At 61.6% G+C, this 57,671-nt stretch carries 47 protein-coding genes, 1 tRNA gene and 3 pseudogenes (1 of these 51 running past the window's edge); 31 read left to right on the top strand and 20 right to left on the bottom strand.

Annotated features, from left to right (window positions below):
* Positions 1-4 precede the first annotated feature (4 nt).
* On the bottom strand, positions 5-1,240 hold the full coding sequence (locus C9I57_RS05260) for an ABC transporter substrate-binding protein (RefSeq protein ID WP_107149574.1): 1,236 nt from the start codon (positions 1,238-1,240) through the stop codon (positions 5-7).
* Between the two features lie 321 nt (positions 1,241-1,561).
* Here C9I57_RS05260 and C9I57_RS05255 point away from each other — a divergent pair, with 321 nt between their 5' ends.
* The 4 genes and pseudogenes from C9I57_RS05255 (at position 1,562) to C9I57_RS05240 (ending at position 5,274) form a co-directional block, all read left to right on the top strand.
* The gene (locus C9I57_RS05255) at positions 1,562-2,599 is read left to right on the top strand and encodes a LacI family DNA-binding transcriptional regulator (RefSeq protein ID WP_107149573.1); all 1,038 of its coding nucleotides are present in this window, start codon (positions 1,562-1,564) and stop codon (positions 2,597-2,599) included.
* A 73-nt stretch (positions 2,600-2,672) separates the two neighbouring features.
* Positions 2,673-3,029, top strand: a pseudogene (locus tag C9I57_RS05250) (LysR substrate-binding domain-containing protein); the annotation flags it as partial.
* Between the two features lie 244 nt (positions 3,030-3,273).
* A complete protein-coding gene (locus C9I57_RS05245; RefSeq protein ID WP_107149572.1) occupies positions 3,274-4,635 on the top strand; it encodes an MFS transporter in 1,362 nt (453 codons plus the stop codon).
* A 66-nt stretch (positions 4,636-4,701) separates the two neighbouring features.
* Complete coding sequence (locus tag C9I57_RS05240; protein WP_107149736.1) at positions 4,702-5,274, top strand: PAS and helix-turn-helix domain-containing protein; 573 nt, start codon at positions 4,702-4,704, stop codon at positions 5,272-5,274.
* Positions 5,275-5,384: 110 nt separating this feature from the next.
* Here the strand turns inward: C9I57_RS05240 and C9I57_RS05235 are convergent, their stop codons facing one another.
* Positions 5,385-6,296: a LysR family transcriptional regulator gene (locus C9I57_RS05235; protein ID WP_107149571.1), complete on the bottom strand. Its 912-nt coding sequence runs from the start codon at positions 6,294-6,296 to the stop codon at positions 5,385-5,387.
* Positions 6,297-6,409: 113 nt separating this feature from the next.
* Here C9I57_RS05235 and C9I57_RS05230 point away from each other — a divergent pair, with 113 nt between their 5' ends.
* The 6 genes from C9I57_RS05230 to aroQ are packed head-to-tail and all read left to right on the top strand — an operon-like array spanning position 6,410 to position 10,731.
* Positions 6,410-7,360 carry a ketopantoate reductase family protein gene (locus tag C9I57_RS05230; RefSeq protein WP_107149570.1) on the top strand — a complete coding sequence of 317 codons (951 nt, stop codon included), beginning with the start codon at positions 6,410-6,412 and terminating at the stop codon, positions 7,358-7,360.
* Positions 7,357-7,749: a VOC family protein gene (locus tag C9I57_RS05225; RefSeq protein WP_107149569.1), complete on the top strand. Its 393-nt coding sequence runs from the start codon at positions 7,357-7,359 to the stop codon at positions 7,747-7,749. Before C9I57_RS05230 ends, C9I57_RS05225 begins: the two co-directional genes overlap by 4 nt.
* Before the next feature lie 2 nt (positions 7,750-7,751).
* Positions 7,752-8,210, top strand: coding sequence for a MaoC family dehydratase (locus C9I57_RS05220; RefSeq protein WP_107149568.1), 459 nt, complete (start codon positions 7,752-7,754; stop codon positions 8,208-8,210).
* Between the two features lie 2 nt (positions 8,211-8,212).
* On the top strand, positions 8,213-9,427 hold the full coding sequence (locus C9I57_RS05215) for a CaiB/BaiF CoA transferase family protein (RefSeq protein ID WP_107149567.1): 1,215 nt from the start codon (positions 8,213-8,215) through the stop codon (positions 9,425-9,427).
* Positions 9,428-9,433: 6 nt separating this feature from the next.
* Positions 9,434-10,270, top strand: a complete 837-nt coding sequence (gene aroE, locus C9I57_RS05210; protein ID WP_107149566.1) for a shikimate dehydrogenase — start codon at positions 9,434-9,436, stop codon at positions 10,268-10,270.
* A 20-nt stretch (positions 10,271-10,290) separates the two neighbouring features.
* Positions 10,291-10,731: a type II 3-dehydroquinate dehydratase gene (gene aroQ, locus C9I57_RS05205; protein WP_107149565.1), complete on the top strand. Its 441-nt coding sequence runs from the start codon at positions 10,291-10,293 to the stop codon at positions 10,729-10,731.
* 137 nt (positions 10,732-10,868) lie between these two features.
* Here aroQ and acnB read toward each other — a convergent pair whose 3' ends face one another.
* Together acnB and C9I57_RS05195 are read right to left on the bottom strand one after the other, a co-directional pair.
* Positions 10,869-13,454 (bottom strand): bifunctional aconitate hydratase 2/2-methylisocitrate dehydratase, encoded by a 2,586-nt coding sequence (gene acnB, locus C9I57_RS05200; protein WP_107149564.1) that lies wholly within the window; start codon positions 13,452-13,454, stop codon positions 10,869-10,871.
* Positions 13,455-13,638: 184 nt separating this feature from the next.
* Positions 13,639-14,553, bottom strand: a complete 915-nt coding sequence (locus C9I57_RS05195; RefSeq protein ID WP_107149563.1) for an AraC family transcriptional regulator — start codon at positions 14,551-14,553, stop codon at positions 13,639-13,641.
* Between the two features lie 97 nt (positions 14,554-14,650).
* Between C9I57_RS05195 and C9I57_RS05190 the strand changes: the two genes are divergently transcribed.
* On the top strand, positions 14,651-15,400 hold the full coding sequence (locus C9I57_RS05190; protein ID WP_107149562.1) for an SDR family oxidoreductase: 750 nt from the start codon (positions 14,651-14,653) through the stop codon (positions 15,398-15,400).
* Between the two features lie 108 nt (positions 15,401-15,508).
* Here C9I57_RS05190 and C9I57_RS05185 read toward each other — a convergent pair whose 3' ends face one another.
* Positions 15,509-16,132 (bottom strand): DUF1571 domain-containing protein, encoded by a 624-nt coding sequence (locus tag C9I57_RS05185; RefSeq protein WP_107149561.1) that lies wholly within the window; start codon positions 16,130-16,132, stop codon positions 15,509-15,511.
* A 371-nt stretch (positions 16,133-16,503) separates the two neighbouring features.
* Between C9I57_RS05185 and C9I57_RS05175 the strand changes: the two genes are divergently transcribed.
* The 6 genes from C9I57_RS05175 (at position 16,504) to C9I57_RS05150 (ending at position 28,293) form a co-directional block, all read left to right on the top strand.
* Positions 16,504-17,190 carry an ABC transporter ATP-binding protein gene (locus C9I57_RS05175; RefSeq protein WP_107149560.1) on the top strand — a complete coding sequence of 229 codons (687 nt, stop codon included), beginning with the start codon at positions 16,504-16,506 and terminating at the stop codon, positions 17,188-17,190.
* 80 nt (positions 17,191-17,270) lie between these two features.
* Positions 17,271-19,838 (top strand): FtsX-like permease family protein, encoded by a 2,568-nt coding sequence (locus C9I57_RS05170; protein WP_181321730.1) that lies wholly within the window; start codon positions 17,271-17,273, stop codon positions 19,836-19,838.
* A 4-nt stretch (positions 19,839-19,842) separates the two neighbouring features.
* Positions 19,843-21,009, top strand: coding sequence for a lipocalin-like domain-containing protein (locus C9I57_RS05165; RefSeq protein ID WP_107149558.1), 1,167 nt, complete (start codon positions 19,843-19,845; stop codon positions 21,007-21,009).
* A gap of 249 nt (positions 21,010-21,258) precedes the next feature.
* Positions 21,259-23,532 carry a two-partner secretion domain-containing protein gene (locus tag C9I57_RS05160; RefSeq protein ID WP_258187508.1) on the top strand — a complete coding sequence of 758 codons (2,274 nt, stop codon included), beginning with the start codon at positions 21,259-21,261 and terminating at the stop codon, positions 23,530-23,532.
* Positions 23,533-23,641: 109 nt separating this feature from the next.
* The gene (locus C9I57_RS05155) at positions 23,642-25,390 is read left to right on the top strand and encodes a ShlB/FhaC/HecB family hemolysin secretion/activation protein (RefSeq protein ID WP_258187529.1); all 1,749 of its coding nucleotides are present in this window, start codon (positions 23,642-23,644) and stop codon (positions 25,388-25,390) included.
* Positions 25,391-25,641: 251 nt separating this feature from the next.
* Complete coding sequence (locus tag C9I57_RS05150; protein ID WP_107149556.1) at positions 25,642-28,293, top strand: PAS domain S-box protein; 2,652 nt, start codon at positions 25,642-25,644, stop codon at positions 28,291-28,293.
* Between the two features lie 39 nt (positions 28,294-28,332).
* On the opposite strand, the gene C9I57_RS05145 is transcribed toward C9I57_RS05150, so the two are convergent.
* From C9I57_RS05145 to C9I57_RS05130, 4 genes are all read right to left on the bottom strand, one after another.
* Complete coding sequence (locus C9I57_RS05145) at positions 28,333-29,637, bottom strand: MFS transporter (RefSeq protein ID WP_107149555.1); 1,305 nt, start codon at positions 29,635-29,637, stop codon at positions 28,333-28,335.
* Between the two features lie 91 nt (positions 29,638-29,728).
* Positions 29,729-30,580 carry a shikimate dehydrogenase family protein gene (locus C9I57_RS05140; protein WP_107149554.1) on the bottom strand — a complete coding sequence of 284 codons (852 nt, stop codon included), beginning with the start codon at positions 30,578-30,580 and terminating at the stop codon, positions 29,729-29,731.
* Complete coding sequence (locus C9I57_RS05135; RefSeq protein WP_258187507.1) at positions 30,564-31,403, bottom strand: enoyl-CoA hydratase/isomerase family protein; 840 nt, start codon at positions 31,401-31,403, stop codon at positions 30,564-30,566. The genes C9I57_RS05140 and C9I57_RS05135 overlap by 17 nt, the downstream gene beginning before the upstream one ends.
* Positions 31,381-32,892 (bottom strand): acyl CoA:acetate/3-ketoacid CoA transferase, encoded by a 1,512-nt coding sequence (locus C9I57_RS05130; RefSeq protein ID WP_107149552.1) that lies wholly within the window; start codon positions 32,890-32,892, stop codon positions 31,381-31,383. The genes C9I57_RS05135 and C9I57_RS05130 overlap by 23 nt, the downstream gene beginning before the upstream one ends.
* Before the next feature lie 227 nt (positions 32,893-33,119).
* Here C9I57_RS05130 and C9I57_RS05125 point away from each other — a divergent pair, with 227 nt between their 5' ends.
* The 5 genes from C9I57_RS05125 to C9I57_RS32635 all read left to right on the top strand — a co-directional run bounded on the left by C9I57_RS05125 (position 33,120) and on the right by C9I57_RS32635 (position 37,085).
* Positions 33,120-33,806 carry a TetR/AcrR family transcriptional regulator gene (locus tag C9I57_RS05125; protein WP_107149551.1) on the top strand — a complete coding sequence of 229 codons (687 nt, stop codon included), beginning with the start codon at positions 33,120-33,122 and terminating at the stop codon, positions 33,804-33,806.
* A 203-nt stretch (positions 33,807-34,009) separates the two neighbouring features.
* Positions 34,010-34,780 carry a 3-ketoacyl-ACP reductase gene (locus C9I57_RS05120; protein WP_107149550.1) on the top strand — a complete coding sequence of 257 codons (771 nt, stop codon included), beginning with the start codon at positions 34,010-34,012 and terminating at the stop codon, positions 34,778-34,780.
* Between the two features lie 16 nt (positions 34,781-34,796).
* The gene (locus C9I57_RS05115; protein ID WP_107149549.1) at positions 34,797-35,960 is read left to right on the top strand and encodes a dihydrodipicolinate synthase family protein; all 1,164 of its coding nucleotides are present in this window, start codon (positions 34,797-34,799) and stop codon (positions 35,958-35,960) included.
* Positions 35,961-36,015: 55 nt separating this feature from the next.
* Entirely contained in the window at positions 36,016-36,864 is an 849-nt protein-coding gene (locus tag C9I57_RS05110; RefSeq protein WP_107149548.1) for a sugar phosphate isomerase/epimerase family protein, read from the top strand.
* Positions 36,865-36,992: 128 nt separating this feature from the next.
* Positions 36,993-37,085: transfer RNA gene (locus tag C9I57_RS32635), tRNA-Leu, on the top strand.
* Positions 37,086-37,102: 17 nt separating this feature from the next.
* Here C9I57_RS32635 and C9I57_RS05100 read toward each other — a convergent pair.
* On the bottom strand, positions 37,103-37,402 hold the full coding sequence (locus C9I57_RS05100) for an addiction module antidote protein (RefSeq protein ID WP_107149547.1): 300 nt from the start codon (positions 37,400-37,402) through the stop codon (positions 37,103-37,105).
* A gap of 5 nt (positions 37,403-37,407) precedes the next feature.
* Complete coding sequence (locus C9I57_RS05095) at positions 37,408-37,707, bottom strand: type II toxin-antitoxin system RelE/ParE family toxin (protein ID WP_440130178.1); 300 nt, start codon at positions 37,705-37,707, stop codon at positions 37,408-37,410.
* Positions 37,708-38,068: 361 nt separating this feature from the next.
* Between C9I57_RS05095 and C9I57_RS05090 the strand changes: the two genes are divergently transcribed.
* Both C9I57_RS05090 and C9I57_RS05085 read left to right on the top strand, forming a co-directional pair.
* Positions 38,069-39,739 carry a GAF domain-containing sensor histidine kinase gene (locus tag C9I57_RS05090; RefSeq protein ID WP_258187506.1) on the top strand — a complete coding sequence of 557 codons (1,671 nt, stop codon included), beginning with the start codon at positions 38,069-38,071 and terminating at the stop codon, positions 39,737-39,739.
* 359 nt (positions 39,740-40,098) lie between these two features.
* Entirely contained in the window at positions 40,099-41,598 is a 1,500-nt protein-coding gene (locus C9I57_RS05085; protein ID WP_107149545.1) for a Fic family protein, read from the top strand.
* Positions 41,599-42,190: 592 nt separating this feature from the next.
* Here the strand turns inward: C9I57_RS05085 and C9I57_RS05080 are convergent.
* On the bottom strand, positions 42,191-42,631 hold the full coding sequence (locus tag C9I57_RS05080; RefSeq protein ID WP_107149544.1) for a TIR domain-containing protein: 441 nt from the start codon (positions 42,629-42,631) through the stop codon (positions 42,191-42,193).
* Positions 42,632-42,640: 9 nt separating this feature from the next.
* Positions 42,641-44,047, bottom strand: coding sequence for an SIR2 family protein (locus C9I57_RS05075; protein WP_258187505.1), 1,407 nt, complete (start codon positions 44,045-44,047; stop codon positions 42,641-42,643).
* Between the two features lie 1,307 nt (positions 44,048-45,354).
* Between C9I57_RS05075 and C9I57_RS05070 the strand changes: the two genes are divergently transcribed.
* Positions 45,355-46,359, top strand: coding sequence for a GTP pyrophosphokinase (locus tag C9I57_RS05070; protein WP_181321729.1), 1,005 nt, complete (start codon positions 45,355-45,357; stop codon positions 46,357-46,359).
* A gap of 518 nt (positions 46,360-46,877) precedes the next feature.
* Here C9I57_RS05070 and C9I57_RS05065 read toward each other — a convergent pair.
* Both C9I57_RS05065 and C9I57_RS32630 read right to left on the bottom strand, forming a co-directional pair.
* Positions 46,878-47,689, bottom strand: a pseudogene (locus C9I57_RS05065) (PDDEXK nuclease domain-containing protein); the annotation flags it as partial.
* A 22-nt stretch (positions 47,690-47,711) separates the two neighbouring features.
* The gene (locus tag C9I57_RS32630; RefSeq protein WP_181321728.1) at positions 47,712-47,972 is read right to left on the bottom strand and encodes a hypothetical protein; all 261 of its coding nucleotides are present in this window, start codon (positions 47,970-47,972) and stop codon (positions 47,712-47,714) included.
* Between the two features lie 1,191 nt (positions 47,973-49,163).
* Between C9I57_RS32630 and C9I57_RS05050 the strand changes: the two genes are divergently transcribed.
* The 3 genes from C9I57_RS05050 to bamC all read left to right on the top strand — a co-directional run bounded on the left by C9I57_RS05050 (position 49,164) and on the right by bamC (position 51,417).
* Positions 49,164-49,598, top strand: a complete 435-nt coding sequence (locus tag C9I57_RS05050; RefSeq protein WP_181321727.1) for a hypothetical protein — start codon at positions 49,164-49,166, stop codon at positions 49,596-49,598.
* Positions 49,599-49,764: 166 nt separating this feature from the next.
* Positions 49,765-50,001 (top strand): hypothetical protein, encoded by a 237-nt coding sequence (locus C9I57_RS05045; RefSeq protein WP_107149541.1) that lies wholly within the window; start codon positions 49,765-49,767, stop codon positions 49,999-50,001.
* Between the two features lie 186 nt (positions 50,002-50,187).
* Positions 50,188-51,417, top strand: a complete 1,230-nt coding sequence (bamC, locus tag C9I57_RS05040) for an outer membrane protein assembly factor BamC (protein WP_107149540.1) — start codon at positions 50,188-50,190, stop codon at positions 51,415-51,417.
* Between the two features lie 556 nt (positions 51,418-51,973).
* Here the strand turns inward: bamC and C9I57_RS05035 are convergent.
* From C9I57_RS05035 to C9I57_RS05025, 3 genes are all read right to left on the bottom strand, one after another.
* Entirely contained in the window at positions 51,974-52,231 is a 258-nt protein-coding gene (locus tag C9I57_RS05035; protein ID WP_018438737.1) for a hypothetical protein, read from the bottom strand.
* Between the two features lie 221 nt (positions 52,232-52,452).
* Complete coding sequence (locus tag C9I57_RS05030) at positions 52,453-52,695, bottom strand: hypothetical protein (protein ID WP_107149539.1); 243 nt, start codon at positions 52,693-52,695, stop codon at positions 52,453-52,455.
* Positions 52,696-52,903: 208 nt separating this feature from the next.
* Positions 52,904-53,629, bottom strand: a complete 726-nt coding sequence (locus C9I57_RS05025) for a YdcF family protein (protein ID WP_107149538.1) — start codon at positions 53,627-53,629, stop codon at positions 52,904-52,906.
* Between the two features lie 252 nt (positions 53,630-53,881).
* On the opposite strand from C9I57_RS05025, the gene C9I57_RS05020 reads away from it, so the two are divergent.
* Positions 53,882-54,178, top strand: a complete 297-nt coding sequence (locus C9I57_RS05020; protein ID WP_107149537.1) for a hypothetical protein — start codon at positions 53,882-53,884, stop codon at positions 54,176-54,178.
* A 272-nt stretch (positions 54,179-54,450) separates the two neighbouring features.
* On the opposite strand, the gene C9I57_RS05015 is transcribed toward C9I57_RS05020, so the two are convergent.
* On the bottom strand, positions 54,451-54,729 hold the full coding sequence (locus C9I57_RS05015) for a hypothetical protein (protein WP_107149536.1): 279 nt from the start codon (positions 54,727-54,729) through the stop codon (positions 54,451-54,453).
* A 198-nt stretch (positions 54,730-54,927) separates the two neighbouring features.
* A pseudogene (locus C9I57_RS05010) lies at positions 54,928-55,323 on the bottom strand (transposase); the annotation flags it as partial.
* Positions 55,324-56,099: 776 nt separating this feature from the next.
* Between C9I57_RS05010 and scpB the strand changes: the two are divergent.
* Positions 56,100-57,026: an SMC-Scp complex subunit ScpB gene (scpB, locus tag C9I57_RS05000; RefSeq protein ID WP_107149534.1), complete on the top strand. Its 927-nt coding sequence runs from the start codon at positions 56,100-56,102 to the stop codon at positions 57,024-57,026.
* A 59-nt stretch (positions 57,027-57,085) separates the two neighbouring features.
* A protein-coding gene (rluB, locus tag C9I57_RS04995) for a 23S rRNA pseudouridine(2605) synthase RluB (RefSeq protein ID WP_107149733.1) crosses the window boundary here: on the top strand, positions 57,086-57,671 show its 5' portion. Its footprint extends 1,073 nt past the window's final position; 586 of the gene's 1,659 nt are visible here — the first part of the coding sequence; the start codon lies at positions 57,086-57,088; the stop codon falls past the right edge of the window.

Genomic DNA, 57,671 nt, shown 5'->3' with positions numbered 1-57,671 from the left:
GCGGTTACGACAGGTGGTAGACGCGCTTACGCGTCTCTTCCAGGTGCTGCAGAATCTCGTCGAGCTTCGCCGGGTCGGTGATGAATCGCTGCATTCCCTTCATCCCTTCGTCGGCCATTTCCTTCGTCATGTCGCGGTCGTAGAATTGCGCGACACCGCCCGTGGTATTCGAGAGAATTTGAAATCCGATTTTCGCGATCGGATCTTCGGGCATGGGGGCCTGTTTGTTGGCGGGCAGCGTCCCGATGCCTTTTGCAAGCTGTCCGTCGATGTCAGGACGACCGATAAAGGCCAGGAACTTGCGGGCGTCCGCTTTATTTGCAGCGCGAGCGGGAACGTTGAGGCACTCCGCGGACCCATCCTCTGCCGCTGAAATCTTGGTGTCGATCGTCGGGAAGCGGAAAAACCCCGTCTGCGCTTTCGTCGCCGGTGGCAGGCCAGGCGACAGGAAGGTACCCATCAGCATCATCGCGGCCTGCCCCTGGATGTAGAGCGGTTGGACCGAATCGAGGCTGTAGGAGAGCGGATTCTCGATGAAGTACTTGTCGTCGATCAGCGTCTTCCACGCCTCATAGACCTTCTTCACGCGCGCATCCGTATAGGGAATTTCCCCATTCATGAGTTGCATGTGGAAGCCATAGCCGTTGATGCGAAGGTCGAGGTAGTCGAACCATGCCGCAAGCGTCCACGAATCGCGGCCGCCCACCGCGATCGGCGCGATCCCGGCGGCCTTCAGCTTGCGGCAGGCTTCGAGGAATTCGTCCCACGTGGCGGGCTCATGCTTGATCCCGGCTTTCTCGAACAAGTCTTTTCGATAGTAAAGGCCCCACGCAAAATACTGCGTCGGCATCGCAAATTGTTTTCCTTGGTAAGAGGAAGGCGTTTTCAGTGACGCGAACTGCGAATTCCATCCGTTCCTTTGCCAATCGGTCGACAAGTCTTCGAGCAAGCCACGGCGGGCGTAGTACGCCATGCGCTCGCCCTCGTGCCAGTTGATGACGTCCGGGGCGACCGAAGTCAGCCAACTGGGAAGCTGGACTTTGTAGGTCTCCTCTTCGACGAAAGACACCTTTGCCGTGACATCGGGGTTCGCCTTCTCGAATTGCTGGATCAATTGCTCCCATACCGCGCGCTGCTCGCCGCCCTTGAATGCGACGTTGAGCTGAAGCGTGCCCGCATGGGCGGCACTGGCAAAGGAAAGGGCTATACCTAAAGCCGAGAGCAAAGGCAGGCGTTTCATGGATGTCTCCGGATGTCGTTTCTTGAAGTCTCGACACTGCGCGGCCGTCGGCGCTCTGCATACGCCTGCTTCACGCCTTTCAGTGTGATGGCCGCCATCTCTCGCTCCGCTTCGTTGGTTTAACGTTACACCAAAGGCGCTTAAAAAAAGGCCGGAGGGCCTGACCTGGAGCAACGCTGCTTGCATTTGCGCTAGACTCTACGCCCGACCGGCCATATGCGCAAGCGCTTTTCGAGGGCGAGCGGGAAGCGGCGTACTCGGCGGCGGATCGCATAACATTCAAAACGACATGTCGTAGTTCCATCGACGGGTGTGCTTCGGATGAGCAGCAAACTATTCAACCCTGCGGCGACCATCAAGGACGTGGCGGCGCAAGCGGGCGTTTCGGTCATGACCGTTTCGAACGTACTGCGCGGCCGCGGCCGTGTCAGCGAGGAGACGCGACGGCGCGTGCTCGAGACGGCGGAGCGCCAGGGTTATCGGCCTAATCTGACGGCGCGCGCGCTCGTTGAACGCAAGGCGCCGACTCTGGCCTTGATGCTGAGCTGCATCACGAACCCGTTCTATCCGGAATTCGCCCTTGCGGCGAACTTGCAAGCGCTAAAGCACGAGCGTCATTTGCTCGTCTGCAATACGGATCATGAACTTGATAGAGGCACGGGGTTTCTCGAGCAGGTCGCAGGATCGCTGTCGGACGGCGTGCTCGTGGCAAACAACGCCGACCTGCCGATCGATGAGCTGCGCGCGCTCCAAGAGCGGGGTATTCCCGTGGTCATCAGCGTTTGGGAGCGGCCCGACGAGCCGCCCGGTATACCTTGCGTGACGTTCGATTCGAAAGGCGCGGGCAGGCTCGCGGCTCAGCATCTCGTCGAGTACGGACATCGACGTATCGGGGCGATTGTCGGTAGTCCGAAACATGGCATCCATGGCGGACGATACGCCGGGTTTCGCGAGGTCGTGCGAGCGGCGAAGATTCGTCAGTCGACGGCTGACGAGCGCTTCACGGAAGACTCGTTCGAGCATGGCTACGAGGCGGCGAAGGATCTGCTTTCAGCGCGCCCGGACCTGACCGCGATCTTCGTTTCCAACGATCTTCCCGCTTTGGGTGTGTTGAATGCGGCGAGCGATCTCGGATTCTCGGTGCCCGGCGATTTATCGGTCGTGAGCATTACCGATATCATCCCGGCCCGCCAATCTCGCCCTGGCCTGACGACCGTCGCGATACCCACGGCCGAAATGGCAGAGAAAGGGGTCAATCTGCTCGTCGAGCTCATGGCGGGACGCGCGACGGAAGCGACGGTCGTGCATACGTCCGCACCAAAGCTTGTCGTTCGGGGCTCCACGGCCAGGTTGCGGTGAGCGGGAAGTCTCGGCATCACCATCGGGTCATAAAAGGAAGCCATGGAAATCAAGTGGATCGAGGATTTCATCGCTCCCGGGCACCAAGCAACAGCCGCTTCCGCTCATTTCATATACGGAGACCAGTTACTTCGGGCGCTGCCTGGCGCTGCTTCTGGACCGCGCCGCGGAGCCGCCAGCGCTGCAGTTGCACTACGAGTCCGATGTGGCCGAGGTGCTGAAGAAGCTCGTCATCGAGGGGGAAGGGGTCGCCTGGCTGCCGCAAAGCGCAATTGCCGCGGAACTCGCGGCCGGGGATCTGGTGCCCGCGGGAACCGCGACATGGAAGATTCAAATCGAGCTACGCGTATATCGCGATTCTTCCAATCGCAACGATCTCTTGAACGCACTTTGGCAGCATCTGCGCGCGAGCTCCGCTTCGCTCGGATGAGCGTTTCGCGCAGGTTATGCACGATTCGCATATGACGATGCCGTAAAAGCATCGTCGTTTTTTTGACTCTCCGTACCATCCCGTCTGACGGTCGCCTGCCTAGTGAAAAGCCGGAGTGAACCGCGAGCCGCCCATTGCCGCCACCAATTACCTAGGTAATCGACACGTATAGACCTAAGTAATTTGAGGACCTACTCTCGTTTCGACATCGGACGGCAACCGACACGTGAAAGGGGAGAGGACCATGCCGAATCAAGCAACGCGAGAAGTCGATACCGCAACGCTGCGACGCGTCATCGCGGCAGCTTCGATAGGCAACTTCGTCGAATGGTTCGATTTTGCCGCATACGGATTCCTCGCCACTATTCTGACGCGCGAGTTCTTTCCGAGCGGCGATCCAACGGTCGGGCTTTTGAAGACGTTTGCGGTCTTTGCGGTCGCGTTCGCGTTTCGCCCGCTGGGCGGCCTCTTCTTCGGGATCGTCGGCGACCGGATTGGCCGCAAGCGAACGCTCGCTTTCACGATCTTGTTGATGGCGGGGTCCACCACGTTGATCGGCCTCGTTCCGACGTATGCCCGCATCGGCTATTGGGCGCCGTTGTTGCTCACGATCATTCGCTGCGTCCAAGGGTTTTCCGCGGGCGGTGAGTATGCGGGCGCTTGCGCTTATGTGATGGAACATGCACCGCGCCGGCGCCGTGCGTTCTTCGGCAGCTTCGTTCCGGTTTCGACTTTCTCCTCGTTTGCCTCCGCGGCGGTCGTCGCTTATGCGCTCGAGTCCTCGTTGTCGTCGGCAGCGATGGTCGATTGGGGGTGGCGCGTTCCGTTCCTGATCGCGGCGCCGGTCGGCCTCATCGGTGTCTATCTGCGCGTCAGTCTGCACGAAACGCCCGCATTCCAGGCGCTCGAAGGAAACAAGGAAGTGGCGCACGCGCCCCTGATTGAAACGCTGCATTCGCAGTCGTGGAACATCCTCAAGCTCGGCGCCTTCATCTCCGTGACGGCGCTCTCGTTCTATACGTTCACGACTTATTTCGCGACGTACCTTCAGGTGGCCGGCCATTTGTCCCGCGGCACGTCGCTTTTGGTGACCGTGCTTGCGCTCTGCTTTGCCGCGGCCTCGTGCCCGCTCGCCGGCCTCTTCTCCGACGTGGTAGGCCGCCGCATGACGATTGCGAGCACGTGTGTATTCATCATCGCATCGGTCTATCCTGCTTTCTCGCTGGGTGGATCGGGTGATCTGCCGCATTCGTTGCTCGGCGTTACGCTGCTCGCGATCGGCGCCGTGCTTTCGGGCGTCGTGACCGCACCGCTTTTGTCGGAAGTCTTCGCGACGAAGACGCGATACACCGCATCCGCGATCACGTACAACCTCGCGTATACGATCTTCGGCGGCACCGCGCCGCTGGTCGCGACATGGTTGATCTCCGTGACCGGAACGAACCTGTCGCCTGCGTACTACCTGATCGCAGTGTCGATCTTTGCAATGATCGGCGGCCTATCGCTGAGCGAAACGTCCCGCACCGCGCTAGAGGAAGCCGGTCCCACAACCGAAAGCGCCAGCGCCGCAAAATCTGTCAAGGACGCTCTCGAACGATCGATTTGAGCGGGGGGCTCGCGCGTGCCCACTTACGCCAGACTCAACGATAAAATGCGCGGGCGAACGCCGAAAATGCCGAACATGACCGAGACGATGTCCAACCTCGACTACGAGGATCTCTTCAGGCATCTGCCCGTCGCTGTCATCGTGGCCAGAGAGCGCATCATGGTGGACTGCAATGCGAGAGCCCTGGAACTGTTCAGGGCCTCTCGTAGCGACATCATCGGTCATTCGTTCTCCAAGCTCTACCCCCAACAGAAGGACTTTACGACGACCGGTCAGCGCCTCGCGCCGCTCATTGCAAAACGCGCGGTGCTCAACGATAACCGCATCATGCGGCGCATCGACGGAACGCATTTCTGGGTCACCGTTTGCGGTTTTGGGTATAACGCAAAGCGGCCTTTCGAGTTGGCGGTCTGGACCTTTACCGACCTATCGGAGAGCGGAAAGCAGCCCGACGTCGCGAGCACGTTGACGGAGCGCGAGCGCGACGTCGCGGCATTTCTCGTGCATGGCTTGACGAGCAAGGAGATCGGGAAGGAGCTCAACATCAGCCCGCGCACGGTCGACATCCATCGAGCAAGCCTCCTGCGAAAATACGGCGTGCGAGGGACACCCGATCTCATCGCACGGCTGCTTGCGTGAGTCCCGCGCGCCATTCGCTGCCGGGACGGGAGCAGGTTCGCCGAGGCTGGCATGTCGTGATGAGTTGCCGCTCTCGCAGTCAGTGTGAAATGGATCGCCGCGCGGTAGGTTCAGCTTCGCGGTGAAACGCCGAACAGCTGAAAGACCACACCACGCAGCCAGCGATTCCCCGCCTCATGGTGGTACCGCGCGTGCCAGTGTTGCCGGACGGCGAAGCCGTCCACGGGAATGGGGCACGGATGGACGGCCAGATCGTTGGCCCGCGCGAGCGTTTCGCCGATGTGACGAGGCAACGTGGCCACGAGATCCGTAGTTTGGACGATGGTCCCGAGCCCGAGGAAACCCGGCAACTGCAGCGCGACGTCGCGCTCGATGCGCTCACGCGCCAACGCCTGCTCGAGCAGTTGCGCACCCGTGCCCGATTCGATGACGACGTGACCCTCCGAGCGGTACTGCTTCAAGCCGAGCCGCGCGCGAACGCGCGGGTGATGCCGGTTGGTCAGGCACACCCAGTCCTGTTGATAAAGCTGTTGCTGATAGATGCCGCCGCTGAGCCAGGGCACATAGCCGATCGCGAGGTCGGCTTCGCCCGACTCGAGCGCGCGTTCCGTGTTGCCGTCGATTCCCGCCGCCTCGAGCCGGACACCTGGCGCCTGAGCACGCACATGCGCGAGCAGTCTCGGCAGCAGCGTGATGTGGCTTGCGTCCGTCATGCAGATACGAAAGCGCCGCTGCGCCGTGGCGGGATCGAACGCGATCTCCCACGCGACGAAGCGCCTCAGCGATTCGAGAATCTCGCGGCACGGCCCGATCAACGCGTCGGCCTGCGGCGTCGGTGCCATGCCGCCAGGTGTCCGGATGAAAAGCGGATCCTGCAGATGCTCGCGCAACCGCCCGAGCCAGATGCTGACGGTCGGCTGACTCTGACCCAATTGCTCAGCGACACGCGTGACGCTGCGCGTGTCGTAGAGCAGGTCGAACAGTTGCAACAGTTTGAGGTCGGGCAGCTCGGTGGGCATCATGGCGGCAGGTGTCTCTTGAGTTATTGCGTCTAGCAATGACGGTATTGTAGTCATTGAATTGCCGATATGAACGGTGGCTCCTATCGTGTGGTTACACGTCAAGGAGGAGCCAAGTGAAGATTGCGATTCTCGGCGCCGGCGCATTAGGCTGCGCGATCGGCGCCGCTCTCACGGAGGGCGGCCACGAAACCTGGCTGCTGGGCCGTTCGCCCGCGCATGTCGAAACGATGCGCCGCGACGGCCTCCAGGTCGACGATGCCAACGGTTCGCGGCGCATCGCCGTGCGCGCCGCGACTCAGGCGGAGGAAGTCGGCGTGGCTGACGTGGTCGTCGTACTGGTCAAGTCCTTCCACACCGACGCTGCGATGCGCGGCGCCCTTACGCTGGTCGGGCCGCATACGGTTGTGCTTTCGCTGCAGAACGGACTCGGGCACGAGGACATCCTCGCCGAGATCGTCGGCCGCGAGCGCGTGCTGGCGGGCAAGACGTATGTCGGCGGCGTGCTGAAAGGCCCGGGACATATCCAGTCGGGCGTCACCGGCAAGCTGACCTACATCGGCGAGCTAGACGGTCAGTTCACGCCCCGCGTGCAAGCCGTCGCCGACGCGTTCAATGCGGCTGGCCTGATGACGACGGTCAGCGACAACATCATGGGCACCATGTGGGACAAGCTGCTCGTCAACGTCGCCACGGGCGCGCTCACGGGCATCACGCGGCTCACCTACGGACAACTCTACGAGGAGCCGCTGCTCAAATCGACCGCCCTGGCGGCCGTATCCGAGGCGATCGCGGCGGCACAGGCGGCTGGTGTCAGGCTTTCGATGACTGATCCCGAGCAAGCCTGGACGCTCGCGGCCGAAGGCCTCTCGCCGGCGTTCAAGACTTCGATGCTGCAGAGCCTCGAAAAAGGCTCGGTAACGGAGGTCGATTTCATCAACGGCTCGGTGGTGCGCTGGGGACAAAAGCTCGGCGTGCCGACGCCCGTCAACGCGACGCTGCTCGCATGTATCAAGGGTATCGAACGCGCGATGGCCGATGAGCAGCGCAAGGAGGCAACGGCATGAGCGGCTCCAAGGCTTATCTCGAACACGTGGCTATCTGGGTGAAGGACATCGGTTGGCACATCCGCTTTTTTGAGGACGTGCTCGGCATGACGATGCGCGAAGTCGACGGCACCGTCGACGCGCCGCGTCAGTACTGGACGCTCGGCGGCCTGCAGTTCATTCACGCGCCGCAGTACGAGGGCTCCGAAGGCCGGCTCGCACACCTCGGGATCATGTGCGAAGACCTGGAAGCGGCACTCGCCGCGGCTCGCCCCTATGCCGTCAGCGAGATGCCCCAAGGGCGCAACTGGCTGCGCCTGCCCGACGGACTCGCCATCGAGCTGATCCAAGCCAGGCCCGCGTCCTGCGTCGCGCAGGCGCTCGAGATCGACCCGCGCGCGGAGGCATGACCATGACCATTATCGAAAAATACTGGGACGACGCCCGAGAAGGCGACGAGTGCGTAAGCCCGAGTTACACGGTGACGAAGGAGCGGATCCTTGCCTATGCCGACCTTACAGGCGACCACACACCCGTGCACGTGGATGAGGCGTATGCCAATGCGAGCCACTTCGGTTGCCTCGTCGCGCATGGGCTGTTCGGGCTGTCGATTGCCGACGGCCTCAAGACGCAGAGCGACTATCGCTTCCTACCTGGCATGTCGCTCGGCTGGACGTGGGATTTCCTGATGCCCATCAAGGTCAACGACGTCCTGCACGTGAAGTTTCGCGTCGGCGCGATGCGGCCGAGCAACAGCCGTCCCGGCTGGGGCATTGTCGTGTTGCCGTCCGAGCTGATCAATCAGGATGGAAAGATCGTTCAACGCGGCGAGCATCGCCTGATGGTGCCGCGCCGGCCGGGAGCCTATTGATGATGCAGCAGCCCCGTCCCCTAGAAGGCATACGCGTCGTCGACTATAGCCACTTCCTCGCCGGTCCCTACGTGGGGCGCTGCCTTGCGGCGCTCGGCGCCGAAGTCATCAAGGTCGAGCGTCCCGGCAGCGGCGACGCCGGCCGCCAGCACGCGACCGTGCTCGACGACCAACAAAGCGGCTATTTCCTGCAACTCAACATGGGCAAGCGCGGTGTCAGCGTCAACATGAAAGACCCGCGCGGCAAGGAATTCATGCGGCGCCTGTGCGACTCGGCGGATGTGTTCGTCGAGAACTACCGCCCCGGCGCGCTGGATAAGCTGGGGCTGGGCTACGCCCAGCTATCCGCGAGCAATCCGGGCCTCGTCTACTGTTCGATCTCGGCATATGGCCACACGGGCCCCGATGCGCATCGTGCAGGCTTCGGCCTGATCGCGGAAGCGAAGAGCGGCATCATGCAGATGGTCGGCACGCCGGGCGAGCCGCCGCCGCTGCTGCGTATATCGCTCGGCGATATGTACACGGGCATTCACGCCGTCGCCGCGATCAATGCGGCGCTGCTCGGGCGTGTGAAGAGCGGACGCGGACAGCACATCGATATGGCGCTGTACGACACGCTCGTCTCCATGCACGAGTATGCGGTGCAATGCTATACGCTGCGAGGCGTGCTGCCGGAGCAGACGGGCCACGATATGCCGACGTCGACGCTCTATGGCGTGTTTCGCGCCGCGGACGGCGACCTCGTGATCGCGGCGCAGGTTGACGATGCATGGAAGCGCTTCGCCGCGCTGATCGAAACGCATGGCGGGCCCGCCGGATTCGGCAGCGATTCGCGCTTTCACGATAGCGCGGGCCGCAACGCGCATCGGCAGGCGATTCTCTCCGTCGTGCAGCCGTGGGTCGCTGCGCGCCCGGTCGCGCAGGTGCTCGAACTGTTGGACGGCATCGATGTGCCGTGCGCAAAGGTGCAGCGCATCGACGAGGTGCTCGACGATCCGCAGATCCAGGCGCGCGGCATGGTGGTCGAACAGCACCATCCGCGTTACGGGATGCTGCGCCTGCCCAACCTGCCGTTCCGCTTCTCTGATTGCGACACGACGATCCGCGACGTCGCCCCCGATCTCGGACAACACAACGCGGAGGTCGCGCAATCGCTCGGCTTTTCGACTGCGGAGATCGACGCGATGCAAACCGAAGGCGTTCTTTACGCGAAGTGAGACATCATGACTGACCCGTATGCAGTGATTGGCAATCCGATCGGACACACGAAATCTCCGCTGATCCACGGCCTCTTTGCCGAGGCGACTCGGCAGTCGATGTCATACGTCGCAATCGAAGGCCCGCTCCAGCCTGAGGATGGCTTCGAGCGGATCGTGCGCCAATTCGCCGCTGACGGCGGCAAGGGCATGAACGTCACCGCGCCGTTCAAGCTCAAGGCGTTCGCGCTCGCGGACGAGCGCAGCGAGCGCGCGACGCTGGCGGGTGCCGCCAATGCCCTCAAGTTCGAGAACGGCCGGATCGTGGCGGAGAACTTCGACGGCATCGGACTCACGCGCGATATCGAAGTCAATCTCGGCGTGCCGCTTGCCGGGAAACGGGTGTTGATGCTCGGTGCAGGCGGTGCGGCACGCGGCGCGCTGCTGCCGTTTCTCGCCGCGGGTCCCGCCGATCTGGTCGTTGCCAACCGCGACGTGTCGAAAGGGGAGGCGCTGGTAGCCCAAATCGGCGCACACTACGCGGGATTGCATGCTTGCGGCTACGGCGATCTCGCGGCGATGGGCCGCTTCGATGTCGTCGTGAATGCGACCTCCGCGAGCCTGACAGGTGAACTGCCGCCCGTCCCGCCGAGCGTCTTCAGCCCGCATGGCACCGCCTACGAGCTTGCGTACGGCAAGCGGCTCACGCCGTTTTTGCGGCTCGCCCGCAACGCAGGCGTACTCGGTGTCGCCGACGGCGTCGGCATGCTCGTCGAGCAGGCGGCCGAAGCGTTTGCATGGTGGCGCGGTGTGCGTCCCGACACGAGCGCCGTGATCGATCGTCTCACCGTGCCGCTCGACTGAGGGCGCAAAGGGGAACGAAAATGAAGAGCATCCTGATGCTTCATGGCATCAATCACAACATGTTCGGCAAGCGTGACCCGGTCCAGTATGGCACGGTCACGCTAGCTGAGATCGATGCGAGGTTGCAGGCGCTGGGCGCGGAATTGGGCGTGCACGTCGAATCGTTCCAGACGAACAGCGAGGCGGCGATGTGCGAGCGCATTCATCGTGCGTTCGAAGAGAGCAAGGACGCCGTGCTGATCAACGCCGGTGCTTGGACGCACTACAGCTACGGCATTCGCGACGCACTCGCGATCCTGACGTGTCCGATCGTGGAGCTGCACATGTCGAACATTCATGCGAGGGAAGCGTTTCGGCACCATTCGGTCTTCGCCGATATCGTCAAAGGCCAGATCTGTGGCTTCGGGGTTGAGAGCTATCTTCTCGCACTCCGGGCGGCCTATGCCGAGGTCAGCGATTGAGCGACGCACCAGGATTGCAATTGGGCTAGGACACTAGGCGCGAGGCCCGCCCAAAAAAAAGCGCCGCGGGCGTGCAGCCCCCGGCGCCATTCCATCGGGCTGCGACGAATACCTTTCGCCGCAGCTCAACAGCGTGCTTACATATTCACCGTGTCGGCCACTTCCTTGAAGTCTTCGATCTGATCGAAGTTCATGTATTTGTAGATCTTGTCGCCGTTGGCGTTGATCACGCCGATATCGGCCATGTACTCATCCTTGGTCGGAATCCTGCCCAGGCGCGAGCAGATCGCCGCCAGTTCGGCCGAGCCGAGATAGACGTTCGTGTTTTTGCCGAGCCGGTTCGGGAAGTTGCGGGTCGAGGTCGACATGACCGTCGCGCCTTCACGCACCTGTGCCTGGTTGCCCATGCACAGCGAGCAGCCGGGCATTTCGGTACGCGCACCGGCGGTGCCGAAAACACCGTAGTGACCTTCTTCAGTCAACTGCTTCTGATCCATCTTGGTCGGCGGGGCCACCCACAGCTTGACCGGGATATCGCGCTTGCCTTCGAGCAGCTTCGACGCCGCACGGAAGTGGCCGATGTTCGTCATGCACGAGCCGATGAACACTTCGTCGATCTTGGCACCGGCCACGTCCGACAGCGTCTTCACATCGTCCGGATCGTTCGGGCAGGCCACAATCGGCTCGTGGATGTCGGCGAGGTCGATCTCGATGACGGCTGCGTACTCAGCGTCGGCATCGGGCGACAGCAGTTGCGGATCGGCCAGCCACTGCTCCATCGCCGTGATGCGGCGCTGCAGACTGCGCGGGTCCTGATAGCCCTGAGCGATCATCCACTTAAGCAGCGTGACGTTGCTGTTCAGGTATTCGATGATCGGCGCCTTGTTCAGGTGGACCGTGCAACCGGCGGCCGAGCGCTCGGCGGAAGCATCCGACAATTCGAACGCTTGCTCGACCTTCAGATCGGGCAGACCTTCGATTTCGAGAATGCGGCCCGAGAAGATGTTCTTCTTGCCTTGCTTGGCAACCGTCAGCAAGCCTTGCTTGATCGCGTAGAGCGGGATGGCGTTGACGAGGTCGCGCAGCGTCACGCCCGGCTGCATCTTGCCCTTGAAGCGGACCAGCACCGATTCCGGCATGTCGAGCGGCATCGTGCCGGTGGCGGCCGCGAAGGCGACCAGGCCCGAGCCGGCCGGGAAGCTGATGCCGATCGGGAAGCGCGTGTGCGAATCGCCGCCGGTGCCCACGGTGTCGGGCAGCAGCATGCGGTTCAGCCACGAGTGGATCACGCCGTCGCCCGGGCGCAGCGCGATGCCGCCGCGCGTGCTGATGAAGTTCGGCAGCGTCTGGTGGGTCTTCACGTCCACCGGCTTGGGATAGGCGGCGGTGTGACAGAACGACTGCATGACGAGGTCGGCCGAGAAGCCCAGGCACGCCAAGTCCTTCAGTTCGTCGCGGGTCATGGGGCCGGTGGTGTCCTGCGAGCCGACCGAAGTCATCTTCGGTTCGCAATACGTACCCGGGCGGACGCCCTGGCCTGCGGGCAGACCGCAGGCGCGACCGACCATCTTCTGCGCCAGCGAGAAACCCTTGCCGCTATCGGCCGGCTGCTGCGGCAGGCGGAAGAGCGTCGACGGGGGCAGACCCAGCGCTTCCCGTGCCTTCGCGGTCAATCCGCGGCCGATGATGAGAGGGATGCGGCCGCCGGCGCGCACTTCATCGAACAGCACCTCGGACTTCACCTGGAACTCGGCGATCACCTCGCCGTTCTTCAGGGCCTTGCCTTCGTATGGGCGCAGCTCGACCACGTCGCCCATTTCCATCTTCGATACATCGAGTTCGATCGGCAGGGCGCCGGCGTCTTCCATCGTGTTGTAGAAGATCGGGGCGATCTTGCCGCCCAGGCACACGCCGCCGAATCGCTTGTTCGGAACGAAGGGGATGTCTTCGCCCGTGAACCACAGCACCGAGTTCGTGGCCGACTTTCGCGAGGAGCCGGTGCCGACCACGTCGCCCACGTACGCGACCAGGTGGCCCTTTTGTTTCAGCGATTCGATGAACTTGACCGGGCCACGCTTACCGTCCTCTTCCGGAGTGATGCCGGGACGGGCGTTCTTCAGCATCGCCAGCGCGTGCATCGGGATGTCCGGTCGGGTGGTGGCATCGGGGGCGGGGGAGAGGTCGTCGGTGTTGGTTTCGCCCGTGACCTTGAAGACGGTGATCGTCAGGCTTTCCGGCACTTCCGGACGGGTCGTGAACCATTCCGCGTCGGCCCAGCTTTGCATCACGGCGCGGGCGTTGGCGTTGCCCTTGTCGGCCAGTTCCTTGACGTCGTGGAACTGATCGAACATCAGGAGGGTTTTCTTCAGCGCGTCGGCGGCGACGGGTCCCACTTCGGCGTCGGACAGCAGCTCGATCAGCGGCTGGATGTTGTAGCCGCCCAGCATCGTGCCGAGCAGTTCGGTGGCGCGGGCGCGCGAGATCAACGGGCATGCCGTCTGGCCTTTGGCCACGGCGGCCAGGAAGCCCGCCTTCACGCGAGCGGCTTCGTCCACGCCGGCCGGGACGCGGTGGGTGATCAGATCGAGCAGGGTTTGCTCTTCGCCCGCGGGCGGGTTCGTCAGCAGTTCCACCAGCTCGGCGGTCTGCTGAGCCGTCAGCGGCAGGGGAGGGATACCGAGCGCGGCGCGTTCGGCCACGTGAGCACGAAAGTTTTCAAGCATGGGGGACCTGCTGTTTTTTTGCGGTTCAGGGGAAGGCTAACCAGACGCTCCGAGCTATAGCGGACACTGCTTCGGATCGCGATTCTAATTGCAATCGCATGCGTCGTCAAATGTCTTATATCTTATATAAGAGTAGGTATGCATACCACCCCCTACGTTGTCGCCGTTTCTCCCGACATGCGTTTTATCGAGCGGCGCTCTTCACCGCGTCTTGCGCAAACTGCGTCGGCGGTACACCGACATGGCGCGCGAACGCGACACTGAATGCGCTGGCCGAACTGTAGCCCACGCGCGCCGCGATCGTCGCGATGCTGAATGTGTTCCGTCGCAGCAGGTTCTTCGCGATGGCCATGCGCCAGGAGAGTAGATACTCCATCGGCGCAACGCCGACTGCGCGGCTGAAGCGGTCGAAGAAAGAGGAGCGTGAGAGCGCCGCTATTTTCGCCAGTTGTGCGACTGTCCAGGGCTTCGCCGGATTTTCGTGTATCTCACGGATGGCGAGCGCAAGACGGACATCGGAAAGACCGCGGACAAGTCCGGGCGACGCACCTGTTTGCACCGATCGCAACGCTTCGATGAAGAGTACTTCGAGCAGGCGCGCCAGCACGACTTCGCGCGCGGGCCGCTGCGCACGCGATTCGTCCCGCACGAGTTTGACGAGGATTGCAAGCCGGCGATCGCCACGCACAAGGGCAAGTTCGGGCAGCAGCGAAACCAGCAAGGCCGCATCGGGCGAACCAAACGCGCACATACCCGCGAGCCATTGCGCATCCGGCGCGATGGATGCATCGCCAAAACGAAAGCTGCCATCGGGTAGCGCTGTCGGCGCATTGTTTGATAGGCCGTCATCATCCGGCGGATCGATGCTCGTTATCGTGAAGCTGAACACTTCTGGCACGAGTACGAAATCATCGGCCTGGAGAATGAGCGGGTCCTGGCCATTCACGGACAGACGAAGCGATCCATCCAGCACCACGCAATAGAACGGCTGTCCGATTTCCGTGCGGCTCGCGCGCCAGCGCCCTGCGCCACTCAGCACTTTCGAGAACGTAGGGGTCGGCTGGAGCAGCGTGACGACATCAGCGAGAGGATCGGTCATGATCGGACGAACACAAATGGAATGTGGACGTTCGATTGTAGCCAGTCCAACCTGTTCCGACGTATCGTGCTGAGACTGTCACAACACAGGAGTCGACATGAAGACGGTATTGATCACCGGCTGCTCGTCCGGTTTTGGCCTCGAGGTTGCGCGATATTTTCTGGATCGCGAATGGCGCGTGATCGCCACGATGCGCACGCCGCGGGAAGACGTGTTGCCACGTTCCGATCGTTTGTCCATCCTCGCGCTCGACGTGAAGGATCCGCAGAGCATCCGTGGGGTCATCGATGCTGCGGGCCCTATCGATGTGCTCGTCAACAACGCAGGCATCGGCTTTCTCAACGCGCTCGAAGGCACGCCGATGGACACTGTGCGCGACATCTTCGAAACGAATACGCTCGGCACCATCGCGATGACACAGGCGGTATTGCCGCAGTTTCGCGAGCGCCGGGAGGGTGTGATCATCAACGTCACATCGACCGTCACGTGCAGACCGCTGCATCTGCTATCGGTGTATACCGCCAGCAAATCTGCGGTCAACGCGTTCAGCGAATCGCTCGCGCTCGAACTGGAGCAGTTCAATGTGCGCGTACGCGTGGTGCTGCCGGGACGTGCACCCTCCACGCGCTTCGGCGAGAACGCGCAAGCACGCATGAAGGACGGTTTTCCCGAGCCATACAGCGCAATCGTGCAGCAGATCTTCGCGAACTGGCAGAAAGAGACGACGGTCACCCATGCGGCGGATGTCGCTGAAGCCGTATGGCTCGCCGCAAACGATGCGTCGAGTCCGTTCATGATTCCAGCCGGGGAAGACGCCATCGAGTGGTATAACGCGCGCTCTCGATAGCGCGCCGGCCAGGACGGGGGACCGCTGAGCTCGGTCAATACCGTGCCGTACCGAGCTTCTGTACGCACCCCGTGTAATGCATGGTCGGGTGAGCGCTTGCCCGCGCGACTACTCAAACGGCCTTAGCTGCGACTCTGGCACATCGATGCGCAGGTCCTCCATCAGGACCATTTCGATCAGCTCTTGTGACGCGCCCTCGCTCGCCACCTTGACGGGCAGCCCATGGTTCACATCGAACCACAGCTCATAGCGGGACACACCGGCCGCTACGTCTCCGGGCTTGCACGTCACGATCACATGCGACGCTCGACGTGTGCCGATCGTTTCAGCGCCGACGACCTGCGTGTCGCCATGCAGCTGAAGCTCACGGACGTTGACGAGCAGTGCGCCGATATCGGACTGATCGACGCGATGACCCTGCGGGCTCAGGATCATGCGACTGTCGGGACTCAGCGTGAGCGTCGGAATGGTTTCGAAACCGAATGGCCAAAGCTTGACCTTCCGCGTTTCAGGGTTGTAGGTGAGTGTCGCACCGGCATGGGGACGGATGAAGTCCATCCGAACGAAGCCCGGCTTGCGGTAGCCATAGAGAATCTCGACCGGTTCCGCTCCCGCCGATGTCGATTTGAGCGTGACCTGATAGTTTTCGAGCGCATCGAAGCGTGATTGCGCAGCGGAAACGAAATCCCGGCCCGGAAGTGGCGCGTTCGTCATCGCGTGATTTTGGCGCATTGCTTCACGCCAAGCAACGCCCGCGAGGGCACCTGCATGCGCGGGCCGTCCTGTGAACAAGCGCAGCCGTATCGCAAACAAGGAAGAGAACCAATCGTGTGATCATCGACGTGCGCGTGCGGCGCGTCGTACTCCTTACGCTGGAGGGGGAGGCCAGCGGCGCTTCGACAAACCGGGATGTACAGCGGAAAACCGCGATAAGTGCAACAATCGAACTCGTCAGCGCGCTTGCAATGCAAGCACGCTAGCATGGGCCAGATGACGGGCCTTCCGGACGAAGTCTGGCTCTCCGAGTCGAGCACCGATCATCTGCTGCGCTACCGGTCCGGTGCGGCGAATTGGAACGGCCATTGAGGGGATGACGACCCATCATGCTGACGCTTGCCAACGTGTCCAAGCACTACGACGGCACCACACCGCGCAACGTTCTGCGCGGTGTGAATCTCGAACTGCGGGCGGGTGAATGCGTCGCGATCATGGGCGAATCCGGGGTCGGCAAATCGACGCTGCTGAATCTCGCGGCCGGACTCGACCGGCCGGATGCCGGCCAAATCGTCTTTGACGGACACGATCTCGCCGCGCTCGACGACGACGCTGCCACCCTGCAGCGCCGCCGGAAAATGGGCTTCGTGTTCCAGGCGTTCCATGTGCTGCCGAACCTCTCCGCGGCGCAGAACATTGCGCTGCCGCTGCTTTTGAACGGCATGCGCGCGAAAGACGTGCCCGCGCGCGTGTCGTTCGTGCTGCTCGCGGTCGGGCTGGGCGGACGCGAGCACGCGCTGCCGCGCGAATTGTCGGGCGGCGAATTGCAGCGCGTCGCGATCGCTCGTGCGCTCGTGCATCAGCCGCGTCTCGTGCTGGCCGACGAGCCCACCGGCAATCTCGATCACGACACGGCGATGCGCATCCTCGCGCTGTTGCGCGAGCTGGCGCAAGAAAGTGGCGCGGGCGTGCTGCTCGCGACGCACTCGGCGGCCGTGGCGGCTGCCGCCGACCGCGTGTTGCGGCTCACGCCCGACGGGCTCGAGCCGTATGCGCGGGGCGCGGGCGGAGCGTAGCGGCGATGCGATGGCTTGGCGTCGTACGTCCATCGCGGGACTCCACTTCGTTGCGCTCATCGCGCCGCGCGGGCAATCGCATGCCGGCTGGCGGAGTCGGCGCGGCGCTCATCGCCGGCGAAATGCGCGGGCATCCGCTGCGCACGTTGATCGGCATTCTCGCGATTGCCGCGGGTGTCGCGATGGGCTACGCCGTGCAGTTGATCAATCGCGCGGCACAGGGCGAGCTGGCAGCCACCGTCAATTCGCTGATGGGCAACGCCGATATCGAGCTGCACGGCCCGCGCGCGGGGTTCGATGAAGCGCTGTTCCCGCGCATTGCCCGCTTGCCCGAGGTCGCGGCGGCGAGCCCGGTGGTCGAGGTCGATGCGCGCGTCGCGGGACGCGACGAGTCATTGAAGCTGCTCGGTGTCGATGTGTTTCGCGCAGGCTACGTCACGCCGAATCTCGTCGGGCGCGTGGAGCAAGCGGATGGCGCCAATCGCACAAACGGCACAAACGGCACGAAGGGCACCAGCCTCGATCTGCTCGACCCCGACACCGTGTTTCTCTCGCCTGCCGCGCTGACCTGGCTCGCGCTCAAGCCCGGCGATTCGCTGAGGGTGCAGGTCGGGCTCGCTTCAATCGCGCTGCGCGTCGCGGGAGTACTGCCCGCATCAGGCGATGCCGTACGCGTCGGCGTGATGGACATCGGCGCCGCGCAATGGCGCTTGCAGCGGCTCGGCACGCTTCAGCGCATCGACATCAAGCTCAAGCCGGGCATTGACGCCGAAGTGTTCACGCATTCGATCGCAGCGCTTTTGCCTGCGGGCGTCGCCGCCGTCACGCCGGGTGACAACGCACACCGTACGTCGATGCTCTCGCGTGCGTATCGTGCGAATCTCAACGTACTCGCGCTCGTCGCGCTGTTCACGGGCGCATTCCTCGTTTTCACGATGCAGGCGCTCGCGGTGCTGCGGCGCCGCGCGCAGTTTGCGCTGCTGCGCGCGATTGGCGTGACGCAGCGTGGCGTGCTGTGGCTCGTCGTCTCGGAGGGCGCATTCCTCGGCGTGCTCGGCGCGGCGGCGGGTCTCGCCATCGGCTTCGCGCTCGCGGCCGCCGTGCTCCGTTATGCGGGCGGCGATCTCGGCGGCGGCTATTTCGAAGGCGTTCAGCCGCGCGTGCATTTCGATGCGCTGCCCGCGGCGATTTTTTTGGGGCTGGGAGTGAGCGCGTCGGTGCTCGGCAGTTTCGCGCCGGCGCTCGAAGCGGCGCGGGCGCGACCCGCGCGAGCGCTGAAGGCGGGTGACGAGGAAGCGCCGGCCGCACGGCTGCGCGCGAAGCGGACCGTCACCGCGGCGCTGCTCGCGATCGGCGCCGGGCTCGTAGCGGCGCTATTGCCGCCCGTGGCCGGCTTGCCGGTATTCGGCTATCTCTCGATCGCGCTGTTGCTCCTGGGCGGCGTGCTCGCGATGCCGGCCGTCGCGCGCGCCGTGTTTGCCTTGCTGCCCCGCTCGAGCCATGCATTGCCACAGCTCGTGCTGTCGCAGCTGGCCAATGCCCCCGGCCGCGCGACGATCGGCTTGGCGGGTATCGTCACGAGCTTCAGCCTGATGACGGCGATGGCGATCATGGTGTCGAGCTTTCGCGTCTCGGTCGACGACTGGCTGCAACTGCTGCTGCCTGCGCCGCTCTATCTGCGCGCTTCATCCGGCGGCGACAGCGCATTTCTCTCGCCGGGCAATCAGGTCGCCATCGCCGCCACGCCCGGCGTTGCGCGCGTCGAGTTTCTTCGCGCGACACAAATATCGCTCGACGCTCGCCTGCCGCCCGTCAGCTTGCTCGCGCGGCCCATCGATCCGCGCCATCCCGCCGCTCGCCTGCCGCTGACGACTGCGCCTCTGGTGCGGCCAGCCGGCGATCCGCCGCCGGTGTGGATCAGCGAGGCGGTCGCCGATCTGTACGGGATGCAGCGGGGCCAGCGCATTACGCTGCCGTTGGCGGGCCAGCGCTTGCCGTTCACAGTGGCCGGCATTTGGCGTGACTATGCGCGCCAGTTCGGCGCCATCGTGATCGACGCAAGCGACTATCGTCGACTGACTCACGACACACGCGTGACCGATGCCGCCTTATGGCTCGCCTCGGGCGTGGCACCAGCGCAAGCGATCGCACGCTTGCGCGCCAGCGTGCCCGGTGGGCAGCGTCTCGAGTTCGCGCAGCCTGGCGATATCCGCGCTGCGAGCCTGCGGATCTTCGATCGCAGCTTCGCCGTGACGTATTTGCTCGAAGCGGTAGCGGTCATCATCGGACTATTCGGCATCGGCGCGAGCTTCGGCGCGCAAGCGCTCGCCCGCAAGCGCGAGTTTGGCATGCTGCGGCACATCGGCGTCCTGCGGCGCCAGATCGCGCTCATGCTCGCGATGGAAGGCGCGCTCGTTGCGCTGCTCGGCGTGCTCGCCGGCCTGACGCTGGGCTCGAGTCTCGCGATCGTGCTCGTGCATGTCGTCAACCCGCAGTCGTTTCATTGGACGATGGGCGTGCATATGCCGTGGGGGTTGCTGGCCACGCTGGCGACGGCGGTCGTCGTTGCCGCCGCGCTCACGGCGCTTTTGAGTGCTCGCGCGGCGATGTCGGTCGATGCGGTGCGCGCCGTGCGCGAAGACTGGTGACGCGATGAGAAGGCGCACGTTCCTGTCGTGGCCGCTAGCCGCCCAGGTGGTTAGCGCTGCTTGGGCGCGCATGCCGGAATTTCCAACGGTGGTGAGCGGACAGCCTCTCGTGTTCCCGCGCGACTATGGCGCGCACTCGAGCTATCGCAACGAATGGTGGTATGTGACCGGCTGGCTGCAACCCGATGCCAACGCGGCAGCGGATGCCACGCCGAGCGCCGCCGCCGATGCATCACTGGGCTTCGAAGCGACGTTTTTTCGCTCGCGCCCGGCCTTCGACGACGCTAACCCGAGCCGCTTCGCGCCGAATCAATTGCTGTTCGCCAACGTGGCGCTGAGCGATCCGCGCGCGGGCAGCCTGCAGCACGACCAGCGCGCTGCGCGCCGCGGCTTCGGTTTGGCCGACGCGAGCGAGACGGACACCGCCGTACACATCGACGACTGGTCGCTCGAGCGCAACGCGGACGGCCGCTACCGATTGAATGTCGCCACTTCCAAATTTACATTCGCCTTTACTTTGGAGCCGACGCAGCCGGTGCTTGTCAACGGTGCAGGTGGATATAGCCGCAAAGGTCCGCTTGCGAGCGAGGCCAGCTACTACTACAGCGAGCCGTGGCTGAGAGTCGACGGCGTGCTCAAGCGTAATGGTCATTCGCCCGCCAATGGTGAGCACGTAAGCGGGCGGGCATGGCTCGATCACGAATGGTCGTCGGCACCGCTCGCGGACGTTGCGGTCGGCTGGGATTGGATCGGCATCGATCTCGATGACGGCGGGGCGCTGATGGCCTTTCAGATCCGTGACAAGGCAGGCCGCCAGTTCTGGGCAGGCGGCACGCTGCGCGCGGCCGATGGAAGCACCCATGCGCTATCCCCCGACAGCGTGAGTTTCACGCCGCTACGCCGGTGGCGTTCGCCGCATACCGGCGCGGATTATCCGGTTGCAATGCGCGTCGACGCGCAGGACCTGCATCTGATGCTCGTGCCGCTCATGGACGATCAGGAATTCGACAGCCGCGCGAGCACCGGCGCGGTGTATTGGGAGGGAGCCGTGACGGCATTTGAAGCTGGTGCGGCAACAGGCAATTCCGTTTCGGCGAGCACAAGCGCTGCAAAACCGATAGGACGTGGCTATCTTGAGCTCACGGGGTATGTTCAGCGGGTTGAGCTTTAGAAGTCGACACTGCGGTGCGAGCTAAGGCCGCGGCCCGTCAGGGGTGTCGGCCTTCTGCGGACCGCGAGGGCGAATGATCGATTGCGATGGCAGGAAAATCTGAATTTTCGGCCGCTCTGGCGGTAGACGAAATCCATCTGGTTAATAGAATTGAGCCATAGCGCCGTCGAGTACCCTGCGGCGCGTCCCGCCGGTATGGCTCGAGCTTCATAAAAACAGGTGGTCACCGCGATGCATCACGCCTTACGGATGGGACACTCACGCCGCTTGCGACGCACGGCGCTGCCAGCACTCGCACCGATGCTCATCGCCCTGTCGTTCGGCATGCCCGGGTGCGCCCACGCAGCCGGGCCTTTGCCGAGCGGCGGGCAGTTCGTCGCCGGTATGGGCTCGATCAACGGCAATGCCGGATGGCTGACGATCAACCAGACGTCGAGCCGCGGCGTCATCGAGTGGAACAGCTTCTCGATCGGCGGCGGCAATCGCGTCAACTTCAATAACGGCACGGGCGCCACGCTGAACCGCGTCACGGGCGCCAGTCCCTCATCCATTCTCGGCACGCTCACGGCTACGGGCAGCGTCTATCTGATCAATCCGCAAGGCATCGTCATTGGCTCGGGTGGTGTCATCGCGACCAACGGTCGCTTCGTCGCTTCCACGCTCGATACCGACAACGCCGCGTTCATGGCAGGTGGTCCGCTCACGTTCTCGGGCAACTCGAATGCGAGCGTTATCAATCTCGGCAAGATTGCTTCGAGCGGCGGCGACGTGTTCCTCATCGCCCGCAACGAGGTCGACAACTTCGGCAGCATCGGCGCCCCGAAGGGGACCGCCGAACTCGCCGCCGGGCAGACGGTGCTGCTGCAGGATTCGACGGGCAGCAGGCAAGTCTTCGTTCAGACGGGCAGCGGCGGTACGGTCCGCAATGGCGGCGCCATCGAAGCGGCGCAAATCAGTTTGCAGGCCGCGGATGGGAACGTCTTTGCGCTGGCGGGCAACCATGCAGTGCTGCGCGCGACAGGTACCGCCACGCGTGACGGTCATGTCTGGCTCGTCGCCGACACGGGGACGGTAGCGCTCGATAACCCGGTCAGGGCAACCAATGCTGACGGCAGCGGCGGCACCGTCGATACGGCCGCCGGCACACTGACCGTCGATCCGTCCGCGGCGGCGGTGCTGGCCGCTATGTGGAACATCGCAACGCCGGCGTTCATGATCGACACTTCGGCCGCGGCCGTCTTCACACGCAGCCTGAACGCTGGCACCTCGATCAACCTGGGGACGACAGGCGCCGGTGGCCAGACCGGAGACATCACCGTCGCATCGAACCTCCGCTGGAAAGGCAATGCATCGCTCGCGCTCGATGCGTGGCACTCGCTCACCGTCGACAAGGGCGTGAGGATCGGTAACCAGGGCAGCGGGAACCTGACGCTGCGCGCCGATGCGGCAGGCATCGACAACCAGGGCAGCGTCGTCAACAACGGTATCGTCGACTGGTCGAACAGCACCGGAACCGTGAGTGCGCTCTACGACATGAACGGCACGTACACGCCCGGCACACTCCTGTCGAACGCGGCATGGACGCCCGCGCAAGGCAGTGGACTGACAACGCAGATCACTGGCTACCAGCTCGTGAACTCGATCGCCGATCTGGAAAACATCTCGCAGAACTTGGCCGGTAACTACGCGCTCGGTAAGAATCTCGATGACGGGGGCGCCAACTTCACGCCGATCGGCAATGCCACGACGCCATTTACCGGTCAGTTCGACGGCATGTTCCATTCGATCAACGATATTGCGCTACTCACGCCGAGCGAGGGCTTTCTGCTGCCGACCGGGCTCTTTGGCGTCATCGGCAACGCGGGGGTGGTCCGCGACTTGAACCTGACGAACAGCAGGGCAGTGCTATACAACAGTCCCTTCACGCCAAGCACCTGGTCGGAAGGGGGGCTGCTCGCAGGAATCAACCAAGGCCACATCGCGAACGTGTTCGCGAGTGGCTCATTATACGGTGGGGCTGACCTCTATCTCGGCGGCTTGGTCGGCGAAAACCAGGGCCTCATCGAGCGTTCAGCCGCTGATATCACGGTCCAAAGCGTGCAGAGTGTTGGGGGCGGGCTGGTGGGGAAGAATGACGGCACGATCACGCAATGCTATGAGACAGGCATGGTCAACGCTGACCGCCCGGCCCTCAGCGTGAACGGGCTCGTCGGCGTCAACAGCGGGACGATCAGCCAGTCGTTCGTCGCGGGCCCGGTCTACGGAGATATGTGGACCGATCCCAACCCCGGCGCGATTACGAGTGGGGGCACGGTGACGGCCGACAACTACTGGAACGTCCAAACGACAGGGCTGACAAACGGCGGCGGCGCGCCCGCGAGCAACGGCTTGACGACGACCCAAATGAGCAATCCCGCTAGCTTCATCGGCTGGGACTTCGGCCCGAACGGCGTTTGGGCAATGCCAACCGGCGCGACTCACCCCGTGCTGCAATGGCAAGTCGAGCATCCAGCCGGCGGATGATCATTTATCGGTGCAACAATCATCCGGTCCCGCAATGGCAGCTTGAGCCTTGAGCGCGAGACGCGGCAACCGCCTTCGCGACCGCATACGCGCGCCGTCCTGCTGCGCCGTGCGCGTCGTGTTCGGGCTCGCGCTTGCTGTGACGCTCGCAGACGCTGGGCCCGCCTGGGCTCAGGCCTATCGCGACGTGCAGCCTTCCCCACCGCCCGCTGCAGTGCGCCCCTCCTCGCCGCCAGCTCCACCGGCCGATGCGGCTAGCTCGCAGCGGATCGCCGTCGAAACGCTGCGCAGCCTCACGTTCGTCGCCGACGCCGCCACCGCGAAGACGGAAGGCAATGCGTCCACCCGTGTCGCCGACGGCGCGATTACAGCGATCCAATTGCCCGTGCTCGACGCGTCATTCCTCGAGCGTTTTGCCGCGGACCTCGGCAAGCCGTTGACGTTCGCACGCCTCGTCGAGATACGCCGTGCCGTCGAGCAGCGCTTCCGAGATGCCGGCGAGCCGCTTGTCGATGCCTACACACCCGAGCAGGATGTAACGGCCGGCGGCGTCACGATCGTCGTTGCGCAATTTCATGTCGGCGAAGTGAGGGCGCGCGGCAACCGCTATTTCTCCGATGCGCTGCTGGCCCGCGAAATGCCGTTGACGCCGGGCGGGACAATTCGCGATGGCGACGTCGCGCTGGGCCTCGCAATGCTGAATGCGAACCCGTACCGCACCGTGGACGTGATCTATGAGCCGGGCTCGGCCACCAACTCGACCGACGTCGTGCTGCAGACTCAGGACCGTTTACCCCTGCGGATCATCGCCGGCTACGATAATGACGGCGTCCCGCAGCTTGGCCGTGACCGCTTTTTCGCGGGCATCGATTACGGGAACCTGTTCGGGCTCGATCAGCAGATTAACTACCGGGTCACCGCGAGCAACGACGTCTTCGGCGGCAATCCGGACATCGAGGGCCGGCCGGACCGTCCCCGGCTCGTCGCGCATGCCTTGAGCTACAGCGCGCCGTTACCTTGGCTCGATCGCATCGAACTGTTCGGCATGTATGCACAGAGCACGCCTCGGATGCCGGACAACTTCAGCCAGACCGGCATTTCGGCACAGTTGAGCGCACGTTACGACTGGCAGCTCCCGCCGTTCGGCCGCTGGCAACAGCAGGTTCAGTTCGGCTACGATTTCAAGCGTTCGAACAACGACCTCGAATTCGGTGGCTTCCAGGTGTTCAACGCGAACACTCACATCCATCAATTCTCGATCACATGGAACGCGAATCGTGCCGACGCCTCGGGCACGACGAGCGGGAACGCGATCATCGTGTTCAGCCCCGGCCACCTCGACGGCAGCGACAGTGACGCCGCGTTCCAAGCGGCCCGTTCGGGAGCGACCTCACGCTATACATACCTGCAGCTGTCCGGCCAGCGCGATATGAAGATCGGCGCAGGCTTCTCGTGGTGGGCGCACGGCATCGTGCAATGGACGCCCAATACGCTGCTGCCGAGCGAAGCGCTTGCTCTTGGCGGCGAAGCGAGTGTGCGCGGCTACGACCCGTACGCCATGCTTGGCGATCGTGGCTGGAACGTGCAAACCGAACTGCGCACGCCGCCCTTCGTGTTCGGCTCGAGCAGCGCCGCAGTGCAGCCGTACCTATTCGTTGACGCGGGACATGCATGGAACAGGATCAATGAGCCCTTCGAACCGCACAACGGCATGCTCGTGAGCCTCGGCGTAGGCCTGCGATTCCAGTTCTCTCGCTACGTCAATTTGCGCGCGACCTGGGGAGTGCCGCTGCGACCGGCCGTGCCGAACGGCTCGACGGCGCCGATGGGGATGCTGTCCCTCGTGGTGGGGAGCTGAAAGGCTGTCTCGGATTGTCTGATAGCCGCGCCTGATGCCTTCCCATTTCACGCCACCTCACAATCGCACCGGGCGCTAGCTGCCTATACTCATATGGCAGGATGAATGCTGAACGGCTGTTTTTCAGCAGCAGGCCACTTGTATGTGTCTTGAGCGCGTCGCTGCAAGGCCCCCATAACGAAGCCAAATCCGCAAGTCGCCGTCCGATCAACGCCATCGTTGTCCAGCAATCCCTTGAGGGAGCCACAGACATGAGCGGCACCTACAACCCCTTACTGGTTTTTGTCTCCTTCGTTGTCGCATTCCTTGCTTCCTATACCGCCTTGGAACTGGCCAGCCGAATCTCGTTGTTGCCAGAGGCACGGGGACGGACAAGCTGGCTAGTGGGTGGCGCCATCGCAATGGGGATCGGCATCTGGTCAATGCACTTTATCGGCATGCTGGCCTTCGCGCTACCGATCCCGGTCGGATACGATCTTTTCACCACGGCCGCTTCGCTCCTGATCGCGGTGTTGGCTTCATTCGTGGCGTTGATCACTGTGACGCGGGGAACGCTCTCCCGCACCCGCCTCGGTGCCGCGGGCACTCTAATGGGGCTGGGGATTGCCGGCATGCACTACACGGGTATGGCGGCGATGGAGATGTCTCCGCCGATTCGCTATACCTTCTGGATCCTGATGGCGTCGGTTGCCATTGCAATAGCAGCGTCGATCGCCGCGCTGTGGATTGCCTTCACGCTGCGCACGCCCGAGCAGCAAAACCTCGTCTCCAAGCGTCTCGGCGCGGCGATGATCATGGGACTGGCCATCACCGGCATGCACTATACCGGCATGGACGCGGCGAATTTTGCGGCGGGAAGTCTCTGTCTTGCTGCCAACAAGCTCGATGCGACCTGGCTGGCACTGCTGGTTTCAACGAGTTCGTTCACCGTGCTGATCGGGACCCTGGTCTTCCTCGGGCTTAACACCAGCAACTTGTCCCGCTCGCTCACGCGAGCAAACGACGCGTTGCGCCAAAGGGGCGCCGAGCTCGAGCGGGCAATCCAGTCGTTGCGCGACAGCCAGCAGATGCTCCAATCGATTGTCGACAACGCGTTGGACGCCGTGATCACGATGAATCGCGAAGGCGCCATCATCGGATGGAACCCCCAGGCATCGGCCATCTTCGGTTGGTCTCGTGACGACGTGCTGGGGCGTCCGTTGAACGAGACGATTATTCCGCCACGCCTTCGCGAGGCTCATGCTCGTGGCTTGCAGCGCTATCTGATCACCGGCGAGGCGGCAGTGCTGCATAAGCGACTCGAGATGAGCGCGATGCGCCGCAATGGGGATGAATTCCCGATCGAGCTCAGCATCACGCCAATCGGAACCGGCGAGCGTCAGTACTTCAGCGGGTTTTTGCGTGACATCACCGGGCGCAAGGCAACCGAGCGCGCACTGCGCGAGGGCGAAAAGCGCTTCCGGGCCACATTCGAGCAGGCGGCCGTCGGCATCGCGCATGTCGGACCGGATGGCCGCTGGCTGCGCGTGAACCAGAAGCTGTGCGACATCGTCGGCTACACACGCGAAGAGCTGCTCACGATGACTTTCCAGGACATCACGCACCCCGATGACCTGGATGCCGATCTCGCGCAGCTGCATCAGATGCTCGACGGGCAGATCGATACGTACACGATGGAAAAGCGCTACTTCAGGAAAGACGGCAGCGAGGTGTGGATCGCGCTGACCGTTGCGCTGGTGCGTGACGACGCCAACAGGCCGGACTATTTCATTTCCGTGGTCGCGGACATCACCGAGCGCAAGCGGGCCGAGGAGCGCTTCCGTCTGGTCGTCGAAGCCGCGCCAAACGCGATGATCATGGTGAACCGTGACGGCCGGATCGTCCTGGTGAACTTGCAGACGGAGAAGGTGTTCGGTTACACGCGGGATGAACTGGTCGGGCAAAGCATCGACGTACTCGTGCCGGAGCGCTTGCGGGACGGCCATTCCGGCTACCGCGCCGCGTTCTTTGGGGACCCAAAAAGTCGCCTCATGGGGGCGGGGCGCCATCTCTACGGTCGGCGTCGCGATGGCACGGAGGTGCCTGTGGAAATCGGCCTGAATCCGATCGAGATGGCCGAGGGCATGTTTGTCCTCGCGGCTATCGTGGACATCACGGAGCGGAGGCACGCAGAGGAAGCACTGCGCCAGCGAACGGAGGAGCTGGGCCGCTCGAACCGGGATCTCGAGCAATTCGCCTACGTCGCCTCGCATGACCTGCAGGAGCCGTTGCGGGCGATCTCCGGACCCTTGCAGTTATTGCGGCGGCGCTTCCAGGGACAGCTGGACGCGCGGGCCGACGAGTACATCGGGCACGCGGTCGATGGCGCCGGCAGGATGCAGGCGCTGATTGACGATCTACTTGCGTTTTCACGCGTCGGAAGGTCCGAGGAGTCGTGGCAACGTACAGACTCTGTGCGCGAGCTGGATAAGGCACTGCGGAACCTGAGCGTGGCGATCGAGGAGAGCGGCGCGCAGATCACCCATCACGGGCTGCCCACGGTCCGCGCGCTATCCGGGCAACTCACGCTGCTGTTCCAGAATCTGGTGGGCAACGCGATCAAATTCCGCAGCAAGGAGCGCCGTGTGCAGATCCATGTCGGTGCCGAAACGCGCGATGACACGTGGCTGTTCCGGGTAGCAGACAACGGAATCGGAATCGACCCGCAGCACTTCGAGCGCATCTTCCTGATCTTCCAACGTCTGCATACCCGCCGCGACTATCCTGGCACGGGCATCGGACTCGCGCTGTGCAAGCGCATCGTCGAACACCACGGCGGCCGCATGTGGGTCGAGTCCGAACCCGGCGCGGGCACCACGTTTTTCTTCACCCTGCGTCGGCCGGCCAGTGATGATCTCGAATAACAGGCTCACCAACTGTGCCCGGCACATCGCCCCAGTCGGTTACACGCTTGCCTTCGGCGACAGTTGCGCGATATCGACTGTCTGATTGGACGAACGGATCACCTTCATGGCGACCCACGCGACGAGGTATGCCGAACCACAGATCACGAAGAGGATGTTGTAGCCCGCGTTGATGTGCCCGAGCGCCTTGAAGTGATCGAGGACGGCGCCGACGAAGAGCGGGAAGAGCGTTGCGCCGAGCGCACCCGCGAGTCCGCCGATACCCACCACCGAACCGACCGCTGCCTTGGGGAACATGTCGGAGGCTGTGGTGAACAGGTTGGCCGACCATCCCTGGTGCGCGGCTGCGGCGAGGCTCAGCAGTGCAACCATCGCCCATATATCGTTGATCCACGGAGACATCACAATCGGCGTGACAAGGAACGCGAATACGAGCATCGTCGTCTGCCGTGCTTTCGTGACCGACCAGCCGCGGCGAATCAGCGACGACGAAACCCAGCCGCCACCGATGCTGCCAATCGACGTGGCGATATAGACGATGACCAAAGGAAGGCCGAGATTCTTGAGATCGAGATGGAAACGCGAATTGAAGTACGACGGCAGCCAGAACAGCATGAACCACCAGATCGGATCGGTCAGCAGCTTGCCCGTAAAGAAGGCCCATGTCGGACGGAGCTTGAGTAGCGAGACCCAACGTACCTTCGCCGGTTCGGTGCTGGAAGGCGAAGCGGCGTCCTCGCTGATGTATTCGAGCTCTGCCTTCGTGACCTTCCTATGTTTCAGCGGGGCCTGGTACATGACGTACCAGAAACCGAGCCATACGAAGCCCGTCAGACCCGTAACGAAAAAAGCTGCCTCCCAGCCATATGTAGCGGCCAGCCACGGGACGACCGCGGGCGCTGCTACGGCGCCGATGCTGGTTCCCGACGTCAGGATACCGACGGCGAGCGCCTGCTCCTTGCGGGGGAACCATTCGGAGACGCTTTTGACGGCACACGGGAAGCTTCCGGATTCCGAAATGCCCAGAAGTGCGCGCATTACGCCGAAGCCCAACGTGCTACGCACGAGCGCATGGCCGCATGCTGCGATGCTCCAAAGCACGACGCATACACCGTAGCCGATCTTCACGCCGACTTTGTCGACGAGCTTGCCCGACAGCAGCATCCCGATCGCGTAGCAGGCCGTGAACACGACGACGATGTAACTGTATTGTGTCTCAGTCCAGTTGAACTGAAGGGCAAGCGAGGGCTTCAACAATCCGAGAACCTGGCGGTCGAGATAGTTGATCGTCGTTGCGAAAAATAGCAGCGCGCAGATGCGCCAACGATATTTCGAAAGTTCCATGCCTTACTCCTGTCTCCTTGAACGCGCCTGATTGCGCATGCATCGAGCCGATGTGCCGGTTCTTTGGCATCCTGTGCCGGCAGCCACGGCTTTAACCAACTACGCCCATAAACTTCGCCATTTGCCGAACGGAACTGAGAAGAAGATGTCTGCCAAGATGTGTCCTTAAACCCAGAGCAGAAGCCTTCTGAAGAAGGAGGGTTTGCTCCGGCTTCATGATCAGGTCTGCGACAACGGCGTTCCTGTTGGAATTCGATATGTCGATTGGCATGGAATCCGATGGACTCATGCCGATCGGGGATGCATTGACGATTAGGTCGTCGGCGGCATTCGCGGTGGCTTTTGCCAATTCGATAACCACGTGCCGATACCGGTTTCGAAGTTCAGCCGCCAGTACCTCTACCGCTTCCTCGCGAATATCGGCGAGCCTCAGCACCGCAACTTGTGCCGCGCATAACGCGTTCGCGAGAGCGCGGCCCGCGCCGCCGGCCGCACCGACGAGAAGGACCTGCCGCCCGGACGCAGATAGACCCTGCTGTTCGAGGCCAATGACGAAGCCTTCTCCGTCAAAGTTGTCCGCGAGCCAACCTCCGTCTTCCAGCTTCCGGAGGCAGTTCACCGCTCCAATTGCCGCGGCACGTTCAGTCATCCGCACATCAGGCAATGAACTTGCCGCGACCTTATGAGGAACCGTAATCACGACACCCGCGAGGTTTTTCAAAGCCGCGAAGCCCGTAATGGCCTCGTGCAGTCGCTCAGGCGTGACATGCGCGGGCACCAGAACAGCATTGATGCCTTGCTGTGCGAAATACGAATTGAAGAACTGCGGCGACTTCACCTGTGAAATCGGATCGGCGACGATCACAACAATCCTGGTGTCGCCGTAGATCCACCCGGGCGACAGGGCGCAGTCGGAGGTAGCCGGATCATCCAAAGTTTGCATGACGCTTCTCGCGGAATGCCGCAACGCCTTCCGCCGCGTCCGGTGACGCCTTGCAGACTGACGCTGCGAGCTCATGTGCGTATTCGTGTTGCCCCGACTCCATCATCCGGACGAGTCGCTTGCCAACTGAGAGGGAAGTGGTTGACCGCTTCTGGAGCGTCGCGCAAACGGCGTCAACCCGAGCTGAGAGCGCATCCGCTGCGAGCGCTTCGTTGACGATGCCCCACTGAGCCGCTATGGCTGCGCCGACTGGCTCGCCCAACAGAATCAGTTCGCGGGTGCGCGTGGCACCGACAAGTTCGGAGAGGCGGGCACAGCCCATCCAGCCAGGAATCGCGCCGACCGCCGCTTCCGGGAACCCGATTCGCGCGTCAACGCTCGCGTAGCGGAAGTCACAGGCCAACGCCAGTTCGAGTCCGCCACCGAGCGCGCTCCCTGAAAGCACCGCGATCGTGGGCTTATCAAGCTCCGCGATCCTTCGGAAGACGCGGTTCCCATCGCGAATGAATCGCGTGCCCATCTGTTGTGGATCGATGTCGCCCCATTCGTTGATATCGGCGCCGCTGCAAAAGAATCGTTGACTGTTCGAAGCGAACTTGAGCACGCGCACTTTGTCGTTTCGTTCAACGTTCGCGACATACCGATCAATGTCGTCCAGCATGCCGGTCGTCAGCGCATTGTGCCGCGCTGTCCGATTGAGCGTGATCGTTGCAATCGCGCCTTCGATGGCGAAAATGACGTCGGATTCTTGCTGCATGAGCGGTACCTCTGCATCGGTAAAGGCCAGTACGATTCCCAGTTCAGTGGGCAATCGACGCTTCAAGAAGGTGCTCATCGACCAACGGAGCGAACTCCATCCGTGCAAGCACGTCCTTCTGCAAATCGATGCCTTTGGCTACTTCGATCAGGCGCACACCAAGCGGGTCGAGCTTGAACACGGCGCGCTCGGTCACGTAGAAAACCTCTTTGCCGTCGAGGCGAGCCTGAACGCCACTGAACGTCACGTGTCGAACGCTTTTCACCGCCTTGGGAACCGAGCCGGGCGAGACGATCTCGAGCGAGTCGTCGCGCTTTCTCTCGACGCGCAGGCCTTTTGCTTCGAATGCGCCGCAGAAGACGATTTTTCTGGCGCCTTGGGCAATGTCCATGAACCCGCCAGGGCCAACCACGGTGCTGCCCAGTTTCGAAACATTCACGTTTCCTTCTTGGTCGAACTCGCCCATGCCCAGGAACGTGATGTCGATACCGCCCCCGCTGTAAAAGTCGAATTGATCAACGCTCGGCACGATCGCATCAGCATTGCGCGCGGTGCCGAACATCGGGCCATCGAGCATGGCGCCACGATGGATGCCCTGTTCAACCGAGCCCCAATATTCCGAGCCGCGACCTTGCTGCGCCAGCACCGCGGGGATGGCGCCCGGGAACCCGAAGCCGAAATTCACTGATTGATTCGTGCCAAGTTCCTGGGCTGCACGCTCGGCAACAATCAGGCGGATGCCTTCGGGCATGTCTGGGTCGGCAATCTTGCCGAGCGATTCGCCACTGAGCGTGGCGTCGTACTCGCTGATTGCGCACTGCCGTTGCGCGGGGGTCTCAACGATGACGTCTACCATGACACCCGGCACGCGAACGAGACGCGCCGGCACGTGACCTTCGGACTTGCCTTTCACCTGCGCAATCACCTTGCCGCCACTGTTGTGCGCTGCGAGTGCAACGGCGTAGATGTCGAGGTCGGCGGGTTCACGGCGCGTGGACAGATTCCCGCGATCGTCGGCGGACGACGCCATGACGATGGAGAAGTCGATTTTGATTGGCTTGAAGCGCAGGTACTCCTCGCCGCCGATCTCGATCAGTTCGACGAGGTCTTCAGTAGTGGCCGCATTGAGCTTGCCGCCACCCAGTCGCGGATCGACAAAGGTCCTGAGTCCAACGCGCGTGATCACGCCCGGGCGGCCCGCGCCGATTTCCCGGAACAGCGTGGCGATCACTCCACCCGGAAAGCTGTATCCCTCGATCTGCCCCGATTCCGCCAGGGCCTGCATGGCGGACGACCACACCCAGTGGCCGCCGATGACGCGCTTGACCATGCCTACGTGCGCGAACCGGCCAACACCGCTGCCCTGACCATCGCCGACGCCCAATGCGTGAACAACCGTGAGATTGCAGGGGTGGCCCGTCTGTAGAAAGCGCGTTTCGAGTGCGGCCAGCACAGCATCCGGTTCGAGGAGTCCACCACCTGAGCCGGTAATCGCGATCGTCGCACCATCAGGAATCGAAGCCGCCACCGCTTCTGCGCTCATCCACTTGTTCACATCGCCTCCTTGTCCTCGACATCCCGGTTCGTTACATTAAAACCGAACCGGTTCGTTACTTGTGGCGAATGATGTCACGCGATGTCGATGTCTTCAAGGGCCCATAAGCGATAATCGGGTTTACGATAGTGGGCGCGTCGCCCCGAAGGGGGCCTGACATGGAATCGCCAATGGCGCTGCAGTCGGTCTGCAGTTACCGTTCAATTTTTTGGGGTTGAAGAGACAAGATGCCAACGACGACAGTCGACGGACTCAGCGAAGCACCCGTTGCCGGAAAGTTGCCGCAGCGCGCGAAGCGGACGCGCGACCCCGTCGCGACCCAGGCGAAGATCATCGCCGCAGCGAAAGCAGAATTCGCCAAAGTCGGCCTTGGCGGCGCTCGCATCGAGTCGATCGCGGAAAAGGCGGGCGTGAACAAGCGGATGATCTACGAGTACTTCAAGGGAAAAGAAGAGCTGTTTACGACCGTTCTTGAAGAGGCGTGGACGGACATCCGGACCGAGGAACAGAAGCTCGCACTCGATCATCTGCCGCCTGTCGAGGCCATCCGCACGCTGATGACCTTCACTTGGGAGTACTACCTGAAGAACCCCGAGTTCATGTCGCTGGTCAACAGCGAGAACCTGCATCGTGCGCGCCACATCAAGAAATCTCGTCGGTTCCGCGAGCTGCACCGAGGGTTCATCGACATGCTCCAGCGGATTCTCGACCGGGGAGTGGCATCGGGCGATTTCCGGCCCGGCATCGATGCAAGCCAGCTCCATCTCACACTGGCCGCAATCGGGTACTACTATCTGACGAACCGTTTCACCGGCGAAGTCATCTTTGGGTTCGACTTCGTTTCGAAAGAGGCGCTTCAGAAGCGCCTTGAATTCAACATCGATACGGTGTTCAGCCTCCTGCGCCCGCGCTGATCGCGGCGTCATCCGCCTCCTTCGCCTTTTGCCTCGGCTTTCGGTCTCGCAAGGTCTTCCGCTTCGGTGAGGGAAAACCCTTCTTTGACATCATGCAGTGTCGAGTGTTAAATAACGAACCGGATCGTTACTTATGGATTTCGGTCGCGCGGCGACGAAATGAGTAGCGCGTCAGGTACCAGATGCCAATGCAGGAGAGAGACATGAAGCAACGCCAGGTCGCGCTGGTCACGGGATCGCGCCGCGGAATAGGTCGAGCGATCGCGCTCGAGTTAGCAGATGCTGGGTTCGACGTCGCAATCACCGACGTCGAACCTTCGGACGAGCTCGAAGCCACGCGCTCCGACATCGAGCGCGCCGGCGTCGGATGTTTAGCGCTGACATCTAACCTCGCGGACATCGCACAACACGACGCGCTGCTCCAGACGGTCGAGGATTCGCTCGGCGCCGTTACCTGTCTCGTCAATAACGCCGGTGTTTCCGTCATGTCGCGTGGCGATCTGCTCGACGTTACACCTGAGAGCTATGACCGCTGCCTCAACATCAACACCCGCGGCACGTTCTTTCTGATGCAGGCGTTCGGCCGCCGGGTTGCCAAAGCGCAGCAGGGCGGTGTCAGTCGCTCGATCATTACGATCACGTCATCCAACGCCGTTGCGGCGTCGCCTCAACGCGGCGAGTACTGCGTTTCAAAGGCAGGCCTTTCGATGGCAACCACGCTGTTCTCGTTGAGACTCGCCGAGCTAGGCATCGGCGTATTCGAGGTACAGCCGGGCCTGATCGAAACGGAAATGACCGCTCCGTCCAAAGCCCGCTACGACGCGCTCATGGAAAACGGGCTGACCGCCATCAAACGATGGGGCACGCCAAGAGAAGTCGCGGTCGCGGTACGCACGCTTGCAACGGGTGGCTTGCCGTTCAGCGTTGGCCAGGCGATCCGCGTCGATGGCGGTCTCCTCGTTTCCAAATACTGACTTCGAGAGTCGAGTCATGCAAATCAAACTTCCCACGCTGGACGGCGCGCTTGTTGACTACCGTCTGACTGGCACGCCGCTGGAAGTCGTGAAGCCGGCAGCGCCATTCAACCGCATCGCATACTCGGCTGCGCACGTCGTGGCGGACCCGCTTCGCAGCGGCGAACTCGGGCAGGCTTGCGCGATCGACTGGGAGCGGACCATCGAATATCGGCGCTACCTTCTCGAGCAAGGTCTCGGCATCGCGGAGGCGATGGACACGGCGCAACGCGGCATGGGGCTGTCCTGGGAATCGGCGAAAGAACTGATTGTCCGCACACTGAATGAAACGCGCGACATCCCTGGGGCGCTGGTCGCATCCGGTTGCGGCACCGATCATCTGCCCGTCAGCGACGCGCGTTCGTGCGACGATGTGATCAAGGCCTATCTGATGCAGATCGATAGCGTCCAGCGCGCCGGTGGTCGGATCATCCTGATGGCGAGCCGCGCGCTTGCGCGTGCGGCGCATGACGCGGGCGACTATATCCGTGTCTATCGGGAAGTGTTGTCGGCCTGTGACAAGCCGGTCATCCTTCACTGGCTCGGCGAAGCATTCGATCCCGAACTGGCTGGCTATTGGGGCCACTCCGACTTCGAAAGCGCAGCAAACGTGTGTCTCGAAATCATCGCCTCGAACGAGGCAAAGGTGGACGGAATCAAGATATCGCTGCTGGACGACGCAAAAGAGATCGAATTCCGCCGTCGCCTTCCAGCATCCGTGAAGATGTACACGGGCGACGACTTCAATTATCCCGAGCTCATTGCTGGCGACGAGGTCGGTTACTCACACGCTCTCCTCGGCATTTTCGACGCGATCGCCCCGGCTGCATCGCAGGCACTTGGCGCGCTGGCAGCAGGTGATGTGACGCGCTACGACCAACTGCTCGCACCGACGGTTCCGTTGTCGCGACACATCTTCCGCGCGCCGACCCAGTACTACAAGACGGGGGTCGTGCTTCTCGCCTATCTGAACGGCTTCCAACCTCACTTCTTCATGTTGGGGGGACATCAGGGCATGAGGCCTCCCGTCTACCTGGCGGATGTCTTTCGCCTGGCCGACCAGGCCAATCTGCTGCGGGATCCTGAACTGGCGGTTGCGCGAATGCAAGGGCTGATGGCTACGCTCGGCTGCTCTGCGTAGAGGCGAACGTGCGCTTCGCGGCGCCACGGGAACTGAGTAACTGGTTGAGGCAGAAATGGACACTTTACAGGGAAAGCTGGACCGTTGCGCGATCAACACGGCAACGCTGGGGCATCGTGAGCCGTTGCACATGACGATCGACCGCATTGCGAGAGCGGGGTTTGGTGGCATCGCCCCATGGCGACACGAAGTGGAGGCTGCGGGTGTCTCGCAGATTGCCCGGCAGATTCGCGCCCTCGAACTCAAGGTGACGGGCTATTGCCGTTCGACTTATTTCCCGGCACCGTCGGCCGAGGAGCGAGCGGCAAACGTCCAGTCGAACATTCGCGCGATCAATGACGCGGCCGAACTGGGCGCGCAATGCTTCGTGATGGTTGTGGGAGGGCTGCCTGCGGGTAGTCGAAACCTGTCTGCGGCTCGCGAAATGGTCTCTGATGGAATCGCCGCGTTGATGGCCGAGGCCACGAAGGTTGGCGTACGACTTGCGGTTGAACCGCTTCATCCCATGTACGCAGCTGAGCGTTCGGTGATCAACACGGTCGGACAGGCGCTGGCCCTCTGTCGGCAACTGGATCCGAACAACGAGTCTCTTGGCATTGCGGTCGATGTCTACCACTGCTGGTGGGACCCACAGCTCGCAGAGTCGGTTTCCGCGGCCGGGAGCGAGGCACGGATCGCCGCATATCACGTGTCTGACTGGCTGACGCCGACCACGGACATGCTTCTCGATCGCGGAATGATGGGGGACGGCGTGATCGATCTGAGGGAGACCAGACGGCTGGTTCAAACGGCGGGATACAGCGACATGACCGAGGTCGAGATCTTCTCTAAAGACGTCTGGTGGAAAGCGCCGCCGGATGAGGTTCTGAAATGTTGCGCCGATCGGCTGCAAAGCGTCTGTTGAAAGTCAGATATCGGTCGAAGCTTGCTCGTACGGTTCGACGATTTCGCTGAATGCCAAGCTGCTCGCGAAAACCGTATGCGGCCATCGCCTGCGCTGAGCCGGTCGTCGATGACGGTGTCTACCGCCACGACGTCGTTGCGCGAACGGTGATTTCGGGGCTTGTGTAAGTGCGCGCCTTTTCCCAGAAGGGCGGTCGCTGGTTCAATCCCAGCCGGGCGCCAACGAGGCTTTCCGCGGTTCAGGCGTGTGCTTTCGAGGCATGCAATTGCAGCCCGAGTGCCCTGATTACCTTGAGGATGGTATCGAAGCTTGGATTGCCTTCACCCGACAGTGCCTTGTAGAGCCCTTCGCGGCTGACGCCGGCGTCACGAGCAACTTCGGACATACCGCGCGCGCGCGCAATCACGCCGAGCGCATGGGCGATGAACGCGGGATCGTCGCCACCCTCTTGAAGACAGGCTTCAAAATATTCGGCGATGTCATCTTCCGTTTTCAGGTGTTCGGCCGAATCCCACGGCCGAGTCTTGATTTTGCTCATGTCGCTTACTCCATATCAAGCTGCCTGAGCAGCTTGTGAGCCGCGCGGATATCGCCATCTTGGGTTGATTTATCACCACCCGATAACAGGATGATCAGTACAGATCCGCTTTGTACGTAATAGACCCGATAGCCTGGGCCGTGATCGATGCGCATCTCAATAATCGGTGAACCTGCTGACTTCCAATCGCCCGGATTTCCCATCGCGAGTCGATCGATTCGGGCCTGGATACGGCGCTTTGCGATGCGGTCGCGCAGGCCGTCGAACCATGTGTCGAATACTTCGGTCGTGCGGATGTTCAGCATCCCCGCATTGTGAACCATAGGCTACGGTTTCGTCAACTATGGTTCACAGCGTTTCAGCCCGGCGAGGGAAAGCCGCGCGACGGCGAGTCGTTCGACTGTTGATGAAGCGCTGCGGTCCCGCTTTTCGGCACTGAGCGAAGCCTATCGGCTGCGTGCGCGAGTTGATGCTCGATCGCCTCTGGTTTGGTCGCGTCGAAATCGAACCGAACAAGGTCTACCATTTGAGGTGAGATAGGAGCTCTCATTGGGGAGGAGCCGCCCTGGGTCATAGCTCTGAGGGTGCTGGACGCGCAACGGCGCCTCTTCACCTATCGCAAGAATGATCCGACGAGATCAATCGTTCTTCAGCGCAATAGCGACCATGTCACACTTTGCCGAAGTACCCCCCGAGACCGTCAGAAAGTGGCAAGAGATCGTCAATCTACTCGCCGAAATCATGCGCGTTCCTTCCGCCTTGATCATGCAAGTGGAGCCTCCGAACATCAAAGTCTTCGTATCCAGCGAGTCCACGGGGAATCCTTACGAGCCGGACGAAACCGCGGCTTTGAACACGGGCCTTTATTGCGAGACCGTGATGAAGACCTGTCAACCGCTGCTCGTCCCTGACGCTCTCCAGGACGAAGACTGGAAATCGAACCCTGATATCAAACTTGGAATGATTTCTTACTTGGGTGTTCCAATCAGTTGGCCAAACGGCGAGATCTTCGGAACGATCTGCGTTCTCGACAGCAAAAAGAACAGTTACAGCGAGACTTTCCTCAGACTTCTACTCATGTGGCGGGACGTGTTGCAGGATGACTTGAGAACGTTCGCAACGCTGAACAAGCAACTCGAGGAGCGCGACGCGAAGATCCGGCACCTATTCGACGCTGACCTTATTGGGATCTTCATCTGGGAGCTCGAAGGCCGGATCATCGAAGCCAATGACGCGTTTCTTCGCATCGTGGGCTACGAGCGTGAAGACCTCATCTCGGGTCGCGTCCGCTGGACAGACCTGACGCCGCCGGAATGGCTCGACCGCGACATCCAACAATGGGTGCCAGTATTCAAGGAAACCGGCCACTTGCAACCGTTCGAGAAGGAGTATTTTCGGAAAGACGGCAGCCGGGTGCCCGTGCTGATCGGCGCGGCGAGCTTCGAAGATGGCGGGGACCAAGGTGTCTCTTTCGTGCTCGATTTGACCGAGCGCAAGCGCGCCGAGGCCGAAGCACGTGAAAGCGAGCGCCGCTACCGCGAGATCCAGAGCGCGCTGGCGCACGCAAACCGCGTGATGACCATGGGGCAGCTCACGGCCTCGATCAGCCATGAAATCAGGCAACCGATCGGCGCGTGCGCCACCAACGCCGAGGCGGGTCTACGCTGGCTGAGAGCACCGTCGCCGAATCTGGAGGAGGTTCGGCAGGCGTTCGAACGTATCACCAAAGACGCAAGGCGGGCGAGTGAAGTGATGAACCGCATTCGTGGGCTCGTCAGGAACGCCCCGACGGATAAGGAGTGGTTGCAGATCAACGAGGCGATTCGCGAGGTCATTACCCTGACACGCGCTGAGGCCGAGAAAAACAGCGTTTCTGTGCGGATGGAGCTTGCGGAGGACCTACCGCTCGTTCAAGGCGACCGAGTGCAGCTCCAACAGGTGATGCTGAATCTAGTCATCAACGCCATCGACGCGATGAGCGTGGTTGATGACGGACCGCGAGAACTGACGATCAGCACCGGCAGGGATGAGTCGAATGCAGTCCTTGTTACGGTGCGCGATTCGGGGCCGGGTGTCCGCCCCGAAAACGCCGAGCACCTCTTCGAGCCGTTCTATACGACGAAGGCTGGGGGAATGGGCATGGGTCTGTCCATCTGTCGTTCGATTGTGGAATCGCACGGGGGAATGCTACGGCTGAGCGCGAACGTGCCTCGCGGCGCTGTTTTTCAGTTCACCGTGCCCGGCGATGGAGACGGCGCATTTCGGCCGAGCACGGCTCAGGAAGGGGTGCTGAGCAATGAAAGCGAGAATGACTCGCGGCAACCACGGTGCCCCTAGCAACCCGGGCGTCGAAACAGATCCTGACGTCCGCAGATTCCCACAGACTCGCGGCAACGAGTCGTCCGCTCGGCTTGCCTTTCGGACATCGACGGACGGCATACAAAGGTTCGATGCATTGCCAGCTGTTCGACACGGAGTGCGAGCCGAACAATAAGGAAGGGGAGGGCAGTGCGCTCGCGTGAGATTGGTGCAAGGTTGGTGCAATCTGCGAGCGGTGGGCAAAGGGGGCAGTGAGCTGCGAATACGATGCTTGACTGTCGGCTACGTAGGTTCTCGTTAAGATTTTTCGATAAAATGGGCTGAAAATGCGCGTCTAGTATAAAATTTCGATTCCCGTAAAAAAATTTCGAGTGTCGATGGCCACAATCGGCTACGCCCGTCTTGTCGAGCAGCTCGCGCTGCGCGTGCGTCCATTGCGCACCCCGGCGGCCATCAGCGCCTCAGTCAACCGACGGGTCGACACGCCGACCCAGGTCTTGTTTCCACGCGGTGTGGCGATCGAAGATTCCATACTCGGTCACCTCGAGTTTGCGCTCAGGCATGAGGGCGTCAACCTTGAGGTCATTGATGCCGTCTACGAACACCTTCTGCCGCAGGACCTGATAGGGCGGCTCAACGCCGCGCCTACTGGCGCGCATATTCGGCGCGCATGCTTCCTGTGGGAGTGGCTGACCGGGCAGACGCTTCCCATCGAAGCGACTCCGACTGGCGGCTACGTCGAACTTTTTCCGAGCGACAAGTATGTGACCGCGGCCAATCCCCGCCACAATCGCAAGTATCGGGTTCGCGATAACGCGCTCGGGACCACTGACTTTTGTCCGACAGTCCTACGCTCGTCGGTGCCGCTGGCTCCGAGCCTGACGGATCTGCTCGACCAAGCCCGGCGCACACTCGCCGCCGTAACAGACTCCTCCCTATATGAGCGCGCGGTCAGCTACCTGTATCTGTCGGAAACGCGGAGCAGCTTTGCCATCGAGAACGAGCGGCCCAGTTCGGACAGGCAGGAGAGATTTGTCCAGCTACTTCGCCGGGCCGGCGAAACCACGGCTGTGAGCGAGGACTGGCTGGTTAGCCTTCAGAATGTGGTCGTGCGCGACGCGTTCAGCCGCGAAGCCTCCTACCGGGCCAGGCAGAACTGGCTCGAAGATGCATCAGGCCGTGTCACCTTCTTCCCGCCTGCGCCTGACGAGCTTCAACGGGCGATGGCAGGCTGGGAAGCATTCACCAATGACAGCCAGCGTTGTACCGATGCGCTCGTCAAGGCAGCCTGCTCGGCGTTCGGATTTGTCTACCTGCACCCGTTCATGGACGGTAACGGCCGCCTTCACCGCTTCCTGATCCATCACGTCCTCACGCATAGCGCGACGCTGCCCAATGGAGCTGTCGTGCCCGTGTCGGCCGTCATTCTTAAAAACATCCCGGACTACCTGAGCGTATTGACGGATTTCTCTCGACCCGTGACCCAGCTCTGGGAGTACGTGCGTGGTGAGACCGAACCGATTGTGACGCGCGCCGCGCCCGGTCGAGCCTATCGTTTTATGGAGCTGAGCCGCGAGGTCTCGTTTCTGCACAACATGATCCAACGCGCCGTGGAAGACGAGATACCGCGCGAGCTCGCCTGGCTGCGCGGATACGATCGCGCCTTTCAGCAAGTAGAAGCGGAATTCGATATTCCCCGCAGTGACCTGTCAGCGCTTATCCGGATGATCCACTCGAATCAAGGGAAGCTGTCGGCCGGAAAGCGCAAGCAGTTCTACTACCTCCCGTCCGCTGTCATCGACCGAATCGAAGAGTTGGTCACCGCGGCGTTTCAGCCCGGCGAGGGACAGCCGAGCGATGGTGAGTCCGGCGAATAACAATATTTCGAATATCCCGGCGAAGATTGGGAAAGCTGAACGAGCTTTTCGAGCGGACGAAGACTTTTTCGAGTCAACGCGCGTGCGGCAACAAAATTTCGAGGCTTCGCGGCAGCGTCGTGTTGCTTCATATCATCCTGACCTTCGGGTGACGCACGAGCGGAGCAGCGGCGCCGCCGTCACTGGCACGCGCCGGAACCTCCGATGGTGCCGTGACCGGAATGCAAAGTACTTGCTATCGCTTTGTGGGAGCGGGTTGGGGCGGACTCTCAGGGCCGAGATACCACCAGGAATACCACCGGACGTAGGCTTGTTACCTGGCTGACGAGCGACGAACGCGAAACCGGCTCTAGTCCGATCGGCAAGCGGGTGATGTGTTGCGTCGCAGCCCCTCCAATGTCACGCTCCCCAGCGTCGCGATTCAGTCTTGCGCTTACCCGGCTCCTGAACTCAATAGGGTGGCCCCTATCGCATGCGGTGCAATCCCGCAGACAAAAAAGAACGCCGCCGTCGAATTCAGTGAGTCCATATGTCTCCGACCGACCAAAGTGACGCGAGCCGCGAAAACCCGCGACCCGAGCGCAAATGCCAACTATTTGCCGGCGGCTACAGCTGCGTCCTCCACCCACTTGCCGAGGTTATCCCTACCGTTGCCGTTGTTCCACAGGTAGTGGTTGTACCCCTTGACTCGCAGGCTGCAACACTCAGTGGTGTTCCCGCCCATATCCTTGATCTTGCTGATATCGATGGTCAGGATGCCATTTCCTCGAGCGATACTCTGGTCGATCTCGTACTTAACCCATCGGCTCTTGTTCGTATTCGCACCGACCAGCACGACCGTGACTGTCGTGCCTTCGAGCTGCTTGTCAATCCATGCTCTGATGGCATTGTCGCCCTTGCGCTCGACCTCTTCGAAGTCAGCCTTATCGATAAACCCCGACTTGATTGCGCCTGTGATGACATTGCTATTGCGCACATTCATGGCACGCTGGACGTCATCATACTTGAAGCTGAAGAAGACTTTTCTTGCCATTTTCTGTCCCTAGATAATTTTCAGAAGTGTCAACACAATTCCCATGGCGGCATCGAAATCCGTTTTATCGTCGCCAAGGGCCTTCAGGAGCGGCAATATTTGAGCTCCGTTCTGGTGCTTGGTTGGATCAAAACCTGCCAGCACCTCTTCCCAAATCTTGCGGGTTATTGAGCCGGTAATGCCGACAGGGATGACGAAGACACCTTTCTCGCGAGCAATGTCGAATTCCTCGCGCATTCCGTTCGATTCGACAACGGTATCGCCTTGCAACTTGTTCCCGAATAGGAAGATAGCGATGCCCGCGTGGTCAATCATCGTATGGCGATACTCTCGCCACAGTTCTCGGAGCGGCCGAGTTCCGGACTGAGTCTGGGGAAACGGTCGTAGAACCAACTGCTCGCTATCGAGGCGCCCTCCGTTCATGATGGTCTGCTCGAGGACGCCCGTGATGACCGCGCTGCCGACACCTAGACCAAACCCCGAGATGACCCGGAAGTCTGCCTTGCTGATTTCGCGACTCAGGTTGTACACAAACTTCTCAGCCTCGGCCTGGCTCCACGGCGAGTAATCGTGCGCGGCACCCGAGATAAAAATCGTTCGCCGCTTGTGCTTGTCCTCAACAGCTTTCAGGATAGTTGTTATCTCTGCGTACTCGTCAACGTAGGTCGTCTTGATACCAACGCGCAACAGTTCCCCTTCGAACAGCTTCTCTTTCCGCTGCCTATACTCGAAGTCGGCCTTGCTTTCGCCCGCATCTTGGCTTACACGCCGCAGAATGCAATGATGCTGCCGCTGGTCCTTTCCATACTGAATGCGGACACGGCTGAGGATGTATTCAAGATTCGGGTCAGTAAAACTGAACCCCAAGAACAGGAAGGTCTTTGACACCAGGTCGCCGCTCAGTGCTGTAATGAACGGTTGCATTGCCAGGTGGTAGCGCTCGTAGTCATCGCGAATCAGCACAGCTTCCGATGCGTGGTCGGCATCACCGTGCATTTTGTAGACGATGGCGTCTCGGTGGCGACGCGTCGTCGCCAGCTGCTTGACCGTGTACTTGACGTCAGCAATTTTTCCATTTGACTCAAGAGACGATTCGATCAGCTTGTCGTAATTTGTTGTCCAGAACGTGTAAATCGGCAGCCTAGCAAGAATGCGGTGATTCTCCGTAGGTGCGAGATCCGTAGAGAATTCCGTCACTAGAAGCTGGTTGAGCTTTGCTCGATTTGCGTGATTGATGTTTGTGTGGTACTGCGCCAATGTGACAAGATCCCATTCTTTTTCCACATCAAGATCGAGATCGTCTGCAATCGGCTTTAGCAAAGTTTTCCAATCAACGTATCCGGCCCCGCGCGAAAATCCCGCACCAGCGAATATTGCGAGGTTTCCTTCTTCCAGCTCTTTGGAAAGGGCCTCCACGAGCTTTATTTGGTCTCTATGCACATGTTCCCCTGTTCGTTGCTTCGCTTGGCCAAGGTCGAGGTCCCGCTCACTGCGAAATCAGAAATATTTGCGCTTTCCGAATCGAAAGCAAGTGTAACACTTGTCGATTGAAAAATGGCAGCGCCCGCCCCCCGATGGGCACGCAGGGCGCTCTGAAATGGCGCGCTCTCCGATTAACGTGGCGGACCGTTTTGCGAAGCGAAGCGGACGCCCGGTCAAAGGCGGTAGATGTCCGGTGCTGGCCGCTGCCCAATGCAGTCGACCGTAGTCGACCCGTAGATCTCAAGCCGAGAAAGTGCGAGCCAATGGTGCACTGGTCGCAGAGCTTGCAAAGCTATACGCGGACCAGCCAAACGGGGCCCATCCTAAGCTCGCGGAGATTGTAAGTTTGGCTGCAACTGTGAGTCCCGACATGCTCGACCTTTCGCTGCCGACGCGCCATCGTGACTGCCACACTCCGCAAGATCGCCGCTGATCAAATCTCGCACGGGCATTTCGACGGCGGCTAGGCGGTCGTCAATTGCGTGGCAGTGGTATAGTAAACATTCAATAACTATGCTCGCCGACCAGTTGGTACAGCGTGATATGCGCATGGCATTGATCGGTGAATACCCGCGCAGAAGGCGGTGCGGCTGCCTTATCGAAACTGGTACTCGAATGACGGCAATGGCTAAGGGGCGCCAGCAAATTCACTTCGCGAATGGCTGTGTACATCCGAAATGCGCCGCACAGGTCGCAACATGGCGACCGGCAGCAACGGATCGACCACCGACAGCCGCATCCGGCAGGATTCCGCCAGGAGAGGCCGTTCGACATCTAGCCCAAAATCGTCGACAATCATTTGGAACGGTCGCGTGGAGCAAAAACAGTATGGGTATACTTTGGACGGCGGTCTGGCCGCTTGATATTCAAATGAGGGCTTGGCTACAAGAGCTTGGGGTTCCACATCCTAATGTCTCGTCTCGCTTTCCAACCGAAAGCGAAATCAAATCTGGCAGTAGCCAGCGCAGAGAAAAAGCCGGTCGCATGAATTTTAAAAAATTTCAAGACAAACCCCTTATAAATCTGCGAATTTCCTCTCTTCATTGGTGTCCGCTCGAATACGTGTAGGCTTGGCTGTAAGGCCGCCAATTAACGGTTATGACTTTTCTATTGATGTACTGATCGCGAATCTTCAAATGTCAATAAAAAAGAAAGATAGAAGCACAGTAAATGAATGGTGTGCTCAATACGAGCGCGTTCGGCCAGACTACTTTCGGCTTACCACGAAAATTGAGTCGCTGATGTCGGACATATTGCAAGCAAAAGACATTGGCTACCACCTCATAGAAGCTCGAACCAAGGACGCCACCAGCTTTCGAGAGAAAATTGTGCGGTCATCAAAGTCGTACACGAACCCTTTGGAGGAGCTTACTGACCTTACTGGTCTTCGGATCATTACGTACTATCAAGATGACGCAGCGCTTATTGGGGAATTAATAAAAAGCGAATTTGACGTAGATAGCACCAATTCCGTTGAGCATTCTCCTATAGATTCCGAGTTCGGATACCGTTCAGCACATTACATCGTGCGTCTAAGTGATAGCCGGGCGCAGCTTGTAGAATGGGCTGGGCTTGCCGGATTGCGGGCCGAGATTCAAGTGCGAACCGTGCTTCAACACGCTTGGGCTGCAATCTCGCACAAACTCCAATACAAACGTGAACACGATGTACCAACATCGCTTCGCCGAAAACTATTCCGTCTTTCGGCACTTTTCGAGCTCGCAGACGATGAGTTTGTTTCTCTTCGAGATGCCTCTGGAAAACTGAGTAAACAGATCGATAATCAATTATCCAAGGGCGATCGAAATATTCGAATCGACCATGTCTCGTTAAGCCAATTTGTTGAACAGTCCATCGTGGTTTCTGAGCTATGCACTTTCGCTGCTGAGGTAGGGTTTAGCTTTGATAATCCAAATCATCCAGATGATTCGAGTCGGGATATAATTTCTGACTTGGTCCTGCTAGCCGGTTATGCTCGACTGAATACGCTCTCTCAGCTCGAAAATGCTCTCGAGGGAGCATTATCTTGGGCCAAGGCATATTTCGCCGAGCAATATCTTCAAAGCGGAGGTCCTGGCGAGCAACATGAATGGTACGTTTCCCCAGCATTCATCTGCGAATTGCTGCTCATTAAATCTCACATCTCACATCTCCGTCCAGGTTATTTGCTGCAGCTTGGCTGGGATCGCAGCATTGCATCGAGAGTGTTCAAAGTCGCCAAGGAATTTCGCCCACTAGAAGCCTAACCTCACGGTCAAGACGGACTGCCTGCAAGCTGTGCTTGCAGATTACCCCCGCGGCTTCGTTGCTTTAGCGGCCAGTTACCTCAGACGTTCCCGAACGTCGGCTTCTTAGATCAAGCGATTTCCGCTTCGGGTCGAAAGTACGCATCCGCTGCAGTGAGACCGGACATTCGGGGTTGCCGAAGCGCGAATGTCCGAAGACCGATCTGTAGCTGCCTCAGGAACAGCGGCACTTGAACACCAGCAAAGGCCGATTTGCGGCCGCGAACTGGTACGGACGCATCTCGCTTGACCCCGAAACCCGGCGTTGCCATGAGACAGAGCGAAGCGGTGAGGGCGGAGGGGGACGTGCGTCGAGAATCAAAGATAACGAATGGCTGAGTGCCGATGACCCGATCCGATCGGTTAGTCGCTAGCGGGGAACTTCGCGAAAACGCCACGGGTGCCGCGTCGGGTCCTAGTACCGAGCGTGTTTTATGCCATCCTCACTCGACGTCGGGCAGGTCGGGGCCGAGTTCCGCCTAGATCTGATCGATCGACGGGAATCCCGCTTCGAGCGGCTCCGGAACCTGACGGAGAAGCTGGTATTCCGCAACGCCCATCGGATTGGTCAGCCCGCGCAGAGCGTATTCTGCGACCAGCCGGTTCTTCTTTCGACATAAGAGCAAGCCGATCGTTGGCTGATCCTCGGGCCCCTTCAGTTCCGCGTCGACCGCCAACAGATAAAAGTTGAGTTGGCCCGCGTATTCAGGACGGAAGGGCGTCGCCTTCAATCCGACGACCGCGTAGCTACGCAGCTTCAAGTAATAGAACAGCAGGTCGATGAAAAATTCGTCGCCACCGACGACGAGTCGATACTGGCGACCAACGAATGCGGAGCCCGCGCCCAGCCCCAGCAGAAAACGCGTAATGTGACACGTGACCGCAGTCTCGATATGTCGCTCCTGAGCTTCCGTCAGCCCAGGAAATTGAATACGTACGGATACTTCGATGCTTCGCGTGCCAGATCGGATTGCGGTGGTGGCAATCGCGCATCAAAATTGGTGATCACGGCACCGGCACGCGAATAAGCGTGGGTATTATCGATCTGCATCGCAAGCACGTTGCGCGACCAGCCGTACTCGAGCGATTGGGCGGCGTACCAATTGCGTGCGCCCGGCTCGTTGAGCTTGTCCAGCAAGGTCACGATATGAGACCAAGGCAATTGTGCAACGGCCTGTTGCACAATTGCGGGCGTCGGCCATACTTGGGGCGACGCCCGCATGTACTTGAGATTGCGTGGCAAAAACCCTTGCACGTCGGGAAAACCCGCCTTTAGATCCCGTGCGAGCCGGTGACGTCATGGATTGCGCCTGCTAATCCACCGCTGGCGTAAATTTGAGGTGAGGCTTGAGGTCAGGATTCGAGACCGCCAGCAAATTCAGCGTCGCCGCGCCGAATCGGCGCACAAACTCATCGTCGAGGTTGTAGCTATAGTCGGCAAGCGGAAGCTCCATCGGGAATAGACGCTGAGTGACCGCCAGCACGCGTTCCACTTCGATCGTGTATGAAATCAGCGCCTGCTTCTCCTCTGACCACATAACTACCACACATTCTTTTTCGGGATGCTTAGCCATCAGTAGCCTCGACACTGTTGATAGTACATGAAGGCGCGTTGAGAGCAGGCGTCCATAAATCGAGCCCCGCCCATCGCGGCCCGATAGGCCGTGCATTCCTCCATATTTCGTCATTCCTTTCCGCTGTTTCGGATTCGTCCTGCCCATGCTCGCCAGCTTCACCGCTAGGCTCAACGATGGCAATCGACTCTGGAGCCGAGCTGAACGTAATGGGAACCACGGCAATTGTGCAGCAGCTTGCTGCACAAATGTGCCGTCCGGCCACGCCTCGGCGAAAGCCCTCATCTATTTGAGGTTGCGCGGGGAGAAGCCCCGCAAGTCGAGAAATTCGGCTTTTGGGCCCGGGCCAGTTGGTCGGTCACCTAAGGTGATTGTCACGCAACGGGGCATGCACGCCTGTATGATCGAGTGAGTCCGACGCAGACGCATCCTGAAAATAAGGGTGCTCGCCGATTTCGACGGCGACTTTTGATCGGCATTAGCAACGGCTCATCTCCAAGGAGGCGGAGATGCACGACTAGAAACTCGCAGTGCAAGCGCCTGCAGAAACTCACCGATCATTGCCGAAGGTGGATGTCGCGGTTCGTTATACCACCGGCTGTCGAAGAACCAAGCCGGTCCGAAAAAGAACAAAAACCCCGCACGACGTTGATCTAGGGGGGTTCTCCGGAACAATCGGCATGAGCCGGAACATCCTATGGTGCCCGGGACCGGACTCGAACCGGCAAGCCTTTCGGCGGCGGATTTTCGTCACACTGCATCTTTCAATGCCGGCTTTGATCACGCTGTCGCGTCATCGCCGTTCGTGCGCTGGACTATGCCTTCGCCATTGCGGCAGACAGCACGCGTCTGCCTCGCCGCATTAGGCGCCCCCCGTCTAGTCTCTACACCTTCCGCGACGCGCGCGGCGACAACCGCGTGCGAAGGGCTTGGCTCGGCGTTGCCTCGGCACGATCGCGCGCGCTTTCGCTCTCGCGAAGCGTTGCACGAATGTGAGCCAGGGGGTTCGCCGAATTTGAAGGGTTCTACACCGACCGTTTCCGGCCGGGCACTCAAACGCTTTAAGTCCGCTATGTTTACCAATTTCATCACCCGGGCAGGGTGGACGCGATTCTACCATCGGTCGAGCGACCATCATGCACCTACGCGGGCTACGTTAAAATGGCCGCCGCCCAAGAACGCGACCCCTTCATGAAGAAACCTTCCATTGCATCGTTCTGCTGCGTGCTGCTCGCCCCGTTTCTGATAGCTGGCTGCTCGCTCTACAAGAATCCGAGTGCTTGCGAGGCGCGAATGCGCGAGACAGTCGCTCGGAATTTGCCGAACGACGAGCTTTCGGTATCGCACGTCGGCGTGGGAATCCGCGGCTCGCGCGTGGTGGTGGAGGGCACGGTCGAGGGACCGCCTGCGGCGGCATCGGCGGCCAATGGGGCCACCCCGGCGAGTGCACCCATCGCAGCTTCCGCGCCAACCGCCACCTCGTCGACTGTCGCTGCGAAGCCCAAGAAAATAAAGCGTCCCGCCGCGGCCGAATGCCTCTTCGACGGCGAGTCGTTGACCTCCATGCGTTGGTTCAATCCCCCGGAACTAACCGCGTCCTCCGGTGGCGCCTCGTCCGCTCCCTAACCCAAACAACGCCAATCGGAGGCTTGCGCGCAACAGCCTTGCCCAGTCCGGGACCGCTTCGAGCAACCACACGCGCACGCGGCAATCGAAGCATCGGCATCACACACCGTGCCCGCCCCACGGTGCTAGCATCATCGCGTCGGCCACCCACATGATGGAGGCAAAAATGGACGGCTTCGTGAGACACCGGATAGAAGGCGTATCCGTCGACGTCGAGGTCATCCCTGCTGCGCCGCAAGGGTTCACGGCCCGCTTCAGGATTTTCGGCGATGCCGGCGACGAGCCGGACTGGCATGCCGTTCATCTGACGCAGGGGCCGTTCTCCACGCGTCGGCAGGCCGAGGAGGCGGCGAAATCGGCCGCGCTCACGCGAATTCTCGAGCACGGCTCGCACGGACATTGACCGCAAGCGCGACCGCATCGGCGGATCGGCTTGCAGTCCTCAGGAGTGCGAAGAAAACGAGGGAAGCGGCAGTCGCGAAATATAGGGGAACCCGCGATTTTGCACACGGGTCCCCGGGACCGGTAAAATGCGCGGCTGATCCACGGCGATGCGACCGTGGCAAGAAAGCGGAAGGATTCCCTCGACATGACTGATCTTCGTTTTACCTCGCGGTTCGCAGCCCTCGTTCTGGCCGGAGGCCTCGTGGCTGGCTGCAGCTCGCCGTCGCCCACGCAGGTCGACTACAAGAGCGATTCGAAGTCGAAGCAGGCCTCGCTCGCCGTGCCGCCGAACCTGCTCGAGGAAACGTCCGATCAGCGTTCGCTGCCTCCGCAAGGCGGGGAAGCCTCTCTTTCTTCGCTGCAGAAGGTTCAAAAGGCGGCGCCGCCCGAAAACGCCGTCATCCCGCCTGTTGCCGGCATGCATCTTCAGCGCGACGGCAGCGAGAGCTGGCTCGTTATCGACAACAAATCGCCCGATCAAGTCTGGCCGCAGGTGCGCCGTTTCTGGCAGGAGCAGGGCTTCCTGCTCGTCGTGGATCAACGCGACAAGCATGTGATGGAGACCGACTGGAACGAAACGCGTCCGCAAGTGAACCAGGGCCTGATCCGCAATACGCTCACGAAGGCAATGGGCAACTCCTACGTGGCGGCGGAGCGCAACAAGTACCGCACGCGCCTCGAAGCGGCCCCGAACGGCGGCACGTATGTCTTCGTCAGCCAGAAGGGCATGGGCGAAGCGCTCGAGGGCGTCCACAACGATTCGACAACGTGGACGCCGAAGCCCAACGATCCGGCGCTCGAAATGGAGTATCTGAAGCGGATCATGGCGGCGCTCGCGCTGGCCGATTCGCACGGCGGCTCGGCCGGGCAGCAAGCGGCGAACGAATCGGCTGCAAGCCCCGAGGCCACCAAAGTTGCCGCCGATAACGGGAACGCGAAAAGCGATGCGAAAGCCGCGGCCGTCGCTGCGCAAAACGTGACGCAATCGGCGCAATCGGGTCGCGGGCCTGGCGCCGCGATGGATGTTCAGGATGCGCTGACGGAGCTGACGCTTTCCGAGCCTTATGACAACGCCTGGCTGCGTGTCGGTATTGCGCTCGATCGAAGCAATTTCACCGTCGACGACAGAGACCGCACGCGTGGCCTCTACTTCATTCGTTACGTCGACCCGAAGGACCTGAGCTCGGAGGAGCAGGGCTTCTGGAGCCAAGTCTTCCACGGCCACAAGGAAAAGGTCGCGAAGGTCTACCGCGTCAACGTTCGCGCGGTTACGCAGGACCAGACGCGTGTCGCAGTCGTGGACGACAAGGGCGTTGTCGATTCGTCGGCGCCGGCGAAGCAGATCATGGCGCTCCTCGTCGACCAATTGCGTTGACGACTGATGGCGGCTTCGCGCCGCCGCCGATTCGATCATCCCGGACCCGCCGCATAGGCGGGTTTTTTTTCTTGGTCACCGTTCGTGGACCAGCAACAGCGATCCTCACGGTCGTTGCGACCGCTCCGTGTCTTCGCGATGTCACGTGACGTTACGCCGTAACACGCGCGTACGGCGCTATCCGCGCGCAACGCGCCGCAGCCTTTTTTCCTTTGCGAATCAGCGGTTTCGGATGCCGCACACGGCTTGGCACACAAGCTGCTCTCTCAGCCCCCAACCAGCAAAACACGGGGGAGGGCGGAGGGCTGAGCTCGACTGGCTTGATGCGGCGAGGGCGCTCAGACGATAAAAGGCCGGTGATTAGAAAGGACTCCGAACTATTTCGCGGTCCGGTCTTTCGACGATCATGGCTCGCGCGTGACGCGTACGAGCCCCGCTGGCCCCGTCGCCTATCCTCGTAGGGCGACGGTTTCGCCCGCGTTCTTAGGAACGCGGGTCTTTTTTTGACAGCGAACGAAAAGCGCCGATTGGACGGTCTCGTTCGAAGACCGACTCCTCAATGCGCCGAGTTCGGCAGATCGAGAATCAGGATGATGGTCCAGTCGGCATCGCCATCGTGATGGTATTGCCGCTCCACTACGACGAACGGCTGCTGCTTGCCCGCCGGTCCCAAAAAGAGCACGTCGCCTTCCATCGGCAGGCATTCGATCGGCGGCAACGCGAGAAACGCGTCTTGCGAGCCTCGCGGCATCAGCTTTTCGATCTTGCGAGAAGCTGCCTCGGTCCATTCGATATCGAGCTGGATGTTGCTCATTGGGTCCTCCGCACCGAAGTGCGCTTGTTGAATTGCGGGAAATCGTCGGAGCGCGACTTTAGCATACGGGGTTTGGGGCGAGAGGCCGATAAAAAAGCCGAAGCCGGCGGAGCCGGTTTCGGCCTTTTTCAAGACGCTGTGACAGGAGTGCGCGTTGCGACGCTGACTCCGATCCCATGCGAAGCATGGGCGGCGCGCGCATGAGCGCGCTCCTCAACGCCTTACTCGGATTTCGGCGCGGCCTTGTGATGATGGCGCATGCCCTTCTCGTGATGCATCGTCTTGTGCGCGGGCATCTCCTCCGCCGGCTGCTGTTCCTGTTGTTGCTGCAGTGCCTGCGCGCGTTGTTCGACTTCGGCGGACTTCGCCGGATCCGTGCTTACCGACACGCCGCCTTCTTGCGCGTACGCGGCGCCGGCCAGCACCGAGAGGGAAACCAAGACAGTCAGGGACACTTTGTTCATTATTTGCCTCCGTGCGATGAAGTGGATCGGTCGTAATGGCCCGATGCTGCCGTCCCGCGGGACACTGCATTCTATCGGGCCTCTTTCGTTGCCGGGCTTTCATATGCGACAAAAGCGACGTTTGGTAACGTGCTGTTACATATGATTGCCGCTACCCGTCACGTCACTATAGGTCAGTCTTCCGCACTCATCCGAGCGCGCGATTCTTCTAGAACCAGCCGAGCGCGCGATAGACATGGAATTGCGCGCGGCCAATCACCTCGTGCAAAGCGATGTTCGCATTGACGAGATTGGCGAGGCGAGGAATAACGCCCGTCCTGTTCTTGCGTGCATTCGAAACGACGGGCTGCGGGGCGAGGCCGAAGCGATCGAAATCGAGCATGGCGCGCTGCATCTGATATGCGGATGTGACGAGTATCAACGAGTCGTAATGTTTGCCGCGCAAAATTCGCGCCACGTGCTCGGCGTTCTGATAGGTGTTGAGGCTCGTCGTTTCGAGCAGCAGATCGCTGGATGCGACGTGAAGGCGCAGCAGATAGGGCGCGTAGTTGTCGGCCTCGCTGGTCTCATGTCGCTGGGGATTGCCGCCGCTGACGATGACCGTGCATTCGGCACTCGGCGCGCTGCGTTTGCAGGCGTCGTAGAGCGTTGCGGTTTTTGCGATTCGAATGAGAGCGTCGGGCTTCGGCACGAGCACGCCTTCATCATTGTGTTCGGTGCCCGTTCCGAGCATGACGATGACGGTGTCGTGACCGAAGCGGACGTGCGGCGTGTTTTGTGCGCCGCGCTGCGCCCAATCGAGGAGCGGGTTGGCGAGCCAGCCCGCCGCCAGCAGCCAGAAAACGGCGGCTGCCGAAATGGCGAGCGCGGTGCGTGCACGGCGCCAAAGTAGAAAAAGTGCGAAAAAAAGCGCGAATAAAGTGAATACGATCAATTCGGATGCGGTAACGTATGGGTTCTGGATAGAAGAGCGAGCCGGCACCTGCGCCGGTCGCGGCGCATCGGACAGCGTCCGATTGCGGGGGGCCGCGACAGCTCCGAATCTCGAGTTAGCGATAATACGGTGGCGACAGGCGGGAAGGGTTGCCGCCGCGATTCATTGCCGGCGCTTCACGCGGCGGCTCGGCCACGGCTCGCCCGTGACCGTTCTGCATCATATCCGTATTTGAATGAAGAAAGGGTCGAGATGACCATGTATTCGAACGAAGCGGTACTCGAGGCTCTGCGTCGTGTTCAATATCGTCAGGTTCCATGGGCGCGTCGCCCAGGTGTCTTCGAGTATCTGCGCGGCCTCGGTTTAATGGAAACGGCGCGCCAGCGCACCGTTTCTCCCGGCGCTGGCTTTCATGCGCCGGTGGATATCGCCGTGTTGACCGAGCGGGGTCGCGCGGAATTTGCCCGGCTTGCCCGCGAGGAGCGATCGGTTGCCTGGTCGGCGCACCGGGCCGATGGTTACGTTTGCCGGGCAGAATTGGCGCTCTAGCGCTCTTTGCACCTCGTTCGGCGGTCGATCGAAGCTCGCGCGAGCGTTCGCTTCGTCGGCGTGCCTTGGCTCATCGCCCTCGGTGTTTTCGCGCGGCCTGAAAAAAAAGCCCGTACCCTTGCGGGCACGGGCCGTTACCGGTGCATTTCTGCTGCCACGCCGTGGTCATGGCAATTACTCGGACTGGCTAGCCGCGCAGCGGTTCCCTGCGTTTGCGGCTTCTTGCTCCGTGAAACGCCGAATGGCCTTCGCGCTCGGTTCGCGGCGGTCGCTCAATGCCCGTTTTGTCTGGGTCTCATCGGTGGGGGCGGCCGCTCGTTGCCGCCGCGCGTCGCCTCTGGGTGCGAACGTGCGTTGTTGACGATGTCCCCGCGCAGGTTGCCGCGGGGCACGTCGGTCGCGGAGTGACTTCGCTCGCCTGCGCCCGGCTGGCTGGACAACGCGCTGCGAATCGCCGCTGCTTGCGGATCAGCGGCGGCCGCAGGCTGCGCGGTCGCTGCGACGACGAACGAAACGATCGCACCCAAAACCACCCAAGGTGCTCGCTTCATAGTGGCGCTCCAGGCAGAGCCGCCGTTGCGGCTCGATTGAATGGAACCACCCTACGCGGGCGCGTCGCGCCCCGCTGTAATGATTCGTAAATGGATGTTTCGCCGGACGGCGGCGATCGAACGCGCATCGCCTGCCGCCCGGCGGCGAACCTTGCCGGCAGCGGCGATGCGAGTGAATGAGGCTGGAGGGTGGAATCAGGCCATTTTGACGGGGGCGCGCCACGATTCCGGATTGGTCCAGAACGCGCCGCGCAGACGGTCGCGGCTCGGCGGCGCGGGCGGCTTGACGGCCGCCGTGCCGATGCGGCCGCGCAGCGAGATCTGGCGTCCGCAGCCGCTGAGGCGCTTCACGATCTCGGCGAGCGTGCCGTCGGCCTGCCACTCGTCGAACCGGCGCCGACAGGTCGGCGGAGAAGGATAGCGGCCCGGCAGCTTCGACCAACCTTCACCCGTCGAGAGCACCCAGAGCACGGCGTTGACGACTGCGCGCGCTTCCACGCGAGGGCGTCCGCGCCGCTCGGCCCGTGCCGGCTCGGCACAGAACAACGCCTCGACCAGCGCCCATTCGTTATCTCTCAAATCGTCGAACAGCATCATGTCCTCACCTCAGCGAAACTAACCCCGGTGCGCCGCCCCGCGCCGCGCACTCCCGAGACGTTCGATGTACGAACGTCGCACGAGCCGGCTCTTGCCGCGAACGATCGGGTCGCGGATCATGCCGGCGTCGCGCGCCGAGCAACGCAGGAAGCGTGCCACTTATGAAGCAAACGCCGTAAAGCCGCGTCGCATCAAGCCCGACGGGATGTCAGCTAGGCGCGTATCTGACTTCAAAATGCGTGCCCCGAAAATCAGGGCAATCACCAATCTTGTGCGGTCAGCCCGTCGCGGGTGCGCGCGCGCTCGAATATTGCGACGCCGCAAGCACGGTTGGCGAGGCATCGCTGCGATCGCTGCAAGCTTGGTGAAACGGAGAGACAGCCGGCTCGAGGATGCCTTTGCACTTGCAGCATCGGAGCGACTCGAGCGGCGCATCGAAAAATCTCGGTCGGCGCTTCGAAGAGAGGTTTTGACGGCAGGCGCGGGCGCGTTGCAGGGGCACGGCGGTGGCACGGTGGCGGCATTGCCGCGCGTTCGGGCTCCCCCGTTTACGGGGCCTCGGATTTTGCGTAAGATGACGTTCAATCGCGCGGCGAGTTCCACGGAATACCGCCGCTCCGTCCGGCTGGGCATGGTTCGATTGCTGTCCGATTCGCCGCCCCCCGGTCCGTGCTCCCATCAATATGACCGATCAAAATCGGGCGAGCGCGTCTTCAGTTCCATTTCGTCTGTTTGATCCGGTTCTTTGACCACACAGGGTCTGGCCTAGCTGCATGAATACCCAAGAGGCGAAGATCGTCCTCGAGACTGCTTTGATTTGCGCGCACGAACCGCTGAAGGTCGGCGACTTGCGCAGGCTTTTCGCCGACGGCGTTTCGGCGGATACGGTCCGTGCGCTGCTCGAGGATTTGAAGAACGAGTGGTCCGGCCGCGGCGTCGAACTCGTCGCGTTGGCGTCGGGCTGGCGCTTCCAGAGCAAGCCCGCGATGCGCGGCTTTCTCGACCGTCTGAATCCGGAGAAGCCGCCGAAGTACTCGCGCGCCGTGCTGGAGACGCTCGCGATCATTGCCTATCGGCAGCCCGTCACACGCGGTGACATTGAAGAGATTCGCGGCGTCACGGTGAATACGCAGGTGATCAAGCAGCTCGAGGATCGCAACTGGATCGAGGTCATCGGGCATCGCGACGTGCCGGGCCGGCCGGCGCTTTACGCGACCACGAAGCAGTTCCTCGACGATCTCGGCCTGAAAGCGCTCGACGAGCTGCCGCCGCTCGAGGACCCAGCGGGCCAGCTCGATGCGAGTCCGCTCGCGCAACATGCGATCGACTTCCCGAGCGACGGCGCCGAGGGTGGCCATGGTGGCGAGACCGCCGAAGCTGACGAGGCCGCCCAGGTACCGCTCGATGCCGCGCAAGAGGATCCGCAAGAGGATCCGCAAGAAGCCGAGCACGGTTCGTGCGACGTTGCCCCGGGCATGTCGGACGAGACCGAAGACGCAGCGTCGCAAAAGGACGATGACGACGCGAGCGCCGCGCAGGATGCGGCGGGCCCTGGCGTCGGCGAAGTCGGCGAGCGTGCACATTTGCTGCATGTGGTCGAGCCGCTTCCGGTCCGCATGAAACACGAGGATCCCGCCGGCCGTGCCGACGAGGACGACGATACGTTCTCCGGTGACGAAGCCGAATCGCGCCGTGCGTGATCGCCGCGAAATTTTTTCGCGCCCGAGACGGGCGCGCGCCATCTAACATCGAGGTTGTTTTGACTGATACCCACGACACCGAATTGTCCGCATCGGGGCATGCCGTCGAAGCCGCGGGCCGCGAAGAGGCGCACGAGGCGCAGGCTGCCGGCGAGCGCGAACCGCACGCCCAAATCGCGGAAGCGGGCGATCAGGAACGCCCGCGCCGCGGGTTGCGGCGCGGGCCGCGCAGTCTGATCGCGCGTCGACGCGCGGCGGCGAAGACGAAGGGCGAACAAGGCGCGCAGGCGCAGCCCGCCGAGGCGGCGGAAGCCCGCGAGACCGAAGGCGGCGACGCCGCGCCGGCGCAGGCTCGCGGACCGAAAAAGGGCCCCGGCAAAGGCGGGCGCAATGCAACGGCGCGCCGGCCCGAGCGCGCGCCGGCCGACGAGAAGCGCGGGGACGCGCCCGGCGCCGAGGACGATCTTTTCGCCTACGTGACTTCGCCGGCTTTCGATGCCGACAACAGCACGACGGGCGGCGTGCGCGCGCCGATGCTGAGGCGCGGGCGGCCGGCCCCGGGCAAGCGCGTGCTCGCGCCAGACGACGATGCGCCGAAACTGCACAAGGTGCTGGCCGAGGCCGGCTTGGGTTCGCGCCGCGAGA

The sequence above is a fragment of the Trinickia symbiotica genome, from assembly GCF_003028655.1.
Classification (GTDB): Bacteria; Pseudomonadota; Gammaproteobacteria; order Burkholderiales; family Burkholderiaceae; genus Trinickia; species Trinickia symbiotica_A.
Note: the sequence above shows the minus strand (reverse complement) of the source record. Positions and strands in the feature narration are given on the sequence as shown.

Bases quoted from the DNA above. Each gene is read 5' to 3' on its own strand.
- C9I57_RS05260 (WP_107149574.1), bottom strand. From the start codon at position 1,240: ATGAAACGCCTGCCTTTGCTCTCGGCTTTAGGTATAGCCCTTTCCTTT.
- C9I57_RS05255 (WP_107149573.1), top strand. From the start codon at position 1,562: ATGAGCAGCAAACTATTCAACCCTGCGGCGACCATCAAGGACGTGGCG.
- C9I57_RS05245 (WP_107149572.1), top strand. From the start codon at position 3,274: ATGCCGAATCAAGCAACGCGAGAAGTCGATACCGCAACGCTGCGACGC.
- C9I57_RS05240 (WP_107149736.1), top strand. From the start codon at position 4,702: ATGCCGAACATGACCGAGACGATGTCCAACCTCGACTACGAGGATCTC.
- C9I57_RS05235 (WP_107149571.1), bottom strand. From the start codon at position 6,296: ATGATGCCCACCGAGCTGCCCGACCTCAAACTGTTGCAACTGTTCGAC.
- C9I57_RS05225 (WP_107149569.1), top strand. From the start codon at position 7,357: ATGAGCGGCTCCAAGGCTTATCTCGAACACGTGGCTATCTGGGTGAAG.
- C9I57_RS05220 (WP_107149568.1), top strand. From the start codon at position 7,752: ATGACCATTATCGAAAAATACTGGGACGACGCCCGAGAAGGCGACGAG.
- C9I57_RS05215 (WP_107149567.1), top strand. From the start codon at position 8,213: ATGCAGCAGCCCCGTCCCCTAGAAGGCATACGCGTCGTCGACTATAGC.
- aroE (WP_107149566.1), top strand. From the start codon at position 9,434: ATGACTGACCCGTATGCAGTGATTGGCAATCCGATCGGACACACGAAA.
- aroQ (WP_107149565.1), top strand. From the start codon at position 10,291: ATGAAGAGCATCCTGATGCTTCATGGCATCAATCACAACATGTTCGGC.
- acnB (WP_107149564.1), bottom strand. From the start codon at position 13,454: ATGCTTGAAAACTTTCGTGCTCACGTGGCCGAACGCGCCGCGCTCGGT.
- C9I57_RS05195 (WP_107149563.1), bottom strand. From the start codon at position 14,553: ATGACCGATCCTCTCGCTGATGTCGTCACGCTGCTCCAGCCGACCCCT.
- C9I57_RS05190 (WP_107149562.1), top strand. From the start codon at position 14,651: ATGAAGACGGTATTGATCACCGGCTGCTCGTCCGGTTTTGGCCTCGAG.
- C9I57_RS05185 (WP_107149561.1), bottom strand. From the start codon at position 16,132: ATGCGCCAAAATCACGCGATGACGAACGCGCCACTTCCGGGCCGGGAT.
- C9I57_RS05175 (WP_107149560.1), top strand. From the start codon at position 16,504: ATGCTGACGCTTGCCAACGTGTCCAAGCACTACGACGGCACCACACCG.
- C9I57_RS05170 (WP_181321730.1), top strand. From the start codon at position 17,271: ATGCCGGCTGGCGGAGTCGGCGCGGCGCTCATCGCCGGCGAAATGCGC.
- C9I57_RS05165 (WP_107149558.1), top strand. From the start codon at position 19,843: ATGAGAAGGCGCACGTTCCTGTCGTGGCCGCTAGCCGCCCAGGTGGTT.
- C9I57_RS05160 (WP_258187508.1), top strand. From the start codon at position 21,259: ATGGGACACTCACGCCGCTTGCGACGCACGGCGCTGCCAGCACTCGCA.
- C9I57_RS05150 (WP_107149556.1), top strand. From the start codon at position 25,642: ATGAGCGGCACCTACAACCCCTTACTGGTTTTTGTCTCCTTCGTTGTC.
- C9I57_RS05145 (WP_107149555.1), bottom strand. From the start codon at position 29,637: ATGGAACTTTCGAAATATCGTTGGCGCATCTGCGCGCTGCTATTTTTC.
- C9I57_RS05140 (WP_107149554.1), bottom strand. From the start codon at position 30,580: ATGCAAACTTTGGATGATCCGGCTACCTCCGACTGCGCCCTGTCGCCC.
- C9I57_RS05125 (WP_107149551.1), top strand. From the start codon at position 33,120: ATGCCAACGACGACAGTCGACGGACTCAGCGAAGCACCCGTTGCCGGA.
- C9I57_RS05120 (WP_107149550.1), top strand. From the start codon at position 34,010: ATGAAGCAACGCCAGGTCGCGCTGGTCACGGGATCGCGCCGCGGAATA.
- C9I57_RS05115 (WP_107149549.1), top strand. From the start codon at position 34,797: ATGCAAATCAAACTTCCCACGCTGGACGGCGCGCTTGTTGACTACCGT.
- C9I57_RS05110 (WP_107149548.1), top strand. From the start codon at position 36,016: ATGGACACTTTACAGGGAAAGCTGGACCGTTGCGCGATCAACACGGCA.
- C9I57_RS05100 (WP_107149547.1), bottom strand. From the start codon at position 37,402: ATGAGCAAAATCAAGACTCGGCCGTGGGATTCGGCCGAACACCTGAAA.
- C9I57_RS05095 (WP_440130178.1), bottom strand. From the start codon at position 37,707: ATGCTGAACATCCGCACGACCGAAGTATTCGACACATGGTTCGACGGC.
- C9I57_RS05090 (WP_258187506.1), top strand. From the start codon at position 38,069: ATGTCACACTTTGCCGAAGTACCCCCCGAGACCGTCAGAAAGTGGCAA.
- C9I57_RS05085 (WP_107149545.1), top strand. From the start codon at position 40,099: ATGGCCACAATCGGCTACGCCCGTCTTGTCGAGCAGCTCGCGCTGCGC.
- C9I57_RS05080 (WP_107149544.1), bottom strand. From the start codon at position 42,631: ATGGCAAGAAAAGTCTTCTTCAGCTTCAAGTATGATGACGTCCAGCGT.
- C9I57_RS05070 (WP_181321729.1), top strand. From the start codon at position 45,355: ATGTCGGACATATTGCAAGCAAAAGACATTGGCTACCACCTCATAGAA.
- C9I57_RS32630 (WP_181321728.1), bottom strand. From the start codon at position 47,972: ATGGCTAAGCATCCCGAAAAAGAATGTGTGGTAGTTATGTGGTCAGAG.
- C9I57_RS05050 (WP_181321727.1), top strand. From the start codon at position 49,164: ATGAAGAAACCTTCCATTGCATCGTTCTGCTGCGTGCTGCTCGCCCCG.
- C9I57_RS05045 (WP_107149541.1), top strand. From the start codon at position 49,765: ATGGACGGCTTCGTGAGACACCGGATAGAAGGCGTATCCGTCGACGTC.
- bamC (WP_107149540.1), top strand. From the start codon at position 50,188: ATGACTGATCTTCGTTTTACCTCGCGGTTCGCAGCCCTCGTTCTGGCC.
- C9I57_RS05035 (WP_018438737.1), bottom strand. From the start codon at position 52,231: ATGAGCAACATCCAGCTCGATATCGAATGGACCGAGGCAGCTTCTCGC.
- C9I57_RS05030 (WP_107149539.1), bottom strand. From the start codon at position 52,695: ATGAACAAAGTGTCCCTGACTGTCTTGGTTTCCCTCTCGGTGCTGGCC.
- C9I57_RS05020 (WP_107149537.1), top strand. From the start codon at position 53,882: ATGACCATGTATTCGAACGAAGCGGTACTCGAGGCTCTGCGTCGTGTT.
- C9I57_RS05015 (WP_107149536.1), bottom strand. From the start codon at position 54,729: ATGAAGCGAGCACCTTGGGTGGTTTTGGGTGCGATCGTTTCGTTCGTC.
- scpB (WP_107149534.1), top strand. From the start codon at position 56,100: ATGAATACCCAAGAGGCGAAGATCGTCCTCGAGACTGCTTTGATTTGC.